This is a genomic window from Streptomyces sp. NPDC044003 (genome assembly GCF_056435185.1).
The window spans coordinates 1-49,417 of the sequence record NZ_JBWKFA010000021.1 but is presented as its reverse complement, the minus strand read 5'-3'; the positions used below and the strand labels follow the sequence as shown (position 1 = coordinate 49,417).

The 49,417-nt window shown below is 69.1% G+C and carries 25 protein-coding genes and 2 pseudogenes; 7 read left to right on the top strand and 20 right to left on the bottom strand.

Going from position 1 to position 49,417, the window contains the following annotated elements; all coding sequences use genetic code 11:
* Nucleotides 1-548: 548 nt before the first annotated feature.
* Nucleotides 549-1,688, bottom strand: coding sequence for a PucR family transcriptional regulator (locus tag AC07AW_RS40505; RefSeq protein WP_478820468.1), 1,140 nt, complete (start codon nucleotides 1,686-1,688; stop codon nucleotides 549-551).
* A gap of 87 nt (nucleotides 1,689-1,775) precedes the next feature.
* Between AC07AW_RS40505 and AC07AW_RS40500 the strand changes: the two genes are divergently transcribed.
* Together AC07AW_RS40500 and AC07AW_RS40495 are read left to right on the top strand one after the other, a co-directional pair.
* Nucleotides 1,776-2,831 carry a ferredoxin reductase gene (locus tag AC07AW_RS40500; protein ID WP_478820467.1) on the top strand — a complete coding sequence of 352 codons (1,056 nt, stop codon included), beginning with the start codon at nucleotides 1,776-1,778 and terminating at the stop codon, nucleotides 2,829-2,831.
* A 7-nt stretch (nucleotides 2,832-2,838) separates the two neighbouring features.
* Nucleotides 2,839-3,957, top strand: a complete 1,119-nt coding sequence (locus AC07AW_RS40495; protein WP_478820466.1) for a fatty acid desaturase family protein — start codon at nucleotides 2,839-2,841, stop codon at nucleotides 3,955-3,957.
* A 399-nt stretch (nucleotides 3,958-4,356) separates the two neighbouring features.
* Here the strand turns inward: AC07AW_RS40495 and AC07AW_RS40490 are convergent.
* The 3 genes and pseudogenes from AC07AW_RS40490 to AC07AW_RS40480 form a co-directional block, all read right to left on the bottom strand.
* A pseudogene (locus AC07AW_RS40490) lies at nucleotides 4,357-4,983 on the bottom strand (DUF6185 family protein); the annotation flags it as partial.
* 59 nt (nucleotides 4,984-5,042) lie between these two features.
* Nucleotides 5,043-6,185, bottom strand: a complete 1,143-nt coding sequence (locus AC07AW_RS40485; RefSeq protein WP_478820465.1) for an ABC transporter substrate-binding protein — start codon at nucleotides 6,183-6,185, stop codon at nucleotides 5,043-5,045.
* A gap of 121 nt (nucleotides 6,186-6,306) precedes the next feature.
* The gene (locus AC07AW_RS40480) at nucleotides 6,307-8,973 is read right to left on the bottom strand and encodes a SpoIIE family protein phosphatase (RefSeq protein WP_478820464.1); all 2,667 of its coding nucleotides are present in this window, start codon (nucleotides 8,971-8,973) and stop codon (nucleotides 6,307-6,309) included.
* A 547-nt stretch (nucleotides 8,974-9,520) separates the two neighbouring features.
* On the opposite strand from AC07AW_RS40480, the gene AC07AW_RS40475 reads away from it, so the two are divergent.
* Nucleotides 9,521-11,584 (top strand): SpoIIE family protein phosphatase, encoded by a 2,064-nt coding sequence (locus AC07AW_RS40475; RefSeq protein ID WP_478820463.1) that lies wholly within the window; start codon nucleotides 9,521-9,523, stop codon nucleotides 11,582-11,584.
* 1,042 nt (nucleotides 11,585-12,626) lie between these two features.
* On the opposite strand, the gene AC07AW_RS40470 is transcribed toward AC07AW_RS40475, so the two are convergent.
* From AC07AW_RS40470 to AC07AW_RS40435, 8 genes and pseudogenes are all read right to left on the bottom strand, one after another.
* On the bottom strand, nucleotides 12,627-15,167 hold the full coding sequence (locus AC07AW_RS40470; protein ID WP_478820462.1) for an ATP-binding protein: 2,541 nt from the start codon (nucleotides 15,165-15,167) through the stop codon (nucleotides 12,627-12,629).
* Nucleotides 15,168-15,223: 56 nt separating this feature from the next.
* The gene (locus AC07AW_RS40465) at nucleotides 15,224-18,454 is read right to left on the bottom strand and encodes a hypothetical protein (RefSeq protein WP_478820461.1); all 3,231 of its coding nucleotides are present in this window, start codon (nucleotides 18,452-18,454) and stop codon (nucleotides 15,224-15,226) included.
* Entirely contained in the window at nucleotides 18,451-22,065 is a 3,615-nt protein-coding gene (locus tag AC07AW_RS40460; RefSeq protein ID WP_352020361.1) for an AAA domain-containing protein, read from the bottom strand. The genes AC07AW_RS40465 and AC07AW_RS40460 overlap by 4 nt, the downstream gene beginning before the upstream one ends.
* Complete coding sequence (locus AC07AW_RS40455; RefSeq protein ID WP_478820460.1) at nucleotides 22,058-26,095, bottom strand: hypothetical protein; 4,038 nt, start codon at nucleotides 26,093-26,095, stop codon at nucleotides 22,058-22,060. Before AC07AW_RS40455 ends, AC07AW_RS40460 begins: the two co-directional genes overlap by 8 nt.
* A gap of 4 nt (nucleotides 26,096-26,099) precedes the next feature.
* A complete protein-coding gene (locus tag AC07AW_RS40450; protein ID WP_478820459.1) occupies nucleotides 26,100-27,551 on the bottom strand; it encodes a lipase/acyltransferase domain-containing protein in 1,452 nt (483 codons plus the stop codon).
* A gap of 210 nt (nucleotides 27,552-27,761) precedes the next feature.
* Nucleotides 27,762-28,526 (bottom strand): annotated as a pseudogene (locus AC07AW_RS40445) (IS701 family transposase); the annotation flags it as partial.
* 230 nt (nucleotides 28,527-28,756) lie between these two features.
* On the bottom strand, nucleotides 28,757-30,010 hold the full coding sequence (locus AC07AW_RS40440) for an IS701 family transposase (RefSeq protein ID WP_478820458.1): 1,254 nt from the start codon (nucleotides 30,008-30,010) through the stop codon (nucleotides 28,757-28,759).
* Nucleotides 30,011-30,174: 164 nt separating this feature from the next.
* A complete protein-coding gene (locus AC07AW_RS40435; protein WP_478820457.1) occupies nucleotides 30,175-31,563 on the bottom strand; it encodes a hypothetical protein in 1,389 nt (462 codons plus the stop codon).
* A 740-nt stretch (nucleotides 31,564-32,303) separates the two neighbouring features.
* Between AC07AW_RS40435 and AC07AW_RS40430 the strand changes: the two genes are divergently transcribed.
* Nucleotides 32,304-33,377, top strand: a complete 1,074-nt coding sequence (locus tag AC07AW_RS40430; protein ID WP_478820456.1) for a tyrosine-type recombinase/integrase — start codon at nucleotides 32,304-32,306, stop codon at nucleotides 33,375-33,377.
* A gap of 307 nt (nucleotides 33,378-33,684) precedes the next feature.
* Here AC07AW_RS40430 and AC07AW_RS40425 read toward each other — a convergent pair whose 3' ends face one another.
* The 7 genes from AC07AW_RS40425 to AC07AW_RS40395 form a co-directional block, all read right to left on the bottom strand.
* Nucleotides 33,685-35,487 (bottom strand): glycoside hydrolase family 35 protein, encoded by a 1,803-nt coding sequence (locus AC07AW_RS40425; RefSeq protein ID WP_478820455.1) that lies wholly within the window; start codon nucleotides 35,485-35,487, stop codon nucleotides 33,685-33,687.
* A gap of 133 nt (nucleotides 35,488-35,620) precedes the next feature.
* Nucleotides 35,621-39,229 carry an endo-alpha-N-acetylgalactosaminidase family protein gene (locus AC07AW_RS40420; protein ID WP_478820454.1) on the bottom strand — a complete coding sequence of 1,203 codons (3,609 nt, stop codon included), beginning with the start codon at nucleotides 39,227-39,229 and terminating at the stop codon, nucleotides 35,621-35,623.
* Between the two features lie 44 nt (nucleotides 39,230-39,273).
* Nucleotides 39,274-40,158 (bottom strand): carbohydrate ABC transporter permease, encoded by an 885-nt coding sequence (locus AC07AW_RS40415; RefSeq protein ID WP_478820453.1) that lies wholly within the window; start codon nucleotides 40,156-40,158, stop codon nucleotides 39,274-39,276.
* On the bottom strand, nucleotides 40,155-41,129 hold the full coding sequence (locus AC07AW_RS40410; protein WP_478820452.1) for a carbohydrate ABC transporter permease: 975 nt from the start codon (nucleotides 41,127-41,129) through the stop codon (nucleotides 40,155-40,157). The genes AC07AW_RS40415 and AC07AW_RS40410 overlap by 4 nt, the downstream gene beginning before the upstream one ends.
* Nucleotides 41,130-41,222: 93 nt before the next feature.
* Entirely contained in the window at nucleotides 41,223-42,521 is a 1,299-nt protein-coding gene (locus AC07AW_RS40405) for an ABC transporter substrate-binding protein (RefSeq protein WP_478820451.1), read from the bottom strand.
* A gap of 432 nt (nucleotides 42,522-42,953) precedes the next feature.
* The gene (locus AC07AW_RS40400) at nucleotides 42,954-44,129 is read right to left on the bottom strand and encodes an ROK family protein (protein ID WP_478820450.1); all 1,176 of its coding nucleotides are present in this window, start codon (nucleotides 44,127-44,129) and stop codon (nucleotides 42,954-42,956) included.
* 167 nt (nucleotides 44,130-44,296) lie between these two features.
* Entirely contained in the window at nucleotides 44,297-45,304 is a 1,008-nt protein-coding gene (locus tag AC07AW_RS40395; RefSeq protein WP_478820449.1) for an Lrp/AsnC family transcriptional regulator, read from the bottom strand.
* Between the two features lie 143 nt (nucleotides 45,305-45,447).
* On the opposite strand from AC07AW_RS40395, the gene AC07AW_RS40390 reads away from it, so the two are divergent.
* From AC07AW_RS40390 to AC07AW_RS40380, 3 genes are read left to right on the top strand one after another with little or no spacing between them, the layout of a single operon-like run.
* A complete protein-coding gene (locus tag AC07AW_RS40390) occupies nucleotides 45,448-46,923 on the top strand; it encodes an MFS transporter (RefSeq protein WP_478820448.1) in 1,476 nt (491 codons plus the stop codon).
* A 39-nt stretch (nucleotides 46,924-46,962) separates the two neighbouring features.
* Nucleotides 46,963-47,814, top strand: a complete 852-nt coding sequence (locus AC07AW_RS40385; RefSeq protein WP_478820447.1) for an alpha/beta hydrolase family protein — start codon at nucleotides 46,963-46,965, stop codon at nucleotides 47,812-47,814.
* The gene (locus AC07AW_RS40380; protein WP_478820446.1) at nucleotides 47,811-48,677 is read left to right on the top strand and encodes an alpha/beta hydrolase fold domain-containing protein; all 867 of its coding nucleotides are present in this window, start codon (nucleotides 47,811-47,813) and stop codon (nucleotides 48,675-48,677) included. Before AC07AW_RS40385 ends, AC07AW_RS40380 begins: the two co-directional genes overlap by 4 nt.
* Here the strand turns inward: AC07AW_RS40380 and AC07AW_RS40375 are convergent.
* A complete protein-coding gene (locus tag AC07AW_RS40375; protein ID WP_478820445.1) occupies nucleotides 48,674-49,204 on the bottom strand; it encodes a hypothetical protein in 531 nt (176 codons plus the stop codon). The genes AC07AW_RS40380 and AC07AW_RS40375 overlap by 4 nt on opposite strands.
* Nucleotides 49,205-49,417: the final 213 nt, after the last annotated feature.

The following is a 49,417-nucleotide window of genomic DNA, read 5'->3' as shown; positions in this document are numbered from 1 at the left end:
GCGTGGCGCAGGACCGCCAGGCGGTGCTGTGCCTGGCGGTCCTGTTGCTGTTGCAGCGAAGGGGGCATGGCAGATCTCCGTAGTGGTCGGAGACCAAGGCCGCCCGGATCCTGGACGCCGGCCTCTGGAAGGCGGCCTGATCTCGCTACCTCCGACAACAGCAGGTTCTTCGTCTGCTGACACTCTGAGCTGGGAAAAGGGCACCTGGCGCGGACCACTGGCGAGAGCTGGTCCGGAAATGGTCCGGATCTTGACCCGGGTGGGGAAGGGGGGAGATGGGACGTTGTGGGAGTGATCGGCACTGGACTGGCCGTCAGCCGAGAGCCGCACCTCGGGTTGGTCTGCCGCTGTACCGCCAACCCTCCTGTGGTCGGTGGTCATCACAGAGCCATCCGGCCGCGTAGAAGCGTGTGGGTGCTCCGCAACTCTCAGACTTAGCCGACTCATACGGTTTCTCCCCGGGCCGCATGTGCCGGTTGATCGCACCGAGGGCGAGGCGCGATTCCTGGACCGTTCGAGGACGGGGTCGTGGACGGTCGAAGAACACGTCAGCCCACCCTGAGCCCGACCGCCAGCGTCAGTTCGAGAACCCGGTGCGGCGACCCGAGATCCGGAAACAGCTCCCGCAGCTGCGACATCCGGTACCGGACGGTCTGGGGGTGGACGAACAATGCCGCCGCCACCTCGTCCCGCCTGCCCTGGTGCAGCAGCCACGCCCGCAACGTCTCCTCGAGCCGCCGCGCGGTCGCGGCCGACAAGGTCCGCAACGGTGCGAGGGCTCGGACACGCAGGTCGGCGAACGCGTCCGCGTCGGCGCTCAGTACCAGCTCCGGCAGGTGGTCCTCGGTGTCGCGGATGTCGCAGGAGAGGGAGCGCGCACGTACGGCTCGTGCGTACGAGGCGGACGCACGCGTCCACGGCCGGGCCGGGCCGACCACGGCGGTGCGGTCGGGCAGCTGCCTCAGCAGATGCGCTCGGTCGGCATCGGGGACGAGCAGCACGCCGGAGGCGTCCGGCAGATCGTCGAGGACGAGGGTGCCCGGGTCGAGCGCGCGGTAGGCCGGTCGGGCCTGGGCGGCGGGCAGCAGGACTGCGGTCAGCGAAACCGGCGGCTGCCACCCGGCCCGCCCAGCAGCGGCAAGCAGCACGTCCGGGCTCGCGCCGGAGAGGAGGTCGCGGGCCAGTTGTTCCAGGTGGCGTTCGTGGGCCCGGCCCCGCGCGGCCAGTTCGTCGGCGTGGCCCGCGGCGCTCGCGGCGGAGAGCTCGTCGATGTAGGCGAAGGTCAGCTCGGCGAACTTGGCCACCTGCGCGGCGGGCAGACCTGCGGGTACGGCTCCTGCGGCCAGGCCTCGCCAGGCCACGCGGGCGCCGACCCGGTAGGCGCTGAGCAGGGCGTCCATCGAACGGCCGTCGCGAACCTCGCCTCGGCCCAGTTCGTAGGCCGCGGCGCCGGCGTCGCCGCCCGTGGCGTTCCCGCTCGCGAGGTCGAGGTAGTGGCCCAGGGCGGTGCGGACGGCCCGGCGGATGGTGACGCCCATGCGGCCCGAAAGCGCGTTGGCGTAGGACGGGACCTCGTCGATGATCGCCTCGACGACCTCGTCGGCGGTGGTCCTCAGCGCGGCCCGAAGCGCGGTGACTGTTGTCTCATCCAGGACCAGTTCGCTGGCCCTCCGGACTGCACGGCTCACGTTTTTGTTCCCTGCGAACAATTCAACTGATCAGATTCACGTCCTGCGGACAGGACTTTACCTCCCGAAGCACATCAAGCTGGGGTCATGACGAGTGCAGCCCTCCGCAGTGGGGCGTGGAAACTGCTGGAGATGGTCACGACGCCGCTGCTGCCGTCGGACTACCTCGACCTGGTCAGCCCGCTGCGTGCGGGCGGCGACCTGCGGGGGCGCATCGAGGCCGTGCACCCCGAGACGGGTGACGCCGCGACCATCGTGATCAGGCCGGGACGGGGCTGGCGCGGCCACACAGCCGGTCAGTACGTGCGGATCGGGGTCGACGTCGATGGGGTGCGCCTGTGGCGTGCCTACTCGGTCACCTCGCCGACGAACCGTCGGGACGGCCGGATCACGATCACCGTGAAGGCGATCCCGGACGGCAAGGTCAGCAACCACCTGGTCCGCAGGGCGGAACCGGGCACGCTGATCCAGATCGACCAGGCGACCGGTGACTTCGTGTTGCCGGAGGCCAAGCCCGCCAAGGTGCTCTACCTGACGGCCGGCAGCGGCATCACGCCGGTGATGGGCATGCTGCGCGACATCGAGTTCGACGACGTCGTCATGGTCCACTCCGCACCGCAGCCGCACGACGTGATCTTCCGCAGCGAGCTGCACGACCTGGTCGCGGACAAGAAGCTGCGTCTCACCGAGCTGCACACCGACACGGACGGCATGCTCGACATCGCCCGTCTGGGCGAACTCGTCCCCGACTGGGCCGAGCGCGAGACCTGGGCGTGCGGGCCCGCGGGCCTGCTCGATGCCGCCGAGGACCACTGGACCGAGCACGGCGTCCCGGAGCGCCTGCACACCGAACGCTTCCGCCCCAGCACTGTCGTCGGCGGCGACGGTGGCCAGGTCACGTTCAGCACCACCGGCAGGACCGTCGACGCGGACGGCGCCACGCCGCTGCTGGACGTTGGCGAGGAGGCAGGCGTACTCATGCCGTCCGGGTGCCGCATGGGCATCTGCTTCGGCTGCGTCACACCGCTCACGGCGGGCGCCGTCCGAGACCTGCGCACCGGCGAGATCACCGAGGCCGAGCCGGGCGTCCTCATCCAGACCTGCGTGTCCGCCGCGGCGGGCCCCTGCGACATCGAACGGTAGGAGCACCTTGACCGCCATCGACCCCACCGCCCACCTGACCGCGGAGCAGATCGAGGAGCTCGGCCGCGAGCTGGACGCGATCCGCGACGAGGTGATCGCCAGCCGCGGTGAGAAGGACGCCGCCTACATCCGCAAGGTCATCTCGGCGCAGCGCAAACTCGAGCTGGTCAGCAGGGGCGTCCTGCTGTTCTCGATCTTCCCGCCCGCGTGGCTGATTGGCACCGCCGGCCTGTCCGTGGCGAAGATCATGGAGAACATGGAGATCGGCCACAACGTCCTGCACGGCCAGTGGGACTGGATGCGGGACCCGAAGATCCACTCCACGACCTGGGAATGGGACCACGTCTCGCCGGCCGATCAGTGGAAGCACTCGCACAACGAGCTGCACCACACGTACACCAACGTGATCGGCAAGGACAACGACCTCGGCTACGGCATCATGCGCGTCGACGAGGACCAGAGGTGGCACCCGTTCCACCTCGGCCAGCCGCTGTGGAACTTCATCAACGCCTGCTTCTTCGAGTACGGCATCGCCGCCTACGACCTGGAGCTCGGCAAGAACCTGCACAAGCGCCGCCGCAACAACCCGGCGTTCCGCGCGCGGGCCAGGGCCGTGGGCCGCAAGATCCGCAAGCAGGTGCTCAAGGACTACGTGATCCACCCGCTCCTTTCGGGCCCGTCGTTCCTCACCACACTCGCCGCCACGTTCACCGCGAACCTGGTCCGCAACATCTGGTCCCACTCGGTGATCATGTGCGGGCACTTCCCCGAGGGCGTACAGGTCTTCGAGCGCCGGTCGATCAAGGGCGAGACGCGCGGCCAGTGGTACCTGCGCCAGATGATGGGCTCGGCGAACATCAGCGGCAGCAAGGCCATGCACTTCATGACTGGCAACCTGTCGCACCAGATCGAGCACCACCTGTTCCCGGACCTGCCGAGCAACCGGTACGCCGAGGTCGCGGTGAAGGTGCGCGCCTTGTTCGAGAAGTACGAGCTGGAGTACGTCACCGGGCCGCTGCCCAAGCAGGTGTTCTCCGCGTGGCGTAAGGTCTTCCGGCTCTCGCTGCCGAACAAGAAGCCCGAGGTCACGACGCCGGACATCGAGCAGGAGCTCGTCGCGGCCTGACTCCCGGTACTGGTTCGGACCCTTCGGCCGTACCGACGGCACCGCCGGTTCGAACGACATCCGGCGAGTTCGCCTGAGGCCCGCTGAGTCACCGAGGCTGTGGCGCCCTTCGGTGGCCCGGCTATCTCCTCGCGCACGCGGCCTGTCCCGTGCTGACCGTGCCCATGACCGGGAAAGCAGGCCGAGAGGATCCGCCGGCTGCCCAGTGTGATGGATCGGCGCCGATCCGCCTGTGGATGGCTTCAGCTGGCACTTGGGTCAGCTCGCCCACGGAGTTGGCGGCCTGCACTGCCTGTTGGCGGGGGCGCTTTGCTCACCTGGAGCGGATGCTGCGCAGCTTTACCGAGAAGACGGTGTAAGTGGTCATGGAGGTTCAGACAGATCACGTGTGCCGGGCAGTCACCTCGGCTCGGGGGCCTTCGGCGCTGCGACGCTGTCCGCGAAGAACTGCCAGATGGCGATCATGGCAATGACCTGAGCGATCAGGTAGGCGACTTGCAGTGAGTAGTAGCGCATTTGGTAGATCGACAGAAGCAGGCCCAAACGGCTCTGCCAGTAGCGTCGTTCGCCGCGGAAAGTGTCGAAGTCGAGCGCGATACCAGTGACGGTCAGCACGAACAGCATCGCTGACACCGCCAGGGCAAGATTGCCGGTGCTCTCGTTAGTGACCTGAAGGACCAACGCGTCCACACCGATGGGCAGAGAGAAGGCAACCGCCACGGGCAACGCCTTTGCCGCGCCGCGCTGTCCGGGCAGATGACGCCAGAGAGCGCCTAGGACGAACGCGGCGCTGACCAGGATGACCACCCATTCGACGAACCCTGTGACGAGGGCCGGCAGACCCCACTCCTCCCGGAGCGTCAACTGCCATGCCTGCTCTTTGATCCTCCAAGCCCAGATCAACAGTACGGACGCCGGAACGGCCGGCACCAGGGCCAGCCGGGCAGCGCGGCTGCCATTGGCCCACCACGTGTCCCTCGGTCCCAATGCCAGAGCTCCATCCACCACCGAGACCTTGGCCGGGAGCCGGTCGGGGCCTCCGTGGCCCGGACGGGCGGGTCACGCCTGGCCAGGAGCCCCCGCCCTCAGCGCGAGACGGCCTCGGCCCAGCCGTGGTTGACGGTCTCTCTTGCCTTCTCCGTCTGCGCCTCCGTCGGAAACGTTGGCGTGCCCTCGACCGTCGGCAGTTTCTCCGCGGCGGCCTTGTCGAGGGTGCCGTCCTTCTCCATGGCGTCCATGAGGACGGGGCGTGCATAGGCGCCGAGCCGGAGGTTCTGGCCCTCCGGGCTGAAGACGTACTCCTGCCACAGACGTGCCGCCGCAGGGTGCGGAGCGTCTTTGTTCACTCCGTTCGCGTAGTACTGAGCGAAGCTGCCGTCGAAGGGGATGGCGGTCCGCCAGTCGACGTCCGTGCCATTCTCGCGGAATTCGTCGGCGTATCCGAGGTTGAGGAAGTCCCAGTCGATGCTGATCGGGGTCTGGCCCTTGGCGATCGTGGCAGGGGTGGATTCGACCGGGATGAAGTTGCCGTTCTCGCTGAGCTCGGCGAAGAAGTCGATGCCGGGCTGGACGTCGTCGAAGGAACCCCCGTTCGCCAGGGCCGCCGCGTAGACCCCGGCGAAGGCGGAGCCGGACTTGGTGGGGTTGCCGTTGAGCGCGACCTTGCCTTTGTACTCGGGCTTGCGCAGGTCGGCGAAGGTCGCGGGGCAGGTCTTGACGCGCATGGCGTCACAGCCGATCGAGATGTAACCGCCGTAGTTGTTGTACCAGCGGGCCCGGTCGTCCTTCTGTCCCTTGGGGATCTCGTCGTACGCGGCGACCTTGTACGGAGCGAGCAGGCCCTGCCGTGCCGCGGACTGCGCGAACGAGTCCCCCACGTCGATCACATCGGGGGCGCGGCCTTCGCCACTGTGCTCCTTCAGGGCGTTGATCTCGTCCTGGCTGGTACCTTCCGGGTTCTCCACGATGACCTTGATCCCGTACTTCTTCTCGAAGCCGTCGATCAGTGCGCCGTAGTTGGCCCAGTCGCTCGGGAGCGCGATCGTGTTGAGCGAGCCCTCTTTCTTCGCCGCTGTGGTCAGTGCTGCCATGCCGCCGGCGTCCGCGGCGGAGGTGGCCACCGCGGGTGCACTGGGCGCGGTGGTGGGCTGGTCTCCGCAGGCGCCGAGGGGCGCCGCGAGGACCAGGCAGGCGGCGACGAAGGCTGTCCGGAGACGAGGTGCGGGCACAAAGGCTCCATAACGGGCGGTCGCGTACTGATCGAGGCCAGCGTACGTTCGGCGCCTCGGCAGCGCAGTCCCAGACGGTGGTGTCCGCTGTCTTCCCTGCGGCTGCCGTACCGGCGCGTTCTCAGAACCCCTCGTCGTCCCACCCGGCCAGGAGCGCCTCCCCGAGATCCATCGCGGGCGGTGCGGCCCCGTCGTGGAGGGCCTGCTCGCTCCAGATGATCTTGCCGCGGGCGGTGTAGCGGGTGCCCCAGCGCTCGGCGAACTGCGCGACGAGGAACAGGCCGCGACCGCCCTCGTCGGTGGCCTCGGCCCGGCGCAGGTGCGGGGAGGTGCTGGACCCGTCGAAGACCTCGCAGATCAGGCTGCGGTCGTACAGCAGCCTCACCCGGATGGGCTCGGTGCCGTATCGGATGGCGTTGGTTATCAGCTCGCTGAGGATGAGTTCCGTGGTAAAGGCGATGTCCTCCAGGCCCCAGTCCGCCAGTCGGCGGGCGCAGGCGTTGCGCACCGGGGACACCGCCGCGGGGTCGGGGGGTACGTCCCACTCGGCGATCCGCGCGGGGTCCAGTCGGCGGGTGCGCGCCACCAGCAGCGCGACGTCGTCGCTGGGTCTGGTGGGCAGCATCGCGTCGATCACCACGGTGCAGGTGTCCTCCGGGGTGCGGGCGGGCCCGGCCAGAGCGGCGCGTAGCGCTGCCAGGCCCGCGTCCGGATCGCGGTCGCGGCTCTCGATCAGCCCGTCGGTGAAGAGTGCCAGCCGGGAGCCTTCGGGCAGGGTGACCGTCATGGTCTCCATGGGCAGGCCCTCGCCCAGACCCAGCGGCGGGGAGACCGGCACCTCGGGGAAGGACACGGTTCCGTCGGGAAGGATCAGAGCGGGGCCCGGATGCCCGGCGGTGGCGGCCGTCACCTGCCCCGAGACGGGATCGTAGAGGGCGCACAGGCAGGTGGCTCCGGTGATCCCCTGCCACTCCTGCTCGTCGGTGTCAATGTGGGCGACGAGCTCGTCCAGGTGGCTCAGGAGTTCGTCCGGGGGCAGGTCGAGGGTGGAGAAGTTGTACACGGCGGTGCGCAGGCGGCCCATGTTGGCGGCGGCGTGGAGACCGTGGCCGACGACGTCGCCGACCACCAGGGCCACTCGGGCGCCGGGCAGCGGGATGACATCGAACCAGTCACCGCCCACACCGGCCTGGGCGGCCAGATAGCGATGCGCGACCTCAACGGCGGACTGCTCCGGTACGCCCCGGGGCAACAGGCTGCGCTGCAGGGTGACGGCCATGGTGTGCTCGCGGGTGTAGCGGCGGGCATTGTCGACGGACAGCGCCGCCCGGGCGGTCAGCTCCTCGGCGAAGGACACGTCCTCCTCGTCGAAGGGCGGGGAGTCCTGGGTCCGCCAGTAGCCGGCCATCCCCAGCACCACGCCACGGGCCCGCAGGGGCACGGCGATCAGGGAGTGGATGCCGCGGTCCAGGATCTGCAGGGCGTTGGCCGGGTCCTGGGTCCGCCAGCCGTGGGTGGCGCGCAGGTCCGCCTCCAGGACCGCGCGGCTGCCGGCCAGCCCGGCGGCCATGGGGCTGGTGGGAACGAACCGGATCAGCTGGCCGACGGGGTAGAGGGGGTGGTCGCCCTGAAGGCCGACGCGGGCGGTGCGGCGCATCTCGGTGGTTGCTTCGGGCGGCTCCTCGCCGCGCAGCACCGGGTCCAGCAGGTCGACAGTGACGACGTCGGCGAACCGTGGGACCGCCACCTCCGCCAGTTCCTCCGCGGTGCGCTCCACGTTCAGCGTCGTTCCGACCTGCATCCCCGCGTCGTAGAGCAACTTCAGCCGCTCGCGGGCCACCTCGGCCCTGCCGGAGAGTGCCCGCAGCTCGGTGGTGTCCCGCAGCGTGACGACGGTCCCGGCCTGCCCGTAGGGCGCGGTGGGCCGGATGTTCACCGCCAGCAGCCGATCGGCTGCCATGTACAGCTCGTCGGTCGCGGAACGGCCCGATGCGATCGGATGGGCGATGCCCTCTTCCAGACCAAGGTCCGTGACGGGGAGCCCTTCCGCGTCCACCGGCAGGTCCAGCAGCCGCCGCGCCTCGTCATTGGCCAGCAGCAGCCGTCCGCCGCCGCCGACGATCAGTACGCCCTCTCGTACCGCGTGCAGCACCGCGTCGTGGTGCTCGTACATCCTCGTCATCTCGGCCGGTCCCAGGCCATGCGTCCGGCGCAGCAGCCGACGGCTCACCAGAGCGGTTCCGCCCGCGGACAGGGCGAGCACCGCGGCTGCACTGCCGAGGACGACCGGCAGCTGCCGGTTCACCATGCTCTGCACGTTCTGCACCGTGACCGGAGAAGAGACGATGGCGATGACGCGGCCGTCGGGGTCCTTGACGGGGACCACCGAGACCACGGACCGCCCCAAGGACCCTTCGAAGGTCTCGGTGAAGGATTGGCCGGCCACCGCCTTGGAGAAGGGGCCGACGACGTGCTTCCCGATCTGCCGTGGGTCGCTGTGGGCGAGGGTGACCCCGGAAAGTGTGTACACGTTGATGCCGTCGACCCCGGCGATCTTCCGGGCCGCCTCGGCGCTCGGCTGTAGCACTGCGCTCGGATGGGGGCTGCGCAGGGCCGCGACGATTCCCGGAGATTCCGCGAACGTTCCGGCGGCGGCGAGCGTACGGTGCCGGGCGTCCACCATGCCGGCGCTCCGGGCTTGCACCACGAGCGCCACCACCGCGGCGGCGACGAGCAGCACCACGACGGCCAGCTGCAGGAGGAACACCTCGCCGGCCACGCTGCGCACGCTCAGAAGGGAGGACAGACGCTGCGGCCGCCGCGCCTCTCCCTTGGGCGGCTGGGCGTGCTCCTGACGCTCCTGGTGGCTTCCTGAGCGGGGACGCCGAGGGGGAGAGGAAGAGCTCGTGGTCGAGCCGAGCAGCCGACGTCGGACGTGTCCAAGTAGGGCGCTCATACTTTATTTTCCAACCTCTACAGGCCGTCGGCAGCGGGGAGGGACGGTCGCCGAGCCGGCGATCCGGGTCCCCTCCGCAGAGCGAGGGTGTGGCGTGGCGCGTGGGGGGCGCGGGCGGGATCCGGGCCGCCGCCGCGCTGATGTGGATTCCCCACGCCCACACGCCGTGCAGGAAGTCATGCTGGTTCAGGGAAGTGGAGGGGTGGACGGGACGGGCGCCACGAGGTGCCGGCCGCCGTTACCGCCCTGCTGCGCTGAGCCGGCCACCGGCGGCCGGGGCGTTTCCCTTGGCTCAATCCTCGCCACGGCGCACTTCGCGCCGCGGAATGCCCATGGTGTCCGGATAATGGATGGAACGGCGAGTGGAAGGGGACATCTCGTGCCATCGGCTCGGCCGGGGGGCGAGGAGACCCACGGCCCGTTCTGGTCCGAGCCGGGGACGCTGCTCGAGCACGTGCCCGTGGCCGTCTTCGGCCTCGATGACGGGGACCTCGTCTGTTACTGGGGGCCCGGCGCGCGGGACCTCTTCGGATATGACGCCACCGCCGTCCTGTCGAGGCCCGGCGCCGTTCTCTTCGCCGACGGGCCCCCGGGTGCCCCCGATCCGTGCTCCCGGCTGACCGAGCGAGGCCGGACCCAGGGTTACTGGAGGGGGCGGCTGCCGGCCCGGCATTGTGACCGCACCGTCTTCGACTGCGGCTTCCGGGCCTTCTCCGTGACCGGATCCGGCGGACCTTCGGTGGTGATGGTCCTGGCGAGCCGTAGTGACGAGCTCGATCGGGTCAAGACCAACCTCGCGTTCCTCGACGCCCTCTTCGAGACTTGCCCCATCGGTCTGGTCATGCTCGACCAGGACCTCCGGTACGTCCACCTCAACCAGGCGCTCGCCGACATGGACGGTCTGCCGATCGAGGCCCACCTCGGGCGGCGCATGGACGAAATCATGATCATGTCCGACGGTGGCGAGTACCAGCGCATGCTCCGCGGCGTCGCCCTGGGCGGAGCACCGGTCGTGGGGACCCTGGTGGGCACGCGTCCGCGGGGGCATCCGGACCGTGATCAGGTGCGGTCGGTGAGTTTCTTCCCCCTGAGCCAGGCGGTCGGCTCGCGCCCCGGAGTGGGCGGGCTGATGCTGGACGTGACCGACCGGGAACAGGCCATCCTGGAAGCCACCGCCAGCCGTCGACGGCTGGCGCTGCTGGACGGGGCCTCCACTCGCATCGGGACCACCCTGGACGTGAACGTCACCGCCCAGGAGCTGGTCGACGCTTCGATGCCGGACTTCTGCGACGGCGCCGTGGTCGAAGTCGTGGAGTGGATGGACGAGGCAGAGGACTTCGACCCGGCGCGACCGCTGTTCACCCGCAGGATCGCCTCCGGGACGATCCTGCCCCCTCCGGCCACCGAACTCGTGAGAGGGGTGGAGACGGTGCGGTATCCGCCCGGCTCCGTCATCCACGACATGCTGAGGACCGGTCGCGCCGTCTCCGCCGTGGTGAACGAGGAGCTCCTGGCCCGGACCGTCCTCATCGAGTCACGCTCACGGCTCTTCGCCGAGAGCGGGTTGGCCTGCGTCCTCGTCGCCCCGCTCATCGCCAGGGGTACGGTCCAGGGAATCGCCATGTTCGGCCGGTCCACGGGCCGGCCGGCCTTCACCCGGGACGATGTCGGCCTGGCCGGTGAGCTCGCCTCGCGGGCTGCGATCTGCCTGGACAACGCCCGTCTGTACAGCCGCGTCCAGGACATCGCCCTCACCCTGCAGCGGGCGTTGTTGCCCAGCGCGTTGGCGACCAGCCCGTACGTGGACGTGGCCCACCGGTACGTACCCGGCAGTCGGATCACCGAGGTCGGCGGAGACTGGTACGACGTGATCAGCCTGTCCGACGGCCGAGTCGCCCTAGTGGTGGGCGACGTGATGGGGCACGGTGTGTCGGCCGCCGCAGCCATGGGCCGCCTTCGTATCACCACCAAGGCTCTGGCCAGGCACGACAGCGAGCCCGACGACCTCCTCACCGAGCTCGACGCATGCGCCCGGGAGGCCGGCATCGAGCTGGCGACGTGCCTGTACATCGTCTACGACCCTAAAAGCGGAGGAGCCCGCATCGCCAGCGCCGGCCACCCGCCGCCCCTGGTACTCCGGCCGGACGGCACAGTGGAGACCATCGACGACGTCCTGGGAATCCCTCTCGGCGTCGGCGGCTGTCCTTTCCGGACGATCGAGATCGAACTCCCCGGGAACGCGAGTCTCGCCCTGTACACCGACGGCCTCATCGAGACACGAGGCGCGGACCTCGAGGTCGGTCTGAAGGCATTGCGCGCCGAACTGGGCAGGGCCCCAGGCCCGTTGGAAGCAACGGCGGACCGCATCCTCGCGAGCCTGCTGCCCGCCCCGCCGGCCGACGACGCGGTTCTAGTCCTCGCCCGCGTCCGCCGCGCCCGTTGAGGAGGCGTCGAGTCCGGTGTGTCTTGGCAGCCGCTTCATCGCTCGTGTGCAGCTCCGTTCAGGACGGCGAGCCTGGCTCGTCCACCAGCTCGACACCCTTGTGCGCGTCGACCAGCACCGAGCCGCCGTACCGGCCCTTCCGGGGCTGTTCGGCGGCCTTCACCGGCCCACCCCTGGGCCTCGATCGTGCGGCCCGCCGCCTCCAGCTCCCTGGCGATCAAGAGGTGGGTGTGGCCGTTCGGGGTGAGGTCCGCCGCGTGGATCGCGACCAGCGCGTCCACGCTGCCGCCGTCAGCCTTCAGGAGACGTCCATTGAGGAAATTCTCCGCCCACCTCTTGGGGCTGGCCCGCCAGACGGCCACCGCCAAGTCGCGCGCCCGGGCCATGCCCGACTCACGAACAGGTCCGTGTCCGTGGCGTCGTTGGCGTCGTCCAGCAGGTGGCAACCGGTCAGCGTGAGTCCTGCAACACCTTGGTCCAGCTGACCGAACATGCGAATCGTTGTACGCTCCGAAGACCGCCCTTGACCTGTTGGAAGCAGGCAGGGAGCAGACAAATCGGGAGTTACTTCGTGTTCCGAACAATGTTCAAGTCCAAGATCTGACCATTTGGCGTTGCCGCAGGTCAGGGGCATCATGTGCCCCCTCAGGTCAGCAAACGGTCAGCATTGGACCGAAAGGTGTCCTGCTGGAGCTGGCCTCACGTAGCAGGGTTGGTGGCCTGACCGCACCGGGAAAAGCCCTCTCCAGTGTTCGGCAGACTGTCCATGACAGGCGGCTGCCGGTGGCAACAGGTATAGGCTCGAAACTGACTCCCGCTCCTCTCCGCGTAGGGAGGTACCCCGAGGCAGTCGATGTCCAGGCGACACAGGTCGATCTGCTCTGTCTCTCGAGGCACCGCTCCTGGTCGGGGCGTGATCAGCTGGCGTCCGTACACTTGGGCCTCTGAGCGTGCAGGGGCGACCTGAGTTCGCTACCTGGGAACCGCAGCTGTCCGCACGGCGTCAGTAGCGGTGATCCGAGCCGGGTGTATGGTCCGCTGCTCACGAGTCCGAGGGCTCAGGCTCTGGAAGGACGAGCCGCAGGGCGGCGCCCGTCAGCGCCGGATGGGAGGAGCGGAAGACCTCCACCTCTGCCTCCACCGCAGGATTCGGCAAGGCTTGGAGGAATTTCCGGACCCGGTGCAGCCCCCACCCACGACCGGGGCCACGAGTGGTCCACTCCGGCTGGAACACCCTCCGGCCTCGCGCCTCCTCCGGGAGGCCCGGACCGTTGTCTGCGACCTCGACGATCACCTCGGGACTCTCCTCCGACACGGAGACCTGGATGAGACCGGTACCAACGCCTTCCAGAGCTTCCGCGGCGTTGTCCAGCACCTCGTACAGGATGGCGCGCAGCAGGGGAGCCGGGATGTCCACCCGCAACGAGGGCGGGCAGCGCAGGTCGAGGTGGAGGTCCGGATACTGCTCCCCGCACAGGGCAGTCAGCTCTGGCAGGACCGTTCCCAGGTCCGCGACCCGTGGCGTCGCTCGTGCGAAAAGATCGTGGGGAGAGGAGGTCAGGAGCTCCTCGCTCGCGCGTTCCGAGAGGTCTGCGAGTTCCTCGGCGCTGGCTCCCGACTGCTCAGCTGCGAGGAGCGTGGCATACGCCGGCACGGGTGCGAAGCGGTTGCGATGCCAGGGCGTCCACGCACGACGTGCTGAGGGAGCGGGAGTCGTGGCCGCTGGAGTGTCGACCGGCGCCCCGCTGACGGCGGCTCGTTCCATTTCCTCGAGGAGCGTGCTCAGCTCGGCCTCGGCCGTGGCACGGAGTGCGCGGACAGCTCCGCACAGGGAGACGCGCAGGACGAGGTCCGTCGTTTCTGCCGCAAGCTGTTCTTCCTCGCCCAGCGTCGAGCGACTCCGGTCGGCGTCCTGTTCCGTGGGGACCAGCAGGCCACGCTTCACCAGCGTTGCTGTTCCCTTGAGGGCCTCGGATCTGGCACCAGCCCACCCCGAGCAGATCTCGGCCCACTCCCCGAGGTCTTCGGCCACGACCCGGCCGTCTTCCTCGTCACAGATCGAAAGGGCCGCCCACCAGGCGACCCGAGCCGCCTGGTCACCGCACTGCGCCAGGAGTTCGGACCGCAGCGCGTGGAGCAGTGGAGAGTCTTTCCGCCAGCCGCCGCTCTCCGCGGCCCACAGTTCCATGTGCGGGGACCGGTCGATCGCGGTCTCGGCGTACCGGAGCATCGTCCCGAGGAGCCGGGGCTCCATGCCAGTGCAGTGCTCCATTGCCTGCACCGTGGGAGGGCCGCCGCCCAACGACAGGTAGGTGATCCATCGCAGGGTTCGCCAGGCCGCTTCGGGTGACGCCCCGAGGATTCGTTCCAGCGCTGCCGGGCTGTCTCCGATGAGAGCGTCCACCGGCCACTGCCGGGCAAGGATGGCCAGCATGCGGGTACCGCGGTCGGCCTCCAGCACGACGAGTCCGAGCAGGTCGCGCAGACCGAGTACGGCGGTGAGGGATCGGTCGCTGTACCCGGTGGCCAACAGACCCGGACCGACAGCGACATGCGGGTCACCGAGACCCGCCAGGGCCTCGGGAGGCGTGGTGGTCTCCGGGTCGGCGACGTAGAGGTCGATCCGACCCGTGGGGATCAGCCCGGAGAGGGGTTCATCCCGGGGCACGTCGAAGGAGGTGAAGTAACCGCCATCAATGGGAGCGGCCACGGCACCTTCCCCTGGTCCCCCCAGGAAGCGGCCCAGCGCGTCGGCGAAGCTTACCGCTGCTGCGGGCGAGGACTCTCGCTGCAGCCGGTCGAAGGCGGTGAGCAGCACTTCTGCGGACTCGTCGGCAGCCTTCCATGCGCTGAACTCCGGTGGCCTGCGCATCGTCGGGTTCAGATGGTACTCAAGGAGGGTGTGGGGAGTCCACAGCTCGTCCCATACAGGGAACGCCGTCAGCGCTTCCGGAATGGGGGCGCCGAGCGGCTCCCGGTTCAGCAGTGCTTGGGCCGCCACCAGTTCGCCCGACCGCAGCAGCGCCCGCACGCGGGACGCTGTGACGAGTTCGCCGGTGTGCTGGTTCACACGGGCCTCGGTGCCGACGAGCGCATGCTCCTGTTCGGCGACGATCAGTTCCAGCTGTTCCCCCAGCGATGTGATCCCGTCTTCGATTTCACGTTCGATCGTCGTCAGCGCCGCTTCCGCACTCACAGTCCGCGACCGTGACTTCCTGATCAGCGACGCCATGTCCGGACGCTCGAAGGAGATCCCCGCGGCCTGTGCTCGTCTGGCCAGCTCGGACACCCGCTGTCGGACCGACTCCGCCCCTGCCTCGCGGGACTCCTCCAGCCGGCGGGTCAGCACCTCCGCCTGGTGGCCTTCTCGATGCAGTTCATCGGCGAGAACACGTTCCGCCGCATCGTGCTCTCCCTTCTCCAGGAGCGCGTCGAAGGCTGCTCGCGGTGGCACGCCCCCTACGTGGACGAGCACGGCCTCGGCGAGTGGATCGCTGTCCAGCTCGGCCGCGACGGGTCGCGCCCCGGAGCCGTCCCGGTCTCCGTCGTCGGCTCGGCCGTGCGCCGCCAGGGCGATCAGCACGCCAGGGAAACGGACACGGCCCGGCCAGCTCTCCAGTAGTTCGCGTGAAATCCCGGTCAACTGTCTTCCCTTCCGATCACAGGCAGTGAGGCGAGAGCACTCAGGAGAGCCATCGCGGGATGGCGGGCAGGCTCCCCCAAGCCGTCGGCCTCGTCGAGGAGGGTGGGCCACGCACGACCGAGGAGCCGCGCGAAGGCGGTCTGGTCCGGAGTGAGCACCGGGAGAATTGCGGCCGCGAAACTCGATGTGCTTCGTTCCGCCTCGGTCGCGGAGAGCTGCGCGAGGCGCCTGGCTTCGCTCATCACGTCTGCCACCCGCCTTGCGTAGGCCAGGTGGTTGCTCCATTCGACCTTTCTGAGTCCTTGGCTCAAGGCGAGCTGATCCATGTGGAGACGGGCGTCCAGCTCGGTGATGGGCAGTCCGGCGGCGGTGCTCACCTGGAACTCGGGGTCGACGTCCTCCCCGGCCATGGCCAGAACCCGGGCGAAGAGTCCCTCAGGAGGCCGGAACATCGCTCGATGCATCCGTTTGCCGTCGAGGAACTTGAAGTGCTGCTCCCCCCGTTCGAAGTCGCTCACCTCCTTGACCAGCCGGACCCAGCCCGTCCGGATGGCCATCGACTGGTTTTGCTGCTCGGCCCAGGCATTGATCTCCTTAAGCGGCAAGGGAGCCTGGGATGAGTCGAAACACTGCGCGGCCTCCCGCGCCAGCAGGAGCCAGGTTGGCGGTAGCCCGTTAGACTCCCCTGGATCCGAGCCGGCCAGCGCTTCACAAACCAGTAGGCCGGTGTTGCCCCCGTGCAGCAGCATCTCCGCGACAGCGCCGATCAGAGCGACCGTGCGGTGCTCTCGCGGAGCGTCGGACAATTCCAGCGCGCTGTAGTAGAGCTGTTCGCCCAGCGGACCGTGCTCGAGCGGCGCCGCGACGGCGGCCAGAGGCACGGGCATGGTCTCCCCGCTGCCGAGCCGGGGAGCCAGCAGAAAGGCTTCCATGAAGGCGTGCCTCTGCCATGCGTCGTGCAGGAGCCAGCGTGCCCACCAAAGACGTTGGTCCGTGGAGCCGGTGGAACCATAGAGGAGCGTTGCGGCTTCGGTACGCAGGCGCTCGGGCGAGGCGGTGCCGGATGCCCGGCGGTTGTTCAGAACTGCCCAATCGTCCGATGCGACAGGCGCTGACGCGAGGGCAGGCAGCGGCGGCAGGTAGTCGTGGGCACCGACGGCGTCTCCGCCGTCCGTGGTGTCGTCCCCGAACCAGTCGCGAATGCCCAGCTCGCTGGCGAACTCAGTCGTGAAGGCGGTGTTCATGATGTGCAGGCCGAGTTCGGTGGGGGCGGGCCCCCGGGCCGGGTTGACCGGCCTGTTGCCGAGCGGCCGGTAGCTACCGACGACGGTCTCGTGGTCGGACAACGTCGCTCGCGCCCGTGCCTTCGTGTTCCGCAGCGTCCCCTCCGCGCCGAGGCGACGGTGGAGCTCGGTGTAACTGCGGGGGGCTCTGCGGCCGTCCTTGAGCGGCGGATGCTGGAGATGGATCACGACGCCCTTGTCCCGAAGGCCCGACAGTCGCTGACCGAGGGCATCCGTGCACGTCTCTGTCTCGGCGGAGTCGTCGGTGATGGCCAGCCGCTCGGTCGCACTGTCGATGGCTTGTTGGATCAGATCGGCGTACATGCCGTCCCAGACCGCCCGCACGACCGGCTGGCCTCGGTAGACGTTCTCCACCGCCTCCAAGAGCCCACGGAGCATACGGCCCCACTGCGCGGCCCACACCGTGGCGCTGGCGACCGTGTCATCGGCCCAGTCTTCCTTCAGTTCCGGCAGTGAGAAGTTAGGCGGTGTCGAGTCGACGTCCTCGGAAAGGTCCGTGCCTCGTTGTCCTCCGAAGTCGGTCGGCAGAAGGGCGATGTTCTGGCCCGTCTCCCAGTACGGATAGGTCCGCCGCGCCCAGCTCAGCATGTCCGCCACACAACTCGGTGGTTCGTTCGTGCCTTCCGCCGGGTTGACGAGCACACCGGAGCCGGTATTGGTGGCCAGCGGGCTGCTGGACCCCACGTACGCGTAGAGGTTGTCGCAGACGACTAGGGACGCTGCGCAACTGCTGCTGCGCCGTTCGAGCAGGACGTTCTCGGAGAAACGGGACTGCAGGTCGAACAGTGCCGTCGCCACCTTGCCCTTCAGCACGGCAGACGGGGAGTCGCCCCAGAGGAACACGACTCTGACGCCGCGCTTCGCAGCGAGTTCCAGCGACGGCAGGACGGGGTGCAGGGCGTCGTAGGTGATCTGCGGTAAAGCTAGGACGAGTTGGTGGGCCGCCTGCTCGATCAGATCCTTCACCACCCACTCCACGCCCGCTCCAGGAGCCACCGCCGCCACGGAGCACCTGGCGCGGCGGGCCTCGGCAAGCTGGTGCAGTACCTTGCCCGCCTTGCCCCGCAGCTCTTCGTGCAGGGATGGCAGGGAATCCGGCGAGACGGTGTGCAGACCGTCGGCCAGGCGGTCCAGCTCGACCAGCAGCGACCGCAGGCTGTCGGGCGGTACCACCTTCAGCACTTCGCGGGACAGCAGCTGCTGTACGAACCTGCTGTCGGGTCGGTTGCGTACCAGGTCGCTCACTCTGGCCTGGAAGAGCTGAACTGCCCGCCTGCCCCAGCCCTGAGGCATCTGGACGGGGCTGGCGGTGACCACGTCGGTGACCGGGTCCCGGTTCACCACGGCCTCGATGGTGTTCCAGTGCACGGGCTCGGAGGAGTTCAGCATCGGGTTAGCGAACGATACGTTCAGCACTCGCTCGTGCACGCCGCGTTCCCTGCGGTCGACGCGGACCGCTTCGCGGACCGCGCGCAGGAGCTCGGTCTGGGGGATGTCGGTCTCCGAGATGCCTCGCGCGAGAGGCATGGCGATCGCCCCGTTGGGAATCCGGTCCATGCCCTTCCGGTGCAGCAGGACGGCAGCTGTCACCGGGTCGAACAGGAACTTTCGGGCCTGCACCTTGGAGGGGATGGGCCGGCCTCCCTGCTCGCCCAGTCCGGGCTGGGCTCCCTGGGTCGTCTCCAGCGTGTTGGTGGTGAAGTCGACGGCCAGGAACCCTCTGCTCCACAGACCGTGTACGACGTCGAGCATCAGGCGGCTCGGCAGGGAGAAGAGCTCGCTCAGTGCCCGGATGGTGTCGCGCCCCGCGGCCACGGCGCGGAGCACGAGGTCCTCAAGCGTGGAGGCTCCCTCTTCGGCACCGAGTTCCATCCGGAGGGTGATGACGCGGCATGGGATGGCGACAAGGACTGTCTCGGTCATCGGCTGTCTCCCGTGGCGTCGACGATGATCTGGCCTGTCGAGGCATCGACGATTCTGCCGACCTGGCGGAACGTGTCGATCACGGATTGCCAGGCAGGACCGCCATGACGCTCGAAGTGCGGCAGGTTCCCGACGACCACGAGAAGTTGCTGCGCCCGGGACAGCATCACGTTGATCACGTCGTCCTGGGCGGTGTGCCCTACGTTCTGGCGCGATTCCGTGCCCCGTTCCGAGCTGCGGACCAGAGAGACGATCACCGTCTTCGCCTGGCCGCCCTGGAAGGAATGGACGGTGTGCACCCGCCCGTCGAGGAAGCCGCGTTCCAGCTCGCGGCGCTGCTTGCGGTACGGGGTCAGCACGACCAGCTTCCTCGGGTCGGGCGTGCTGTCGAGTCGCAGCTTTCGGACCAGGTCCTCGACCAGGTCCACCTCACCCGGATTCCACCAGTACCCGATGTCTTCGCAGCCCGGGTACTTGGACGTGTCCAGCCAGACCAGGGGAGCGCCTCTCAGGAATTCCGGATCGGTGGCGGAGTGGTACTCGTTGATGTCGGGATCGGGTGCGAGAAAGGTGCCGCCGCTGCCGTCCGGATAGAACGCCCGCGCGAAGGGCTCGGCGATGACGGGGTGCATGCGGAACTGTGTGTCGAGGGTGTCTACTGGGTACGTGGGTTCCGCCGGCTGGTTAGAGCCTCGCCCCTCAAAGAACCGTCCGAACATCTGCACGAAGCGTAGGTAGCTGTCGCGGGCCGCGTAATGCAGCTTGATGCGCTCGTCCGGGTGTCGGCCCAGGCCGTCCAGGAACGCCTTGATGTCTTCGGCCCGGTGAGGCCCGAGTTGCAGATGGTCGCCCACGAGGGTCCACCGAACTCCGAGGACCAGCGGCATGATGATCTCGGTCGGCCAGGCTTTGGCGGCCTCCTCGATGATCACCCAGTCGAAGACATCGGACGGATCCCGCACCTCGTCGGTGAGCGTGCCCGCGATCGAGCACGTGGCCAGCACGATGTCGGCACTGGCGCGGATCCGTTCGGTCAGCTCGACCATGTTCGCCTGGGCGACCTCGGCCCATCGCAGCATCAGGGCCTGCTCCGACGGGTTGCGCGCGCCGCTGTGGCTGTCCGTGACCCGCTGTTCGATACGCCTCACGAGATCCTCGGCGATCGCTTCAGCGGTGAAGGAGCGCAACTCCTCCGGCAGGTCATAGGCGTCCTTGCGGCGGGGCAGTTCACGGAGCATCAGTACCGACTGATCGGCGATGACCGGCTTGAGCAACTCCAGGCACTTCCCGGCCAACTGGTCCAGGGCGTCATTCGACTGAGCGCTCACGAGCACCCGGGCGCCATGCTCCGTCCTGAGGAAGTCACGCAGCGCATGGGAGACCACTGTGCTCTTTCCCGTGCCGGGCGGTCCCTGGAGCGCATAGAAGGGGTGGAGTCGCAGCATGTCCGTGATGACCCGGGAGGCCTTGCCCCGCAGGGGCTTTTCACCGGGCCGCGCCGGAATCGTCAGTGTCGTGTCGCGTCCGCCATGCAGCTCGATGGACTCCGGCGTGTGCAGTATGCGCGCCAGCCCGATCTTTTGGCGTAGCGAGCCCAGCCCTCGGGCCTCCCGGCGCAATTGGACCTCTGTGCCGCGATCCTCCTGGGGTCTGATCCATCCCTTGTCGGGAATCTCCTTGCCCGGTGCGGCCTCGACGACGATCGACGTCGCGTCGAGGCGCTCCTTCACCCGTACGTCGAAGGAGTCGCCACCGAAGCGCGGGGTGGGCCTGTCGTACACCACCGAGACCTTTGCCTGGTCGTTCTCGGCTAGGAGGCTTCGGGCGAAGTCGCCGAGGGGAGGTCGGCGCCGGGAGTCCGTGCAGTAGGCGGTGAGCAGCTCGTCCCCGTGCAACCATCTGCGTTCCCTGCCGCTGTCCTGCGTCAGTACGAGACGACCGTCCTCCGTATGGGTGAGCGTGTAGGGATACTGACGGGAACGGAGGACCACACCCTGGAAGTCCAGCATGAAGGAGACGGCCCGCAGCATCTCTTGGACCTCGGCGCTCTGGGCGCTCCGCTCGGTGCTCTGGACGGCGTCGATCAGATCCTTCCACGACGGGCGGCCCTCCTGCTCGTCGGCCAGCGGCTGTCCCAGCCGGAATGGCACCAGATCGATCTTGCCGATGCGTCGTTTGGGTTTGGCTGACAGGATCTCGGACGCGAAGCGTTTGTCCACGAGGTACTTGATGACGAGGGTATCGTTGTGCGTCACCGTCCGACGGCCCATCGCGTCGAGGTCGAAGAGGAACGCGCAGAACCACACCGCCTGCTGTCCGATGAGCACCCATTGGGCGTCGCCCAATGAGCGAGGATCACCGTCGACGAAGCCGACGGCACCGCCGTGCCAGTGGACGAGCTCCGCCTCGCGGAGTTCCTCCTCCAGGAAGGCCTGGAGCTCCTGGCATCCCCGGGGGGTGTCGGGGCTGTGGTCCGTCCACCCCCGGCTCGTGTGGACCGTTGTCACGGACTGGTCGGGCATGAACGCCAGGAGCCGTGCCTTGGAACCGCTTGGCACCGGCTCCAGCGCCAGACAGATGCTCGACCAGCCGCGCTGGAGGGCTGCTGACGCCTCGAAGGAAGTGCTGCGCTCCGTGGGTGAGTCGGCGAGCATCCCGAGCAGCGCGGTGCGCAGCGGCCGGGGAAGCCTTGGGTTGAGGTCGAGCTCGCGACGCATGGCCCTGTGCAGTCGGCCCAGAGCCGGCGGGAGCTCGTCTCCCTCCGCGGCTTCGACACCTGCGTACTCTTCGGGCAACCGGTCCATCAGGGAGCCGACGAACAACTCCCACCCGAGGACACCGAGGCCGAAGACATCGGTGCTGCCGTGGTCCAGGCGGCGTAGCCGTACGTCACCGAAGACGGCAGGGTGGCTCTCCGGTGCCAGGTACGCCAGATGATGAGCCTTGGTGACGCCCGACGGTGGGATGAGGAACATCGCCTTCACGACCTCGTCGTACGCCGCCTTGCCACTGGGCCCGTGGACGGACTGCAGCAGATTGTTGAGCAGTGCGCTGAGTTCGAACCGCGCCAGGGACAGGGTCGTCAGAGCCGGCTTGTCCTGCTTCGGACTGACGCGGACGGCCCCCAAGGTCAGGTTCCGGTGCACGATCCGCGTGCCGTGAAGTTGGCTGAGCGCGTCTAGGAGGAGGCTGAACTGCTCGAAGGCCACCACGGGGTGCTGTACGGCCCACTCCTCCACGACGGACCGCCAGTTTTCTGAGAGTGGCAACCCTTCAAGCCGCGTCATGATGAAGGCGACCCGGTAGCTGTGGTCGGACCTGCCCTCCACGATCTCCGGCAGCGCCGGATGGCCGAGCATTTTTAGCCGTAACAGGTTGCGCACCTCGTGGTCCCATAGCTCTCCCCCAACCCGCTGGACGTTGAGGAACAGCGCTACTTCGCGTACGTCCATGGCGTGCTCGACGTTGCGCAGCACGAGGTGGATCAGCCTGCCTCTGATCAGTTCCTGGTAGTCGCCCACCCGTTTGTAGTGGCCGTAACGTGCCTTTTTGCCGGTGAACAGATCGTCCAGCAGGTCCTCGATGCGTCGGGGCGACAGTTCCTCATCCATGTGTCTCCTCGGTTCCTTCACCGTGCACGGCCCGTGCGAGGGAATCGAGCCTGAGCACCACCACGCCGTCGTCTGTGGCGATGGCGAGCCGTCCCGATGCGAGTGCCGTGAGCCGCACGCACGGTGATCCCAGAGGGATGCGCCGTACCGGCCGCCGGCCGGACGGCTCCTCGCGCCACACCACGATGGTTCCTTCGCGTCCCGCGGTCACTCTAATGCGGGCCTCCGGGCCCCCTCCCGGCTCGTCGAGCGTCACGCAGTCGACGATGGACCCCGAGTGTTCACCGTCGGCCCAGGACGGGCGCGAGGGGTCCTGGGGACCATCCGCAGCCTCGTCGGAAGGCGGGGCGACTTCCATCAGGGCACCGTCCGTCGCGCGCAGGACCCGCACGGTTCGGCGGCCGGCCCGTTGCTCGGCTACGACCAGGGTCTCCGTACCCTCGGCACGCACGTGCCGTCGCATGTCGTCGACCCATGACTCGGGCCCTACAGGGGCGACACTGGCCCTCGTGGCCGAGGCGGGGTCGAAGAAGTGGACCCTTGAGTCGCGTTCGGCCACGGTGACCAGTACGCCGTCGCCCTGGGGGCCGAGCAGGACGCCGATCGCCCTGATCGGTCTGCTCCCGGTCGACGTTTCGAGGAGCTCGGGACGACCGGGCGCGGCAGCCGGCCGCACGAGCTGTATGACCCCCCGCCGGTCACCGACAAGCGGAACTCCGTCCCCGTCGGCCACAGGCATCACGGCCAGGACGGGATCGGCACCGCTGCATGCCTGGAGCAGATCTGCCGCAGTGTCAAGCAGGACACGGGGAGCACTGCCACTGGCTCGCACACGCCAGTACCCGAGGCGGCCGTCTTCCGCTAGGGCGAGCAGCCGGTTGGGCTCTGCCGAGGTGGGGGCGGGTACGAGTCCGGCCAGCGCCGTGCGCGCGCTCGCCCGGTGGAGGAGCGTGGGTACATTGCCGTCTATCGCCCACAGGGCCAAATCCCCGGACTGGTAGGCCGCCACGACCAGGGCCGTGTCCTCCGGGCCAGGGACTTGTGCCAGCCCCACCACGTCACGCGGGGCGACCGCCTCTGCTGCCGGGGACAGCGCTCCGTCCGGACCGAGGAGAGCGAGGTAGCCGGACTCACCTCCGAGCAGGAACCGGCGGGACCCGTCCGCCAGGGGCACGATGACCCGCACCGACTCCGTGCAGACCGCGTATCCCAGTGTGTGCCGGTCGACGTCGGTGTCCCAGAGGCGTACGCTCCGGTCGGCGTGGGCGACGGCTACCAGACCAGTGCCAGAACCCCCTTCACCGCTGTCCTTGTGCGGGGTCCCGGACGCGGCGAGCGCGGTCACCGGGCTCTCGGACTCGCTCAGCAGGGCGATCGGGTGGTGGTCTCGCCACGGCTCCCACACCATCACGGATCCGTCGAGGGAGCCGGTGACCAGCCAGGGGGCGTCGGCACGCGCGGCGATCGCGGTGATCGCCGACGGGGACCCCCCGAGCTGGAGATGCAGGGGTACATGGTGCAACCGTCCCCATGCCACCTCCCAGTCCGCGCTGGATCCCGTGGGGTGCGGCAGACCGGTTGCCCGCAAGCCCCCGAGCTGGCGCAGCCCGGGCCTGTCTCCAGGATCCGACTCTTTGATGAGATGTGCCGAGGCGACCGTGCCCAGGATTTCTACGGGCAGATCGGCCGGAGCGATGCCCGCACCTTGTCTCGGAGTGAGAGCGAGAGAGCTGAGAGAAGCCGGCGGTAGCTGGTCGACCACAGTGGGCCGGGCGGCCAGCGCCTCCCAGCCGGCCGCACCGCAGTCCGCCGCATACTCCGCGAGGCGCGTGGCCAGATGAGGACTGAGCGGCCGCCCGGATTCGACCTGGGAGGCCGCGAGCTCCAACAGGGCATGGAACATGTCGAACCTGCCCTCCGGCGGACTGTCCCCGACCAGCTGCTCGGCGTACGTGCGGTGGGCAAGCCGGTACACACTGCGCCGGTCCTCCCCGTCCACGAGGATGTACGCGGCGGCCCGGTTCAGGAACAGTTCCAGCTGCTCGTCGTCGATGGGAGCGTCGGTCTCGGCGATCCCCGCCGCGGCGTGCGCCCAGATGCCGTCCGCCAGCGGAAGCCCGCGTCCGTGTGACCAGGCCAGCGCCCGCAACAACGGCTCCGCAGCCGGGAGCCCGGTCGTGATGCGCTGGACCGCGGCCCTGAAGAGGCCGCTCTGGTCGCGTTCCAGCATCGCGGCGAGGGCCGCCCGCTCGTCGGGGCCAGGGGCAAGCAGGGCCGGGCGCTGCTCGATCTCCTGGACCACCAAGGACGCCTGGAGGAACTGCCAGGAGCCGTCCCGTACATGACCCTCGACGGCGCTCGCCACAGTGCACGTGACCGTCTCGTGTCGGTCGGTGTCGCCTGGGAAATGGTTCCGCAGGATGCCGCGGACCTTGCGCTCCGCGTACGCGCGAGCCGCCGACGGATCCGGTTCGAGAGCAAGCACGCGGGCGTGCCGGGATGCCGATCCGAACACGCCGAGCAGGTCGAGGTCCCTGCTGCCTCCGGCCGACGGCTGCGCGGACGGCACGACGGGGCACCGAGTCGGCCGGGTGCCGATGAGCAGCCGGACGCCGGGAATTGTAGTGAGTTCCCGCAACAGGCCGGCGATACGGAAGGGGTCCCTGGCCTCGTCGAGGGCGTCGGCGACGATCAGTGCGCCCATCGGTGTCCCCGTGGCCGGGGCGTCATGGAATGCCTGGCCGTCCTCGGCGGGGGCGCTGTCGGTCTCGGAGGAGCGCCCAGTGAGCTGCGTTAGGTGCCGACGTACGGCGTCGAGTGTTGCATCGTTCTCGTCGTGTTCATCCTGTCCGGTGTCGGCGGGAGGGGCGTCGAGCTGCTCGGCCAGCTGTCGGACGACGTCGGCAGCCGTGCTCCCCGTGAGCGGCAGGACCGCCACGATCGGTGGAGTCGGTGCGCCGGGGCGATCGGCCCCCTCGACCGGATCACCGACGTCCGACGGGTCGCTCGTGCTCTCCGGCGTCTCCCGGGCGGGCTGAGACCACCGCAGCAGCGCTTCCCCCAGCAGCGCGGACTTGCCGGTGCCGGGCGCGCCCGTGACGGCGAGCACCGCTGCTTCGGCGTCACCGGCACACCATTCGGCGATCGCGCGCAGGGGCGCCGTCCGGCCGGTGAAGTCAGGAACCATTTCGAGGAACGCCGCCTTGTGCGGGGTTGATCGGCGCGGCCATGCCCCGGGTGCCTCGTCGTAGCGGCGTTGCTGTCGCTGTACTTCCGCCACGGTGGTCGCCCCGGTGAGCGGCACCCTGTCATGGACGGCGAGGGCGAGCTCGACACCCGTCTCGTCGCCCACCAGCTCGGCGTAGCATTGATGGCTCTTGAAGTAGCCTTGCAGCTCACGCAGGTTGAAAATATCGTGAGAGGTCTTCTTCGTGGAGAGGAACTTCTCCAGTACCGTGCGGAACGTGCCCAGATAGCCCTGTGCCGACGGCTTGCCTGTAGCGATCAACAGCAGCGACCGCGTCCGTTCTTGTCTGGTCCCGTTGAACAGGCCGGCCAGGTCGCTCGCGAAGTTCTCCGAGTTGCACGCCTCGAGCACTACCAGCGACCAATGCGTTTCGTCATGGTTCCGTCTGAGCTGATCGGCGTGTACGTAGTGGGCGAGCATCTCGGGTGTAACCCGGGTGTTCCCGCGCTTCTTGGAGCCCGGCACGAGCAACACCGATCCCATGCGACTCACCCGGCCGTGACCGAACCACAACAGGGCGGAAGGGCATCGCGAGTTGCCATCATCGTGTTCGCCGGCCCAGCGGGCCAGCGCCTCGTCGGCATCAGTGAGTGACTGCACCATGCCACCGGTCAACGGGGGAGCGACGGCCTCCCCGCCCAGCCTCCGCAGAACCTCCGCGGTTAGCGCGGCCTCGCTGACCGTGTCCGCGTCCTGGAAACCGATCACCGGCCCCACAGGCAGTACATGCACCGCGAACGTGCTGGCGACCTCGGCTCGCGTCTCATAGGAATCCGACGTCATTTCGTCAGGCTTGCCACTCCGATGCCAACACCAGAACGAGGCGTGTCACCGGCTCGCTGCCGCCGACGACCTCGATCTCGTACAGCCCCGGCAGGGAGGCGACACACGTCGCCCTCAGCCTGCCGTCTTCCCCCGGAAGCGGCTTCAACTCCGGATACAGGACGTCGCCGTGCCCGCTGATCTCCTTGGCGCTACAGCTCAGATCGGCGCCTCCGGACCACCCTGACACCTCGATCGTGAAGGGAGCGCCGGGCTCGGCCCATTCCGGGACGTCTAGATCGAACGAGCCGTCGCCGAGCATGGCTCCCAGCTCGTCGGGGTGACGCAGACCGCGCAGCATCCCGCACGCCAGGTCGATGACGGTGCGGCTGCGGGCCAGAGCGCCGTGTTCCTGGTAGACCGGGATCGCTCTCTCGCGGGCACCCGGCAGATGCGCGGCGAACTGGTATACCGTGCCGTCGCCCCTGCGGTTCTCCCTGCGGGGTCGGCCTTCGGGGTGGAGTAGTACGCGGTGGTCGTCGGGATGCCGTACGAGGATCTCCTCCATGCCGACCACGGAGTCGCCCGCCATGTGGTAGCTCTGCAGCGTCCGTTTGCCGAATCCGACGATCATGCTGTGGTCGGGCAGGGTGATGCCCTGTGTGGCGTCTCGGCGCCGAAGGGATTCCTCGACCAGATCGCGTCGGCCACCCAGGGCGATCAGGTCGTCGGCGGTCGGCACCCGCGAGTCGATGCCGAGGTCGAGGGCCCGGTAGGAAGGGAGGAGGTCGTATATGCCGGGCATCGTGCGTGCCACGTCCCGCAGGGCGGTCCGGGGCAGGGGGAGCGGTGCTCCCGTGCCGGAGTTGAGCATGACAGCGGCGTTCACCGATCCGGAGAAAGGCGTGCCGACGGTCATGACCGCCCGGATGTCGGGACGGAGGTCGCTGTGAAGCATGAGCTCACGTACGAGGAGCCCGCCCATGGAGTGGGCGACGAAGATCAACCGGGCCGGTCCGGCCTCGGGATGCCGTTCGAGATAGTGACGATGGGCTGGATGGTGGCGCCAGGCCTTGAGGTGGCGGCGGACTTGATCGGCGAGCAGCCCGCCGTTGTGCTGGACCGAGAGTCGCCAATCATACGGGAACGGGAGGACCGCGCTACGGTCTACCGCCGCGCGGCGCAGCTCGCTCACGAGCTCGTTGTAGGGTTGAGCCCGGCCAAGCCCCGGCAGGCTGTCGGCAATGTTGAGCAGGCCGGACGGCTCGACTCTCCCTGTCGCTCCGTCGCGTTCGCCCTTGGTGAGTCCAAGGGCCTTGAGACGGTCCGTGTGCATGCGGGCCGTGTAGCCGAAGAGTCGCCCGACACCCCACAGTTGCTTGCCGCTCTCGACGTCCTTGAGGGCACTGCCCATGATGCCCGGAACGATGATCACGGCATCGTGGAGACGCAGTTCGGGTACTCGTAACTTGCTCATGTTCCACACCCTTCGAGCCACAGCTACCCGCTGCCCTGCGCGTCCCTGCGCGGTGAGAGCATGAGGCTAGCACGGGGGTATATGACGCTGGCCATGCCTTGAATAGGTGGGCATCAGCCTTTTGATGCACGACCGCTGTCCATCGTGTGCTCGTGCGCCGCCTTGCCGGAGTCGAACGTTTCTGCTCCCGGGGTTTGTTGGAGGTGCTCTCGACAGTCGTTGCCAGGCCTCACCCGGTGCTTCTTCGATGAGCTGGTCGATGCGCCAGATACCGGCCAGGGACTTGATCTGCTGGGATTTCGGCACCGCCACCACGTAGCCGATGTCGAGTTGCTCGAGCAGGCGGCGGAAGTGCCAGTCGTGTCCGTAGGCCTCGTCCGCGGTGACCCATGCGGCGGGCAGGCCGGCGGTGAGGCAGCGGCGGACGATGTCCCGGGCCAGTTCGCCCTTGGTCGCAAAGCGCCGCTCGTCAGGGATCTTCGCAGCCCGGCAGCGTTCACGGTCGGATGTCCAGGCTTTGGGCAGGTAGAGCTCCCGGTCCACCAGAGCCCGGCCCGAGCTGGAGGCGTAGGCGGCGAACACCCCGATCTGGCAATTGTCGATCTTTCCCGAGGTTCCGGTGTACTGCCGGCCCACCCCGGCTGACGTGGTGCCCTTCTTGATGAACCCCGTGTCGTCGATGATCAGTACCCCACCCGGGCCGAGCCGTTCGGCAACATAGTCGCGCAGGTCGTCCCGGACCGCTTCGACGTCCCACCGGGCGCCATTGAGCAAGTGCTGCAGGCCTGCCGGATCACGATGGCCGGCCCACTCGGCCAGCTGCCAGCCGTTCTTCCGCTCGACCGGCGCCAGCAGACCACGCACGTAGTCCCGCATCCGCCGCCGCAGATCCGCCCGGACGAACCGACCCGCCACCCGAGCGAACACCGACTCCAACTCGGCCTGCCACTGGCCGACTTCAGTTACCGCCTCCATACCCGGACAACGAAAACCACCAGCTCAGGACACGAAATCTAACTGGAGTATTAGTACTCCAGCAGGACTTTGGTGTCTGACCTGGGGTGATGCCGGGCGGCTGGAGTGTAGCGGGACGGTAGCTGGTCAGGGGCGGTCTCGAAGAGACCGCCCCTCGATCGTGCGACAGCGTCGCTGGTAGTGACAGCGGCGGGCGACCGCTTGGCGTCGGCGGCGCCAGTTCGACCAGCTCAGCGCGTGGCGTCGGCCTCGATGTCCACGCAGGTGCGGGGGCTGGGGACGACAAGCTGCCAGGAGTCGCCGAACCTCCGCCACTGTGAACTCGATGGCCCCGGCCGCCTCACCGGTGCCGCCCCCTTTTCACGGGTCTGGTGCGCCGTGGTCGCCAGGAAGGCGTGCGCGAGCATGGCGAGGGTGATGTGCCGGTACCAGCCGGTGTAACGGCGGACTTCGTACTGGTCCAGGCCGCATTCGTTCTTCGCGGTCTGGAAGCACTCCTCGATCGCCCAGCGCGCCCCGGCGACCCGCACCAGCTCCTGAACGGTGGTCTCCAAGGGGGCGTAAGCGAGGTAGTAGGCGATCTCGTCGGGCTTGCGGATGCTGCGCCGGGCCAGTGCCCACCGCATCCGGTGGGGGACCTCGCCCTGGTAGTCGAACTCGGCGACCGCTGGCAGCCGGACCGCCGCCCAGTGGTAGACGCGAGGGCCCTTCGCGCCGTCGCCGTACGAGAACTTCTCCCATGCTTCGGCCGGGGCCTGCGCGAACAGGCCGTCGATGCGGGGGCAGCCCACGGTGAACTGGGACTTGGGCACGGCCAGCACGTAGCCGATGCCCGACTGTTCCAGCAGTCGGCGGAAGCGGCTCTCCTGTCCGTAGGCGGAATCCGCGGTGACCCAGGCGATGGACAGCCGCGAGGCGAGGCATCGCAGCACGATCCGCCGGGCCAGTTCGCCCTTGGTGGCGAACTCCCGCTCGTCAGGGACCTTGGCCGCGCGACAGCGTTCGCGGTCCTCGGTCCAGGATCTGGGCAGGTAGAGCTCGCGGTCGACCAAGGCACGGCCGCGGGTGGCGGCGTAGGCGGCGAAGACGCCGATCTGGCAGTTCTCGGTCCGTCCGGCGGTTCCGGAATACTGGCGCTGAACCCCGGCGGAGGCAATGCCCTTCTTGACGAACCCGGTGTCGTCGATGATCAGCACGCCGTCAGCCTCGCCGAGCTTGTCGGCGACGTATTCCTGCAGGTCGTCGCGGATGTCATCGGGCTCCCACTTCGATCCGGCGAGGAGGTGCTGCAGGCCGTCGGGCGTGGGATGGCCGGCCTGTTCGGCCAGCTGCCAGCTGTTCTTGCGGGCCACCGGGGCCAGCAGACCGCGCACGTAGTCGCGCATGCGGCGACGGAGTTCTACTCGGCCGAAGCGATGGCCGATGGTCACGAAGAGGTCGTCCAGTTCAAGGGCCCACTGCTCGGCGGCGTGCTCGGTGATCACGCGGAGAGGCTGCCCCGCCGCTGTCACTACCAGCGACGCTGTCGCACGATCGAGGGGCGGTCTCTTCGAGACCGCCCCTGACCAGCTACCGTCCCGCTACACTCCAGCCGCCCGGCATCACCCCAGGTCAGACACCAAAGTCCTGCTGGAGTATTAGGGGCGGGTCACCGGAACGAGCTCGAACGAGGCTCCTCGTCCTGTCCCGGCAGCAGCCGCAGGGCGAAGACGGAGCCGTCGGCGTGGACGGAGACGGGGCCGCCCCAGTCCTTGTCGAAGGTGAGGCGGGGGCGGACGTGGCGGCTTGCGTGGACGAGGGTGCGGTATTCCTCGACGTCGCCTCTGACGAGGAGTTGGAAGATCTCCTCGTCCACGCCGGAGAACGCTTCGACGCGGGGGCCGTTGAGGCGGAAGACGTGGTCGGTGCCGACATACTCGTTGCCGAAAAGGGTGTGGGCGGCGTCCTGGATGCTCATGCTGGCCGCATGTTCGAGGCCGGTGAAGCGTTTGCGGCCTTGCCGGTCGGTCAGGTGGCGGGCGGTGGCGTGGCCAGAGCCGGTGAAGGCCATGAGCCCCGCCGCGGTGGTGTGGGCCAGGGACTCCTGGAACCAGGCGTAGTCCTTCGCTTGCACGTGGCATCCCCGTACGGGCTCCGGTGCTATCAGGCCCTTGGTCGGCGGGTGAATGTCCGGCATCACGTTCGCCTGGAACGGCGGGGCGTTCAGGTTTGCCTCCCGGCCCTCCACCGGGGACAGTCGGCCGCCACTGCCGGGTGCCTGGAGGGCGTGGACGGTCATCGTGCCGCCGTCCGTCGGGAGCTGCGTGCTGAACAGCAGGCCGGGGGTCTCGTTCCACGCACCGATGTGTACCGCTTCGGCGTGGGCCGAGGCGGAGGCCAGCTGCTCGGCAGAGGTGGCGGGGTCGCTGTGGTTGCCCTTGCACGCGAGGGGGATGACGAGGGACGGCTCGCCCGGCTGCCAGACCTCCGCGAAGTACTGGGGACGATAGCGGTACCTCACCTTCTCGCCCTTGTCCCTGCTTGTGAGGGCCCAGCCCGCGCGTAACGCCGTGTCGGCGGGGACGATTGTCACCGAATGGTCGGGGAAGCGGCTGCGCAGCATGTGCTCGGCGAGCGTGAGCGCGAAACCGACGCCGAGCTCGCCGGACTGTAGCGACTTGTAGTGGTCCGCGATGCGGTGGCCTTCGTCGGTGAGGGTGAGGAAGGAGTCATGACCGCCGGCCAGGGCCTGGGTGTACTTGAGTGCGCCCCAGTGCTCCGCCAGCCCCCGGCCCGCACCGCGCCACGACAGGGCGCTGGCCCGGGCGAGGGTGTGGAGGACATCCCAGAGGGTCACTTCGAACTGCCGGAGCAGCTCGGTCGGCAAGATCGGGGCGAGGGCGGGCTTCCGGCGGAGCGGCTCATCCTCGTTCTCCTTCCGCTTCTCGTCGTCCGCCGCGATGGCGGCCTTCGCCTTCCCGACGAGCGCGTCATCAGAGTGCACGGAGATGTTCGAGGGCTGGGTCAGGTCCTGGAGCACTTCCTCGGTCGGCTTCAACAGCTCTCCTTCACGGTGTGCGCGAGCGGTTCACCATCGCGCTGACCGTACGGAAGGGAGGGATGGCGCACGCAAGTGCGCAGGGGCGCGTGATCTTGGCTTAGGTCCGGGGCGGGCTGGCGTTGGCGCCTTGGCCCCGCCTCGCTCGCGAGCTCCACACTGCCGAGGGGCCTCGGACGGGCGGCAGACAGCGAGCCGACTTTTGGAGCGGTCGAGCGTCGACCGGCTGATGGTCAAAGGGGCCGTGTTCCGTGAACCGGAGCGATGTCGGTGCCCGACAGGTCGGTGGGCGCACGTCGTCCGTGTGTGCAGAGGGACCTCCCGCATGTTTGATGGCTCGTCAGGTAAGTCAGCATCCGGTCAGCATGAGTCCCCGCGCGTTTCGGGGTGGTCGTCCCAACAGACGCCGGTGCGAAGGGAAAGCCCAGGTAGGAAGCCGTCTCGTCTGACCGGAGCGATGTTCCTCACAAACATCGAACGAGGGTGTCGGTGTAAGGTCGAGGACGCCCTTGACCTGCAGAAAGCAGGCAGGGAGCCGTCATCCAGGAGTCCTAAATGCTGCGCACTCTGTTCAAGTCCAAGATCTGACTATTCGGCGTCGCCGCAGGTCAGGGGCATCATGTGCCCCCCTCAGGTCAGCAAACGGTCAGCATGCGTCCCGGACGTGTCTCCGCTTGCTGACCCTCGACCCGCGGTACGGCGCCTGAGCGTGATCTTGGGCTGGAACGGATGGTGCGTACATGGCCCGACAGCTCGCCCGCGGCATGGGGTCCTTCTTCAAGGACTGTGGCTGCGCCAGGCCCACCCGCTGCCCTCACCCGTACTCGATCCGTTTCCGCGACGCGCTAGGCAGGCAGCGGGAGGAGTCCGGTTACGGCACGCAGGACGATGCGATGGAGCGCCTCACACAGCTCTACGCGGAGAAGAAGACGACCGCGCCGTCGGTGGCGGCGGCCCGCCGGGAGCTGGGGCAGCTGACGGTTGAGGAGTACGCGAAGCAGTGGCGGCCCCGGCAGCGCAAGATGACGGATTACTCCACGGGCGAGCACGTCGACAGCTCGATCAATGTGCACATCGTCCCGCGCCTGGGATCGCGGAAGCTGAACTCGGTCACACCGATGGTGGTCGAGCGGTTCCTGGAGGAGATGGAAAGCGACGGGGTCGGCCGGGGGAACCAGGTGAACATATTCCGGGTCCTCAAGACCATCCTGCGCGACGCCTATGGCAAGGGGGCCATGGCGGACGACCCGGTGAAGGGAGTCCAGGAGCCGGAATACGTGCGCGAGCAGGTGGTCATTCCATCCCTTGTGTATGTGAAGAAGGCTTTGGCAGCCGCCGACGAGGACCTCGCGCTGGAGATCGTCATGATGGCGGGATGCGGCCTGCGAAACGGCGAGGCGCGGGCGGTGAACGTCAAGAACGTCGTGGCGCAGGACGTCTACCGGGTGCGCGAGCAGATCCACTCCAACACGCACAAGCCGGCGAAGCTGAAGCACCGCAAGGTGGGGGCGTTCCGAGAGGTTCCTCTGCCGCGATCGGTACGTGAGGCGATCGAGCGCTACGAGGAGAAGCACGGCAGTACGAAGGACGGCTACCTGCTGCGTGGCCCCGGCGGTTACTACACGGAGCCGATGGAGCGACGCCGGGTGAAGAGGCTCTTCGAGAACCTCCCGCCGGAGCAAGGCGTCGGGATGTACGGCTTCCGTCACTACTTCGCCTCGAACGTCCTCGGCAACGGCATCCCCATCACCGACGTCGCGGAATGGATGGGCCACAAGTCCATCGAGGAGACGTACCGGACGTACGGCACCTGATGCCGGGCAGCATCACCAAGGCCGCCCGGATCCTGGACGTCGGCCTCTGGGAGGCAGCCTGAATCCGCGGGCCCTGAGGAACAGCAGGTTCTGCGTCTGCTGGCGATAAAGCAGCGAAACCCTCGCCGACCGGTGAAGACGGCTGTCCGGAGGATCGATTCGCTGCCTTGGACCGGGACCGGTCCGGATCTCCTCTCGCAGTCCCGCGGGGGCCCCGCCCGGTGCGCGGTCCTTCCGGTCGGCATACGGAGCGGGGCCGTTGTGTGACGCCTTATCAGGCCCAGCGATCCCGTGGGTGGTGCTCCGGTCAGTACCGGGGCGCTGCCGCCACGGGCCCGAGGTCGGGCTGGTCACGCAGTTCGACGGTAAGGGGCTTGGCGGGGCCGGCGAGGTCCAGGATCAGGATCTCGTTCGTACCCGCGCGCCACAGGGGTGCCGGGGCGTAGAGGGTGCGCTGGGGGCCCTGTTCGGTGCGCAGGCGGCCGAGGAGGAAGCCGTTCAGCCAGACCAGGGTGCGGTTGCTGTCGGGGACGGCGAGGAAGGCGTCGGCCGGCTCGGGAAGGTCGACCGTGGCGCGGTGGAAGACCGGGCCGTCGCCGGTCACCTCGGCGATGGTGGTCGGCAGCGCGGCCGGGTCGTCGAGGGGAAGCACCCGGATGTCCCAGCCGAACAGGTGCTGGTAGTCGAGCCGCACACCGGCGACGAGGCCCTTGCGGTCGGCCAGGTGGGGGCCGTAGTTGACCCGGCCGAAGGGCTCGACGAGGATCTCCAGATCCGCGCCGCCCTCGGGGATGGTCAGTTCGACGGTCGGGTTCGGGTCGTCGCGTTCGAGCACGCCGGCCAGGCGCCCGTCGAGGAAGACCTGGGCCAGGTCCCGGACGCCGTCGACGGTCAGCGTGGCGGGGCCGGCGGGGCCGGTGACGCGGTGGCGGTAGTGGACGAGCCCGCGGTGGTGGCCGAGCTTCTCCATCGGTTCGGGTGCGGGTCGGTGGGACGCGACGGAGAGCACGTCCAGGTTGTCGCGCAGGCCCGCGACCGGAGTGGCGGGGACGGTCTGCTGGGCGACCCGGGGCGGCTGGGCGGGCGGTTCGGTGTCCGGCAGCTTCACGTAACGGCCGATGACCTCGCGGAAGGCGTGGAACTTCTCGGTCAGTTCGCCGGCCTCGCCGATCGGCGCGTCGTAGTCGTAGCTGGTGATCGTGGGCATGTAGCCCGGTTCGTTCAGGGTCTTGCCGGTGTGGTTGGCCCCTGCCCACCAGCCGAAGTTGGTGCCGCCGTGACCCATGTAGATGTTGACGGATCCCCCGGCGGAGAGGATCCCGTCGAGCGCCTCGGCGGCGTCGGCGGCGTCCCGGACGTGGTGGGGGTCGCCGAAGTGGTCGAACCAGCCGTTCCAGAACTCCATGCAGACCAGCGGGGCGTCGGGCTGGACGGCGGCGAGAGAGGCGAAGGCCTCGTCGGGGCGCGAGCCGAAGTTGGCGGTGGCGAGGACCCCGGGAAGGGTGCCGCCGGCGAGCATGCGCGCCTCGGGGCCGTCGGACGTGAAAAGGAGGCAGTCGATGCCACGGGCGAGCAGCCCGGCCTTCAGGTGCTCCAGGTAGGCCGCGTCGTTGCCGTAGCTGCCGTACTCGTTCTCGACCTGGACGGCGACGATCGGACCGCCGCGCGAGACCTGGAGTTCGGCCAGTACGGGGATCAGCTGGTCGAACCACCGGTCCACGGCGGCCAGGTAGGCGGGGTCGGAGGTGCGCAGCCGTATCGACTCGTCGGCGAGCAGCCAGGCCGGCAGTCCGCCCAGGTCCCATTCGGCGCAGATGTACGGGCCGGGGCGGGCGATCACGTCGAGGCCGAGCGCGTCGGCCTCGCGGATGAACGCGGCGACGTCGTGCCAGCCGTCGAAGCGGGCCGGACCGGGTGTGGGCTGGTGGAAGTTCCACGCGATGTAGAGCTCGATGGTGTTGCAGCCCATCGCCTGCAGACGCTGCAGCCGGTCGCGCCAGAGTCCGGGGTGGATACGGAAGTAGTGCACGGCGGCGGAGACCACGCGGTGCTCGCGGCCGCCGCGCAGGAAGCGGGGGCCGTCGACGGTCAGGGCAGGTCGCGCGTTCATGAGTGGGTGCTTTCGGTCGTGGTCATGGATGTGGGGTGCCGGGCACTGCCTGGACGGGAGGCGGTGCCCGGCACCGGTTCGGTCACACGGGTCTCAGCCGGGTGGCAGCCGTGTCAGCGGGTGTCGACGGTCGTCACGGGTGGCTCCACCGCTGGCTGACACGGCCGTCGCAGCGCCGGATCTCCAGCGGGGTGCCGTTGGTGGTGGCGTCGCCGACGGCCGTCAGGCAGCTGCCGGACTCGACGCCCTTGTACGTCTTGGTGGCGGTGTCGTAGGTCCACTGCTGGTTGCCTCCGCCATTGCACTCCCACAGTTCGACACCGGTCCCATCGGCGGTGCCGTGTCCGATGACATCCAGGCACTTGCCCATCGAGCGGATCGTGTCGTCCGCGGCGAAGGCCCAGGTCTGGTTGGTGCCGCCGTTGCAGTCCCAGAGCGCGACGCGCGTGCCGTCGGTGCTGTCGCTGTTCGGGATGTCGACGCAGCGGTCGGATGCCTCGCCGGTGATCGGACCGGGGACGCTCGGCCGGCAGGTGGGCAGGCCGGTGGTCTCCGTGCCGAGGTCGTCGATGACGAGGTTGTCGAGGGTCGCGGCGCCGTTGGCGTTGGTGGCGCTGGTGAGGGACAGGAAGACGTCTCCGCAGTCGCCGACCGTGAACGAGGTGTCGAGACGGCTGTGCGGGGCCGACCGCACGGGCGGCAGGCTGTCCGTCCAGGGGCCGGTCCACCAGGACGGCACCGGTCCGGGCGCCGGCGCACCGGTCAGCTTCTCGGTCGTGGTCTGTTCGAGGACCGTGTCGGTGAGCGGGACGGCGGCGTTCTCCCCGTCGACCTTGAAGTGGTACTGGCCGGCGATGTCGCTCTGGTAGTCCGCCTGCACCCGGTAGGAGTGGCCGGGGAGGAAGCGGATCGATCCGGGCCAGGTGCGGAACTGCAGTCCGGAGCCGTTGTTGATGGTCTCCAGCGAATAGCGGCCGCTGATCGTGTCGCGGGTGTACCCCTCGTGGTACTCGGACAGGATCTCGCTCGGCTCGCCGTGCTTGCCGATCAGGAACGGGCCGAAGCCGCCGCCGGTGTTGTGCTCGAAGTCCTCGGTGTACGTGTGCCCGTCCGCCCGGTGGGTTGCGCCCGGGACGGCCATGGCGCGTACGTCGGACCAGAGCACGGTGTCACCGCTGTCGGAGTCCGCGTCGGCCTTCAGGTGCAGAGTGGCCGTGGTGGCCCCGGCGGGCTGGGTGAACAGTACTTCCATGCGCTGGAACCGCTGGCCGCTGAACCGGTTGTTGGCGTCCGTCTGGACCGGGGTCGGCTTGTCGATCCAGTTGACGGCCGGGTCGGCGCTGTTGCCGTCGACCTGGAGCGTCGCCTTGCGGGAGCCGGTCACCGACACGTACGCGGAGGCGGAGTACGTCTGGCCCGGTGTCAGGCCCGTGAGCGTCTGGGTGACCTCGCCGTCGCGGGAGCCGTTGATCCGCAGGTTCTGGAAGCCGTTGGCGTCGGTCACCACAGAGACGCCGGAGGTGTCACCGGAGGTGGAGGCGGCGGTCCAGCCGCTGAGGTCACGGGTGAAGAACTGGCCGTTCTTGACCAGGGTGCCGGTGCCGAAGCCCACCGAGGTGGCCGTGTCGGTGCGCAGCACCGGAGTGCCGGTGTTGCTGCCGTCCGCGTACGTGCCGGTCGTCGGGGCCGAGACGGGGGTGCCCGGGTAGATCACGTACGGGGTGTTCGCGTCGAGGTCGAGCGTGACCTTGCCGCCGTTGACCGTGATCTTCGTGCCCGCGTCCTTGCCGGTGTCGGAGAGCTTGTACAGGGTGACCGAGCTCTGGCCGGACCAGGCCTTGGGGAGCGTCCAGGTCCGGGACTCGTTCGCGTCGTTCCAGGCGTAGATCTTCTGCTGGCCCTGCGGCGACCAGGGAAGGAAGAACTTGTCGCCGTCGCGCTCCAGGGCTCCGTCACGCCAGATCTGCGGCGAGTCGCCGTTCATCCGGGTCGAGACACCGCCGGTGAACCGGATGTCGCCGTCCTTCCAGTCGGTGATCTGGAAGTGCTGCAGGTACTTGGCCGGCAGGTTGGTGGTGAAGACCTCGGCGATCTCCTTGTTCACCGAGTGCTCGCTGTGCCAGCCCATGAACGAGGCCTTGTTCTGCACCCCGCCCAGCATCGGCTCGCTGTTCTTGATCCAGGCGTCCATGTCGTGGTTGTAGACGAAGCGCAGGATCCGGCTGTTGATGCCCACGTTCTCGTACTCGGCCGAGTCGTGGTACCAGGACACGTACGGGAACATGTACGTCGGGAACTCGGTGTAGATCGGCAGCTTGTGCTGCGCGACGACGTTCGCCTCCTTCCAGGCGTTCCAGTCGACGCTGTCCGTCTGGAAGAACGCGTCGCTGTAGACGAAGCCCAGGTTGGGGACCTCGCGCACCAGGGAGCCGATCCGCTCGGCGAAGTCGCCGGAGGCGAGGTCCTTCCCGGTGTCCAGGCTGAAGGCGGTGTCGCCCCAGATGTACGGGGCCGCCGGGTTGGTCGGGTTGTGCGTCTTGTCCCAGCGGAAGGCCTTGCTGCGCGGCGCCTGGCCGACATCGCTGATGTGGACGCCGACGATCGCGTTGTAGGCCGCGGCTCCGTCGACGACGGTGTTGATGTCGGCGAGCCCGCCGGCGCCGGTGTTGTAGTGACCGGCGTAGTCCGGGTGGCCGGCGTCGTGGCCCTCGTCCTGATAGCCCTTCAGCTCGATGGACTGACCCAGGCCATCGGTGTAGAGCGCCATCTTCTTGATGCCGTCGAGGGTCTTCACGAACGGGTTCTGCGCCTGGGAGACGAAGTTCATCGCGATCTGGGAGACCACGTTGTTCTTCGTCTGCGCCGCCTGCTCCGGCTCGGTCATGATCTGCCGGTACGCGACGGCCGCGTCCTGCCAGTCGACGCCGGGGGTGCCGTTGACGTCGCCGGTCAGCACGACCTTCGCCTCCGGCAGGGCGACGACCTTGCCGTCCGGCCCGCGATAGGTCCACACGTCCGAGCCGACGGCGGTCGTGTTGACGCCTCCGGAGCTGGTGGTGCGCACCAGCAGGTTGCCACCGCGGTTCGGGTCGACAGGGTCGCCGAAGGAGGTGAGCGAGTTGCTGGAGACACCGGCGGCGACGGTCGAGTCGGCGACCAGGGCGATGGCCTTGTGCCGCGGTGCGGGGTCCGTCGGCAGCGAGGACACGGCGGCGATGGTGTCCATGTCGGGACCGGGCGCGTAGTAGGTCTTGTAGACGGACGCGTCGGCGATCTGTGCGCCGGGCCGGTCGCCCCGGATCGACAGCAGGTTCAGCCCCGGTATCGCCAGGGTGGAGACCTTGGTCGACCCGGTCTCGGTGACGCCCGTGACCTTCCAGACCAGGACGGATCCCGACACCGACACCCGGACGTTCAGCGTGACGTCGATGGAGGGGAAGGCGAGCACGTAGTCGACGCGGTCGTTGCCGACCGTGGAGGTCACGGTGGGCGTGTAGGCGGTGCCGTTGATGCTGACCTGCGGCGTCGTACCGGTGTTGCCCGGAAGGGTGCTCTTGCCCAGCCGGTACTGGAACACCTGGGGGAACCCGGTGTCGACCGTGGCCGTCAGCTGCCCGGAGCGGATGGTCGCGCCGGCGGACGCGACCTGCGGCTTGGCGGCAGCGGGGAAGGCGCCGCCGAGGGTCAGGAGCGAGGCGCTGAGCAGGACGGCACAGGCCGCCCGAGCGCGTGGTCGATGCATGGCTTGCCCTTCTGGGGAGTGGGGCTGCGGATGTGTGGGGGTTGTTACTTGACGGCGCCCGCGGTCAGACCGCTGCGCCAGAAGCGCTGCAGCGCCACGAAGGCGATGAGCAGCGGGACCAGGGAGACGAACGCTCCGACGATCGGAAGCATCGGGGGCACGCCGTTCGCGAACTGCGACCGCCACTGGACCAGGCCGACGGTCACCGGCAGCTTGGAGGCGTTGTTGATCATGAGCGCGGGCAGCAGGTAGTTGTTCCAGACGCTCACGAACTGGAAGAGGAAGATCGTCACCAGGGCCGGCGCCATCACCGGCAGCGCGATGCGGAAGAACGTCCGCCGCTCACCGGCGCCGTCCATGCGCGCGGCCTCAAGCAGTTCGTCAGGGACGGAAGCCGTCGCGTAGATGCGGGAGAGGTACACGCCGAAGGGGCTGACGAAGCTGGGGAGCAGCACCGCCCAGTACGTGTCGGTGAGCTGCAGTTTGGCCAGCATGAGGAACAGCGGCAGGGCGAACATCGGTGCCGGGATCAGCACCGAGGCCAGGATCACGTTGAAGATCGCCTCACGGCCGCGGAACCGGTACTTGGCCAGGGCGAAGCCGGCCATGACCGACAGGAGCGTACTGACCGCCGCGCCGAGCAGGCTGTAGAGCGCGCTGTTGGCCAGCCAGGAGGAGAAGACCCCGTCCTGGAAGGAGAACACGCGCCCGAGGTTGCCGCCGAGGTCGAAGTGGGAGAACCAGAGCGGGCTGCCCTTGTAGAGGTATCCCTCGCCCTTGGTCGCCGAGACGAACAGCCACCAGAGGGGGATGAGGGTGTAGAGGGCCATCAGGCCGAGCAGGGCGTTGACGACGAGGCGTGCGGGCAGCGGGCTGCGGGTGGCCGTCGGGCCGCGGGTGGCGATCGGGCTGCGGCTTGTGGTGGTCATACGTCGGCCATCCTTCGCTGGGCGAACTTCAGGACCCCGAAGGAGAGGACCAGGGTCACCAGGGCCAGCAGAACCGATTCGGCGGCGGCGAGGTTCGGGTCTGCCTGAGAGGCGGTCAGCGTGGTGTTCATGATCGGACTGAACTTGTTGGAGGCACCGGGAATCCGGGCGGCGGCGAGCACGGCCGGCTCGGTGTAGAGCTGGGCGGTGCCGATGACGGAGAACACCGTGGTGAGGACCAGGGCGGGCCGTACGAGGGGGATCTTGACGTACCAGGCAAGGCGCCAGCCGGTGCAGTTGTCGAGGGTCGCCGCCTCGATCACCTCTCCGGGAACGGCCTGCAGCGCGGAGTAGATGATCAGCATGTTGTAGCCGGTCCAGCCCCAGGTGATCATGTTGCCGATCGACACCGGGATCCAGTCGGCCGACAGGAAGTCGGTGTGGATGCCGAGGGCCGCCAGCGGACCGGTGAACGGCGAGATGTCCTTCACGAGGAGGAACGACCACATCACGGCGGCGATCGCGCCCGGCAGGGCGTACGGCAGGAAGAAGGTCAGCCGGAAGGTCTTCCTGAACCGGGCGGAACGCGAGTCGAGCAGCAGCGCGAGCGCGAGGGCGAGACCGAGCATCACCGGCACCTGGACGACACCGAGCAACGCGACCCGGAGGAGCGAAGCGGTGAAGTCCGCGTCGTGGAGGGCGTCGAGGAAGTTGTCGAAGCCGGCGAACCGCGTGGTCCGCGCCCCGCCGAACAGGCCCTGACGGCTCACCGTGAAGAAGCTCTGATAGATCGCGTATCCGATCGGCGCGAGCATCATGGTGGCGAACAGGACACCGAACGGGACCAGGAACCCAGCGGCGTTCAGCACGGTGCGGTGGCGGTGCCGACGGCCCGGCCCGGCCTTCGCGTGGGGTGGCACCGGTGTCGGGGGCGGTGCCGGTACGGGAGGTGGTGCGGTCTGGGCGCTCATGGTGTTCGTTCCTCGACGCGGTTGCGGGGCCCCGCGGTGCCGCTCCGGGCGGCACCGCGGGTCTCCCTCGGATGATCTGACCTCCGCAGGGCGTCAGTTGCCGCTGACGGAGAGACCCAGGCTCTTGATCTTGTCAACCGTCTTCTGCTGGACGGTGGTGGTGGCCTGGGCGTAGCTGCCCTTGCCGATCGCGTCCGTGTAGTCGGCCTCGATCTGGCCGAACGTCGGCCCGGCGACCCAGCTGGAAGGCGTGTTCGCCGCGGACTCCTTGAAGACGTCGTAGATCTTCTGCCCGCCGAAGTAGGGGTCGCCCTGGGAGAGCAGCGGGTGGTTCAGGCCGGCCTTCGACGCCGGGTAGAGACCCCCGACCGTGATTCCGGTGGCCACCGCGTCCTTGTCGCCGGACAGGAAGGCGGCGAACTGCTCGGCCTGCTTGGGCGTCTTGCAGCCGGTCAGTACGGAGGTGGCGGAACCGCCTGAGTTCGCACTGGCCTTGTCGCCGGCGTTCCAGGTCGGCAGCGGCGCCACGGCCCACTTGCCGGCGAGGTCCTTGAGGTCTCCCTTGATGCCCGAGGCCGCCCACGAGGCGTTCACGAAGGTCATGACCTTGCCCGCCTCCGAGGCCTTGTTGAAGGTCGGGTCCCAGGCGTTGCCGTTGTTCATCACCAGCTTCCGGTCCTTCAGGTCCTGCCAGTACGCGGCGACCTTCTGCGTGCCCGGGTTGTCGATGGAGACCTTCCAGGACTCGCCCGACGTGTCGAACCAGGACTTGCCGGTCTGCCAGGTGAGGGCGGCCATGTCGTAGGCGTCCTGGGGCGCGGTGCCGAAGGCGACGCTCGGGTCTGCCTTGTGGACGGCGGCGGCGTCGGCGGCGTACTCCTCCCAGGTCGCGGGGGGCTTCGCGATGCCGAACTTCTTGAACAGGTCGGTGCGGTAGTACAGGGCCATCGGGCCGGTGTCCACGGGGATGCCGTACACCTTGCCGCCGGCCGAGGATGCCGCGACGGTCCAGTCCAGGTACTTGCCGGTGTCGCCGGAGGCGTACGGGGTGATGTCCATCAGCGCGTTCTTGACCAGCATCGACGGGATGTCGCCGTAGCCGACCTGCGCCAGGCACGGGGCCTTGCCGGCGGTGATCGCGTTGGTCATCTGGTCGTATCCGCCCTTGGCGCCGGACGGGATCTGCTTGAACGTCACCTTGGCCTCGGGGTGGGCGGCGTTCCACTGCGCGGTGATCTTGTCGTAGCCCGGGGCCCAGCCCCAGAACTCCATGGACACCGGCCCGCTCGGGGACGCGTCGCCGGGGGAGCCGGATTCGGAACAGCCGGTCACCAGCAGGGCGAGGGAAAGGGCTGCCGCGCCGGCGGCGGATCTGTGCGTGAGAGTGCGCATGACTTCCTCGTGACGACGTGATGGGAAGAGCGAGAGGGAGTTCGACCGGACGACGGGAGAGAGTCTCGGAAAGGACCCGGTCGAAACCCTTGGGGAACCTGCGGAGGATTATTCAGTTCGCTGTCGAGTGCTGGTCAATACCCCTGGCAAGTGTTTTTCCAGCTCTTTTTGAGGGCTTTCGAACGGGCCGATTCCGGGCATGGTTCGCATGCCGTCGATCCCGAGGTGTGATTTCAGGGAAGGGCGGCATGCCAGGGGAGCGCGAGAAGGGAAAGAGGAGCGCTCGTCGGTGGGCGGAACGAATTCCTGACCCTGCAGGGCGGGAAGGAATGAGTTACCGCATGAGTTACCGGTGAAATGCTGCGCCAGCGGATTGCACCGCGGTGGTCACCGCAACGGGAATCCCTCGGCGAGGAATTGGCGGGGCGGGGCTCAGGGCAATCGGGCGCGGAGGCTCTCCCTGATGACCAGGCAGGCCGCGCCCCGCGCCCACAACGTCTCACTGGCCTCGTCGACCTTGATCACGCAGTCGCGGGCGGCCGTGGAGACGGCATGGCGTTCCAGGGCGGCGGTCATGGCGGGCCCGAAGTGTTCGTACGCCACGACGCCTTCTCCCGCGAGCACGATCAGGCCCGGGTTGAGCAGGTTGCACAGGCAGGCCAGGCCGCGCCCCAGAGCGTCACCGGCCACCGTGAACGCCTGGAGCGCGGCCTGTCGTTCGACCTGCGCCCCCGACCGGGCGATCTCCGTCACCGTGTCGTAGTCGGCATCGGGTCGCCCGCCGGCCTCCTGGAACATGCGCAGCACCGCGTCGGAGGAGGCCAGGGCCTCCACGCAGCCCCGGTTGCCGCAGGCGCAGTCGGGACCGTTCGGCTCGATCGGTAGATGCCCGAACTCGACGGCCAGTCCGCCGGCGCCCGAATGGAGGACTCCATGGAGCATCAGCGCGCCGCCGACGCCCCGCCCGACCGAGATCACGGCGAAGGAGTCGACCTCCCTCCCCTCTCCGAACCAGCGTTCGGCGATCACCAGGGCGTTGACGTCGTTGTTCACCACCACCGGAAGTCCGGTCGCTTCGCTCAGTGGAGTGGCGACGTCGACATCCGTCCACCCCAGCCGGACCGCCGACCGGCAGACGCCGCCGACCGCGTCGACATGGCCGCCCACGCCCACCCCGACACCCAGGACCCTCGCGTCCTCGCGCTGGGCCTCCGCGATGAGCCGGGCCGTCAGATCGGCGGCCACCGAGAGCACATGGGCCGGCTCCGTGGTGTCGAGCGAATGCTCCATGCGGATCAGCGGACGGGCGCCGAGGTCGGTGAGCACGGCCGCGACATGAGTGCGCGCGATCTGGATCCCGACGACCAGGTGCTGTTCGGTGTTGACCCGCAGCAGCCGCTGAGGACGCCCGAGCCCGGTCGCGCTCTGCTGTCCGGTCTCGCTCAGGTATCCGCTCTCGATCAGCGGCGCGAGCAGCCGGGTGACCGTGGAGGGCGACAGTCCGAGCCGCTGCGCGATCACCGTTCGCGAGACCGGACCCGAGGTGAGCACCTGGGCGAAGATCTCGGCTCCTGTCTGATCGGGGACCAGAGCCGTCGGCGTGGTCACGTCACATCCCTCCCCGGTGTTTCAGTGACATCTCAGTGCTGCGGTGAGTCTGGCGTAGATACTTTCTTGCGTCAAGAAAAGAAGTCGGGTGTTGTCGGCGGGAACGGTCCGCGATCGCCCGGTGCTCGTGAGGTGCCGCGGTCGAGAGGCCAGGCGTCGCGCCCCCGCTACGCCCGGTGTCCTGCCCGGATGTCGATGGAGACGACCTCCAGGGCGTAGCCGCGCTCGTCGACCAGGCGGCTCATCATCCGGACCGGGCGGAGGACGAGGTTGCTGTTGGTGACCTCTATCTCGGGGAAGCGCTCGTTGAGCTCGACGCCGAAGCTGTGTACGTGCCCGAGGTCGCGGAAGGTCGCCTTGAACACCAGGTTGTCGGGGCCGGCGACGGAGGAGATGGTCTTGATGTTGGGCAGGGCGGCCACACCCGCGGCGGTCGCGTCCATGAGCCGTGCGGGCACACGCGCGGCGTACCAGACGGTCAGCGGAGCACCCGATTCGGCGGACGCGACCTCGACCATGGGCCGGTAGGCGCCGAGCCGGGTGAGCTTGTCCAGGCGACGCCGCGCCGTGGCCTCGCTGGTGCCCAGAGTCTGCGCCAGCTCACTGAGAGGTTGGCGGCCGTCCGCGCTGAGGGCGAGGCAGATGTCCCAGTCCAGGTCGTCGACCGCCTCCGCGGACGGCCCGGCGAGGGGACCGTGGTCGGGATCGGGCAGCCGTCTCACGGCCGAGGGGGCCAGCGCTCCCGCACCGACCAGATGACTCTGCGCGTAGACCTTGAGGACCGGGTAGGTGCGGACCGCGGTCACGCCCGGGATGCCGGCCAGACCGTCGAGGACGTGGTCGGACAGGGCGGGGACATCGGCGGCGGCCACCGTGGCGAGGATGTCGACGGTTCCGGTGGTGATGTCCACGAACATCACCCGGGGGTCGTGCGCGAGCGCCTGCGCGACCCGTTGGATCGCGTCCGGGACGCAGGTGAGCTCGACGATCGCCGCCGCGGCCGTCTGGGTGAGGAGCGGGAAGCAGGTCACCCAGACGGTTCCCGTGGCGGCCAGGCGCTCCCAGCGGCGGGCCGCCGTGGTCGCGTCGATGCCGGCCGAAGCCCCGACCACCGCCCAGGGCGCCCTGGGAGAGCGTTCGATGACATGGATGATCGCCAGATCGGTCTCGTCCACGACGGCCTCTCCTGTGAGGGAATCGGGCACGGAAGCAGCCAAGATGAAGGTTTCCTGCGTATGGCCGAGTTCTCGTGCAGCAGGGTGACGATCCTGCCACCAGCCCCGCAGAGTCGCGGGGCCTGCCCGCCCACGGAGACACCATGATCGCCCCGCTCCCCGCCCCAAACGCCGGATCCAGAAGCGGACCGTCCCCGGTCCTGCTCGTGCTCGCCCTCCTGCTGGCGATCTCGGCGTTCCAGGTCGCCTCGATGATGATCACCCCCGCGCTGCCGTCGATCGGGGAGCAGCTGCACGCGTCGCCCGCGCAGCTCTCGCTGGCGCAGAGCCTGTTCTTCGCGATCGGCGGCCTGTCCGCGGCGATGCTTCCACTGAGCGACCGCTTCGGCCGACGCAGGATGCTGACCACCGCGCTGGTCCTCGGCATCGTCGGCAGTGTCCTGGTGGCCGTCTCCGGCAGCCTGCTCCTTTTCGGTGTCGGCCGCCTGATGCAGGCGACCGGTGTCGTGGCGCTGCCGCTCGCGTTCCTCATCCTGCGCGACCACGTTCCGGCCGACCGCTACCCGCTCTACCTCGGCTGGCTGAACGCACTGAACACCGGCATCACCGGCCTGGACGCCTTCGTCGCCGCCCGCCTCACCGACACCGTCGGCTACCGGACCATCTTCTGGATCGGCGCCGCCATCGGCGTCCTCGCACTGGTCTGCGCCCTCGCCGTGGTCCCGCGGTCGCTCCCCGTCAGCTCCCGCACCGACTGGCTGGGCATCTCGGTGCTCGGCGCCGGCGTGGTGGCCCTGTCCACCGGACTCGCGCAGTCCGGCTCCTGGGGCTGGACCGCCACCGGCACGCTCGTGCTGCTCGGCCTGGGCGTCGCGCTGCTCGTGGCCTTCGTCCTGGTGGAGCGGGTCGTGCCGCAGCCGCTCGTCCAGGTCCGCCACCTGGCGAGCCGCCGGGTGCTGGGGCTCTCCCTCGTCATCCTGCTCGGCATGAGCGGGTTCATGGGCGTCTTCGGACTGCTCATCCCGTACTGGGCGCAGCTTCCGGAGGCCGCCGGCGGCTTCGGCCTCTCCGCGACCGCCTACTCGCTCGCCGTGCTGCCCGGCACCGCCCTGGCACTGTGCCTCGCCCCCATGATGGGGGCCCTCGCACGCCGGACCGGCTGGCGGCCCGTCCTGCTCGTCAGCACCGCGGTCGCGGCCGCCGGAATGGTCGCGCTGGTGGCCACCCACCACGGCACCGTGGCGGCCTTCGTCTTCCTGGCCGTGCTCACCTGCGCCTGGTCCGGTGGCGCGATGACCGCGGTCAACGGCCTCGGCATCGCCTTCTCCCCGGCGAAGAGTCCCGCCTTCCTGCCCGGGATGGTGTCGGTGATGTTCTCCTTCGGCGCCTCCATCGGCTTCGCCGTCGGCGGCTCCCTGCTCGCCCGCGACCTGGTCTTCGCGGCCGGGCAGCCGCCGCACCCGAGTGGGTCCGCCTTCGCCACCGCCTTCACCGTGATGGCCGTCCTCATGGTCGCCGCGGCCGTCGTCGGCTTCCTGATCCCGCGTACGCGTACCACCGGCGACCGCGTCGACGACGAGGCGACGGCCCGGGCCGACTCCACCGCCGTCGAAGCCTGACCTCTTCCCGTCAAGGAACCACCCAGCCAAGGAACCACCGTGATCAACCCCTCCCCGGGAGACGGCCGCTTCGTGACGGTCCCCTCGCCCGCCGGCCCGGTCCCCGGCACCCTGGTGATGCCCGACCGGCCCGACACCGCACCCGAAGTGTCCGCCGCGCCCGCCGTGCTGCTGCTGCACGGCACCGGGAGCCTGCGCGACGAGGTGGGCGGCATGTTCGCCCGCCTCGCGGCGGCCCTCGCGGCCGTCGGGGTGGCCTCCCTGCGGATCGACTTCGCCGGCTGCGGCGACAGCACCCGTCCGCAGACCGAGTTCACCGTCACCAGCGAACTGGCCGACGCCCGCTCCGCGTTCCACTGGCTGGCGGGGCGGCCGGGCGTCGACGGCTCCCGGGTCGCCGTACTCGGCTTCTCCCAGGGCGGGCTGATCGCCGCGCTGCTGACCGGGTCAGAACCGGAGGCGGCCGCCCTGGTCTCCTGGTCCTCGGGCGTCGTCCACTCGCCCTACGGGGCCTTCGAGAAGCTCGCGCCCGCCTTCGCCGGCGACCAGGACCCGGTCGCGGTGGATCTGGGCTTCCTCGCCTTCACCTTCTCCCGCACCTGGTGGGAGGAGGCGACCCGGCTGGACCTGCGGCCCGCGCTGACCGGTTTCGACCGGCCGGTGCTGGCCATCGCCGGCGCGGCGGACGACGTCGTCGCCCCGGCGGCCTCCCGCGCGCTGCTGGACGCGGTCGAGAGCACCGACACCACCCTGGTGGAGATCCCCGGCGCCGACCACATCTTCGACGTCCTCGACCCCGCACGCGACCGGTCCCGGACCGTCATCGACACCACCACCGCCTGGCTCACCTCCCGCCTCGCCGCCGACCTGCCCTCCGGAGGCACCCGATGACTTTCGTCGACAACGAGAACTACCCCTTCCCGGAGTACGAGCTCCCCGCGCCGGAGCAGTGGCCCGGCCGGACCTCGTACCGCGACGCCCTGGTGGCCCGCCTGCAGGGCTACCGGCCGCTGATGCTCGACCTCGACCTCCCCCCGCATGCCTCGGCCGCCGCCCCGGTCCCGGTCGTCGTCTGGATCCACGGCGGGGCGTGGATGTTCGGCACCAACAAGCACTGCGCCGGCCCCATCCCCACCGAGCTGATGCGGGACCGGGTCCTGGCCCGCGGCTGGGCCTTCGCCGCCGTCCAGTACCGCCTCAGCGGCGAAGCGCCCTGGCCCGCCCAGCTCCACGACGTCAAGAGCGCCGTACGCTGGCTGCGGCACCACGCCGACGTGATCGGCATCGACCCCGAACACATCGCCGCCTGGGGCGAATCGGCCGGCGGCCACCTCGCCCTGACCCTGGCGACCACCGGCAACCGCCCCGACCTCGAAGGCGGCAACGGCGTCGAAACCGGCTCCAGCGCGGTCTGCGCCGCCGTCTCCTGGTACGGCCCCAGCGACCTGACCTCCCCCGACCCCGGAAGCCCCCAGGACCGACTCCTCGGCGGCCGCACCGAGCACGCCGCCGACGCCAGCCCCCTCCATCTGGCCGACCCCGGCTCCGCACCCCTGCTCCTCGTCCACGGCACCGAGGACTCCCTCGTCCCGGTCGACAACAGTGAACGCCTCGCAGCCGTCTACGCCACGCACGGCGCCCCGGCGGAACTCGTCGTCCTGCCCGGAGTGGGCCACGCCTTCGCCGGAAGCGACCCCGACCCCATGGTCGACACAAGCCTCGACTACCTGGAGCGGTACTTCAGCCCACGCTAGGAGCTGCCGCTCCGGACCCGGATGGTGGGCATCCGTACCCCGAAGGCGGCGTCGCCGGCGCCGTGCACGGACAGCACCGATCCCAGCAGCCAGGGCTCGCCGAAAGCCTCGGCGTGCGGGAGCGCCTCCTCGGCGACCGGTCCCGCCTCGGCGAACCGTCCGGCCAGCGCGAGCGAGGTCGCCCGCAGGGACAGGCTGCGGGCCAGCAGGGCCCGGCGCTCGGAGCCCACCACCTGCCGCGCGCATGCGTTCGCCGCTTCGGCCGCCGAGATCGCCTCCTCGTAGCGGCCCAGCACCAGACGGGTCAGGGCCCGGCTGCCGTGGTGGGCGGCGGCCGACCGGGGCTCGATGCCGGCGGCGGGCGGCCGCGCGTCGAGAAGGGCCAGGCCCTCCTGGGCGTTCCGCATGCCGACGAGCACTTCTGCGAGGCGCCCGGTGGCGAGGACCAGACCGTCCTCGTCGCCGCGCCGGCGCGGTTCCGCCACGGCCTCGCGCAGCACACCGGCCGCCTCCTCGTAGCGGCCCATCCGCCGCAGCACCGCCGCGCGGTCGATGCGAGTCCAGGCGGCCTCGGCCGCCAGGGGGTCCAGGCGGTCGGTCAGCTCCGTGTAGTAGCGGTCCGCGGTGTCGTTGGCGCAGAGCGCCGGGGGGGGGGGGGGGGGGGGGGGGGGGGGGGGGGGGGGGGGGGGGGGGGGGGGGGGGGGGGGGGGGGGGGGGGGGGGGGGGGGGGGGGGGGGGGG

Coding starts and splice junctions, on each gene's coding strand:
- AC07AW_RS40460 (WP_352020361.1), bottom strand. CDS start 22,065: ATGGATGAGGAACTGTCGCCCCGACGCATCGAGGACCTGCTGGACGAT.
- AC07AW_RS40410 (WP_478820452.1), bottom strand. CDS start 41,129: ATGAGCGCCCAGACCGCACCACCTCCCGTACCGGCACCGCCCCCGACA.
- AC07AW_RS40500 (WP_478820467.1), top strand. CDS start 1,776: ATGACGAGTGCAGCCCTCCGCAGTGGGGCGTGGAAACTGCTGGAGATG.
- AC07AW_RS40420 (WP_478820454.1), bottom strand. CDS start 39,229: ATGCATCGACCACGCGCTCGGGCGGCCTGTGCCGTCCTGCTCAGCGCC.
- AC07AW_RS40455 (WP_478820460.1), bottom strand. CDS start 26,095: ATGACGTCGGATTCCTATGAGACGCGAGCCGAGGTCGCCAGCACGTTC.
- AC07AW_RS40390 (WP_478820448.1), top strand. CDS start 45,448: ATGATCGCCCCGCTCCCCGCCCCAAACGCCGGATCCAGAAGCGGACCG.
- AC07AW_RS40380 (WP_478820446.1), top strand. CDS start 47,811: ATGACTTTCGTCGACAACGAGAACTACCCCTTCCCGGAGTACGAGCTC.
- AC07AW_RS40465 (WP_478820461.1), bottom strand. CDS start 18,454: ATGACCGAGACAGTCCTTGTCGCCATCCCATGCCGCGTCATCACCCTC.
- AC07AW_RS40375 (WP_478820445.1), bottom strand. CDS start 49,204: ATGGGCCGCTACGAGGAGGCGGCCGGTGTGCTGCGCGAGGCCGTGGCG.
- AC07AW_RS40405 (WP_478820451.1), bottom strand. CDS start 42,521: ATGCGCACTCTCACGCACAGATCCGCCGCCGGCGCGGCAGCCCTTTCC.
- AC07AW_RS40415 (WP_478820453.1), bottom strand. CDS start 40,158: ATGACCACCACAAGCCGCAGCCCGATCGCCACCCGCGGCCCGACGGCC.
- AC07AW_RS40430 (WP_478820456.1), top strand. CDS start 32,304: ATGGCCCGACAGCTCGCCCGCGGCATGGGGTCCTTCTTCAAGGACTGT.
- AC07AW_RS40425 (WP_478820455.1), bottom strand. CDS start 35,487: ATGAACGCGCGACCTGCCCTGACCGTCGACGGCCCCCGCTTCCTGCGC.
- AC07AW_RS40450 (WP_478820459.1), bottom strand. CDS start 27,551: ATGAGCAAGTTACGAGTACCCGAACTGCGTCTCCACGATGCCGTGATC.